This window comes from Amycolatopsis alkalitolerans, from assembly GCF_006152065.1.
Classification (GTDB): Bacteria; Actinomycetota; Actinomycetes; order Mycobacteriales; family Pseudonocardiaceae; genus Amycolatopsis_E; species Amycolatopsis_E alkalitolerans.
This window is the reverse complement of sequence record NZ_VDFW01000038.1, coordinates 1-57671: the sequence shown is the minus strand read 5'-3', so window position 1 is coordinate 57671 and position 57671 is coordinate 1. Positions and strand designations below refer to the sequence as shown.

Genomic DNA, 57671 nt, shown 5'->3' with positions numbered 1-57671 from the left:
TGCAGCGGCCGGGAAACCAGGCACAGATGAGCCTGTTCACCAGGATCCCGCGAACCGAGCATGTGGTGGTGCGGCGGGTGATCGACCATGTGGTCAGCCATCTCGACGCCGCGCTGAGCACCGCCGGGCTGGCCGCGCTGGTCAGCGTCAGCGAACGGCACCTGAGCCGGCTGTTCGTCGAGCACGTCGGCCGCACGCCGTGGCAGCTCGTACGCGACGCCCGCCTCGAAGCGGCTTCGCAGCTGCTGGCCGGGACGCGGGAGCCGATGAGCGCGGTCGCCCGGCGATGCGGTTTCGCGTCGGCCGAGTCGCTGCGGCAGACCTTCGTGGCGCGGTTCGGTATCCCGCCGTCACGGTTTCGCGCGGTGCACGCCCCGGCGGGCCTCCGCTAGAACTCGTCGCCGCCGCCGAGCTGGTGTTCGAACGCGTCCGCCCGTGCGACGAGGGATTCCAGCGGGCGCGCGAACTCCTCGCGGATGTCCAGCGATCCGAGCGGCACGGTGTGCTTGATCAGCGCCACCCCGTCGACCACGGCAGCGCCGCCGACCTCGGCCGTGCCGGCCAGCTCGAGCAGGCGGCGCAAGTCGATCTTGTCGGCCCGGCCGACGGCCGAGGAGATCTCCGCCCAGTGCGTACCGTCCTGCCCGGGAAGCAGGTGCACCGTGACCTGCTGGGTGCGCCCGCCCTCGGTGCCGAGCCGGAAGCGCAGCCAGGTGTCGCGCTCTTCGAGCACTTCGTACCGCAGGCGCACGTAGTTGATCACGTCGGTCCACACCCCGTCAGCCATGGCGCAAGCTTAGCGGCGGACTCCGGCTTTCCTGGCGCGTGTCCGGTTCGGCGCGGCCGGCTCCAGGGTGACCCGCGCCAGCGGGGTTTAGGCCGGTACGGTCGCCGGCGGTGCTGCCGCCCCCGTCACGGCAGCCGTCACCAACGTGTCACGTAATCATGTACGTAAATGTCCGTATGACTGTTACGCATGGGCGAGACAATCACCCGATAGAGGGCATTTCGACCGCGTGGTCAACTGTGTGTAGTACGCCTTCGCTGGATCCGGGTCGTCGGTTGATCGCCGTCGCGGGGTCGGCACCGAAGGCGGCTGCCGGTGCACCGCGACCGGGCAGTGGTCCGGTGGCCGCAGTGGTATGGACCAGCTGGGATGGGCGGGCCTTCCCGGCTGCGCCCGGGAAATCTGTGGTGCCCTCGCGCTGCGACGGGCCCAGCGGGTGCGGGAAGCGCGCGAAACCGGCCGCTGGCAACCAGAACCGGGCGCGGAAGGAGATTTACCGGCATCTTTTCCAGCTGCGCCGGGAGAAGAACGGCGTGCAGCAGGTCTAGCCCAGTACGGAGACGTTCGAGTATTCCGTAGGTCGCCGGAATTCCTCTACCGTCTAGCTATGTCAGCCCTGACACCGGTCCCGATCGCGGCGCTGCCGCTGGAGCGGTTCGCGCCCGTGATCGGGGATCCGGCGTATCGCCGGCTCATGGACCGGTTCGCACGCGGGCGGGATCTCCTCGGCGGCCACGCGATGTGGAACGTGAACTCCACCGCGCGCGGCGGTGGCGTGGCCGAGATGCTCGTGTCACTGCTCGCCTACGGGCGAGGAGCCGGGATCGACGCGCGCTGGGAGGTCATCCGCGGTGACGAAGCCTTCTTCACCGTTACCAAACGGATCCACAACCATCTGCATGGCGCGGCCGGGGACGGCCGGCCGCTGGACGGCGAAGCGCGGGCGGTGTACGAGGCGGTGACCCGCGCCGCGGGGGAGGATCTGGCGAACCGCATCGTGCCCGGGGATGTCGTGTTGCTGCACGACCCGCAGACGGTCGGCATGATCCCCGTGCTCAAACGGCTCGGCGTCCCCGTCGTCTGGCGCTGCCACGTCGGCATCGACGATCCGGACGGGCTCACCCGCCGGGCATGGGGGTTCCTCCGCGACTACGTGCGGCAGGCCGACGCCTACGTGTTCTCCCGCAGGCAATACGTGTGGGGCGATCTCGACCCCGCCAAGACGGTGCTCATCGCTCCGTCGATCGACGCGTTCTCGGCGAAGAACCAGGAGCTGTCCCAGGCCCAGGTCTCCGGGATCCTCTCCGCCGCGGGCCTGCAGGACTCGGACCCGGCGGTCGACGGCGACGCGTCCTTCGCACGTCTGGACACCTCGCCCGGGCGTGTCGAGCGCCCCGCCGAGGCAGACCAAGGCCGTCCCCTGCGCCCGGACGACGTGATGGTGCTGCAGGTCTCCCGCTGGGACGGGTTGAAGGATCCACTCGGCGTGATCGACGGTTTCGTACGCCATGTCCTCCCGAATTCGAAGGCACATCTGGTCTACGCCGGTCCGTCCGTCGAGGCGATCGCGGACGACCCCGAAGGCAGGAGCGTCCTCGCGGCCGCGCGTGAATACTACGGCGCGCTTTCGGACGAGGCGCGCGAGCGCGTCCATCTCGTGACGTTGCCGATGACCGATCTCGAAGAGAACGCCGCGGTCGTGAACGCCCTCCAGCGCCGGGCGCACGTGGTGGTGCAGAAGTCGATCGCGGAGGGCTTCGGGCTCACCGTGGCCGAGGCGATGTGGAAGTCCCGGCCGGTGGTGGCCAGCCGGATCGGCGGGATCCAGGACCAGATCGAGGACGGGCGCTCCGGCTGGCTGGTCGGCCCGCGGGACCTGGCCGCCTATGGGAACGCGGTCGTCCGGCTGGCCGGCGACCCCCGTGCCGCGGCCGCGATGGGCGGGCTGGCCCGGCTCCGTGTCCGCGGCGGTTACCTGGGGTCACGGTCGCTGCTGCAGTACATCGCGCTGTTCGAACGCCTGCTCCTCGGCGAAGGGGCGCCCGCGGAGGTATCCGCGCCCGCCGGCTACGCCTAGCGTGAGGGCCACTGGCGCGATGAGTCTCGTCCTGGCAGGCGGTCTGTATCTGCGAGACCCGGTCAACCGTGCAAGGAGAGGACCATGACCGCTACCTACACCTTCGACGTCTTTTCCAGCCTCGACGGCTTCGGCTCGGCCGGCGGCAACTGGACCGGCTACTGGGGCAGGCAAGGCCCCGAGTTGCTCGACCACCGCCTCGCCCTGTACGACGAGGAGCAGCGGATGGTCTTCGGGGCCAACACGTACCGGCTGTTCGTGCAGATGCTGGCCTCCAGCACCGCGGAGTCCGAGGTCCGTGACCCGTGGGTCACCCGGATGACGACCCTGCCGGCCACGGTGGTCTCGACCACGCTGAAAGGACCCCTCGACTGGGCGGACGGCACCATCGCGAACGGCGATGCCGTCGACGTCGTCGCCCGGCTCAAGGAGGAGTCCGGCCTGCCGTTGCGCTCGCACGGCAGCCTGTCGATGAACCGGGCGCTGATGGCCGCCGGCTTGGTCGACCGCGTCCAGGTGACGCTCTTCCCCGTGATCACCGGTCAGACCGGACGAGACCCGATCTTCCAGGGCGCGGCCGACTTCGACCTCGAGCTGATCGAGCACCGGACGCTCGACGGCCATCTCCAGGAGCTCATCTACCGGCCCACCCTGCACGTCTGAGCCAATTCGCTCGACCGGCGCGGTTGGCGGTGCCAGGGTGCGGTGGTGGACGACGCCGATGCCATGCAGGCCCACTACGCGCTAGGGCAGGAGCGTGACCGGCTCATCACCAGGGCGCGGGGCGTGCTGGAAGCCGTGCGCACCAAGGAGATCGCGCTGCGCCACCTGCCGGACCCGCCCGCGACGATCGCCGACATCGGTGGCGGGCCGGGACACAACGCCGTGTGGCTCGCCGGCCTCGGCTACCGCGTCGAGCATCGCGATCTCATGCCGTTGCACGTCGCGCAGCCGCGCGAGGAGTGCCGCCGCGAGATACGTACCGCCGTCGCGGACGCGCGCGATCTCGACCTGGCTGACGCGTCGGTGGATGCGGTACTGCTCCTCGGGCCGCTCTACCACCTTCGCCGGCGTGAAGATCGCCTCCGGGCGCTCGGGGAAGCCAGGCGCGTCGTGCGCCCGGGCGGTCCGGTGCTGGTGGCCGCGATTTCGCGGTGGGCGCCGAGGCTGGACGGCGAACTCCGCCTGCGCCTGTACGAGCGGTACCCGCAGGTCCGTGCCGAGACCACGCGCGTGGAGCGGACGGGCTGGCTGCCGCCGCTGTTTCCCGGCTCCTTCACCGGCTACTGCCACCGGCCGCGGCAGCTGCGCGCCGAGCTGCGCGATGCCGGGCTCTCGGTGCTGGACCTGGTCGCGGTCGAAGGAATGGCCTTCATGCTCGCCGATCTGGACGAGCGGATGAACGATCCGCGGGCGCGCGAGGTCGTACTGGACGCAGCGCGCGCCCTCGAGCGCGTCCCCGAACTGCTCGGTGCCGGCGGGCACCTGCCGGCCGTCGCGAAACGCCTCAACTGAGCATCCGCACCGCGAGGACGGCGACCACCGCACTCGACGCGAACCCGGTGATCAGCCGCCCGCGCGCGCCCGTGAGCATCCTGCCGAGCAGGGCCCCGCCACCGGCGAGGACGAGTTGCCAGCTCGCCGACGCGAGGAAGGCCGCGGCGACGAACACCCCCTTGGCGGTGACGTCCGCGCGGTTACCGAGGACCACCGCGACGAAGTAGATGATCGTGGTGGGATTGACCAGCGTCATCGCGACGAGCGTCGCGTACGCGCGCGCCGCGCCCATCGGCGGCGGTTGTGCTGCTGTCGCGCGGTACCGGCGGAGCGCGCAGACGGTGATCCGCACGGCCACCACGATGAGGATCGCGGCCGCAATCCAGCGCAGCACGCCTGCGACCGGGGCGATGACGCGGGCCAGCGCGCCGCCGCCGAGTACGGCCGCCAGCGCGTACACCCCGTCGACGGTCGCGACACCGAGCGCCGCGGCGAAGCCGACGCGCCATGAGGTCCGGGCGGTCAGGCTGGTGAGATAGGCGCCCACGGCGCCCACCGGGATCGCGATCCCGTACCCGGCCAGCAGCCCCGCGACGATCGCGGCCGTCACGGCAGGAGCGCGCCGTGCCTCCTGGCCTGGACCTGCTGCTGCTGGCCGCCGAAGACGCGGGCCGGCAGGACAGGAGCGGGGAGGATCACGGTCATGGCGCGATCCTCCCGGCCCGGTCGCTTTCGCCGCAAGCGATTTACTAATCCGACCAAAGGTAGGCGGACCCCGAGCAGTACGTAACCGTTGTACGCAAGCCGGACAGCCGTGACTGTGGTCGGATTAGTAACTAACGGCTCAGTATGGGAGCGCGATCCCGTGTACTACCCCGTTCTGGTCACCGACGACGAGTGTGCCGTCCGCGATCACCGGGCGGCCGAAGGTGTAGACGAGGCTGTGCTGCAGCCAGCCGAGCCGCACACCGTCCGCGAGCCGCACGCCGATCAGCTTGCCGTCGACCGAGGCTACCCAGGCGGTCCTGTCGGCGACGACCACCCCGGCATTGAACACCCGGACCGCGAGATCGGTCTGCCACAGCGTCTTCCCGGTCTGAAGGTCCACTTTGGTCAGAACGCCCCACTCGGTGGTCAGCAGCGCGGCGCCTTCGACCAGGACCGCCGGGGCGTACATGGTGCTGCCGGACACGGTCCACCGTACGGCGCCGGTCGCCGCGTCGAGCGCGGTCGACTGCGACACCGTCGCCACGATGACCACGCCGCCGCCGACGGCGACCACGCAGTCCCATCCGCTGTAGAGCAACACGCGGTGCGGTACACCGGACACCATCTGGTTCGCCCAAACCGGCTCGCCCGTCGCGGCGTCGTGCGCGCGGGCGTACCCGTCCGCCGCAGCGGTATAGACCATCTGGCCGTCACCGGCCGGCTGGCCGGAGGAGAACCCGCGGTCCGGTACCGTCCACAGAGGACGTCCAGTTGCCGCGGTCAGCGCGAAAAGCCCTTGCCCGGCCGAGAAGACGACCTGCTCCCTGCCGCCGACCGTGCGCACGTCCGGGGTGCTGAGCACGGGCGCGCCGGCGTCGAACCGCCACCGTTGCCGCCCGGTCGCCGCGTCCACCGCGTACAGATGGTGGTCCGCGGACGGCACGAACAGGGTGCGGCCCGCCGCGTCCACAGCGGGTCGGCGGTAGACCGGGCCCAGCCGCGTTTGCCATCGTTGGCGCCGCCCGTCGATCGTGACCAGGTCGCCCGCGGTGGACGCGGCGGCGACCGTGCCGCGCGCGATCGGCGTGATGCCGCCCTGCACCGAACCGGGCAGCTGGTGGCTCCAGCGCTCGACCGGATCCGAGGCCGTCCCGGGCACGGCGTAGCTGGCGATGTCTCGCCACCACGAGCCGTCCTCGGCGAGCACCTGCACCTCCAGCCGCTGCTCGCCCGGCGCGAGCGCGGACACGTCCACCGAAGCCGACCAGCGGTTCGGCCCGGCGCTTGCCAGCGGCTGCCAGACCGGGGTCCGGGTGCCGCCGAAGATCGTCTGCGGATAGGGCTGCACGGAGACGCTGACCGGGGTCGCGTCCGGGCGCGTCGCCACCGCGACCGGCAGCGCGCCACCGGACACCTTGCCGAGGCGGACGTCCGTGGGGCGCTGCGGGACGCCGGGGCCGGTACCGGCCAGCGGCATCGTCGCGTACGGTTCCTCCAGGTCCGTGCCGTCCGCCCGCACGGTCACCCGGGTCACCTCCAGCACCGGGCTGCCGTCGCCGGCCGGCTGCGCCCAGTAGTAGACGGGCCCGTTGAGCACCGCCTTCAGCCCGACCTGGGTCAAGCCGTTGAACCGGGCGATGTCCTCGCGGTGGATGTGCCCGACGAACAGGCCGCGCACGCCGTACCGGGCGAGCAGGTCGAGCGCGGCGGGCTGATCGTCGACGAAGTAGAACGTGTTGCCCATCGGGTAGTGCTGGAACAGGACCGCCGGGGTGCCCGGCCGCAGGCGGCGCAGGTCGCGCTCGAGCCAGTCCAGGTTGCCCTGGCCGTAGTGGCCGGGTTCCTGCAGAACCTGCGTGGGGTCGAAGCCGATGAAGTGCACGCCGCCGGAGTCGAACGAGTACGGTGCCGGGCCGAAATGCGCGTGGTAGAGCTCTTTGGCCGAGGCGTCCCAGCGCATCTCGTGGTTGCCGGGGGAGTAGTGGATCCGGCCGCGCAGCGAGTCCGGGATCGTCCGGCCGTACTGGACGTACTCGTCCGCCAGCCCGGAGTCGGTGATGTCGCCGCAGTGCAGGACGAAATCCGGGTCGCGCCTGGCCAGCGAGGCGTTGGCCGCGCCTAGGTAGGTGGTCGAGGCCGGGCTGGTCGTGTTGACGTGCGTGTCCGAGATCAGGCCGAACCGCGGCCCGGCGCCCGGGCGCCGGGAGGGCACTTCGGCTTCCGCGGGTGCGGCGCCGAGCAGTGAGGCCAGCCCGGTCGTGGCGAGCGTCGCCCCGGCGAGGCCGAGGAAGCCCCGCCGGTCGAGCCCGGCGTGCGAGCACGGTTCGTCCTGACGTCTGCCGGTCATCTGTGTCTTACCTCCAGGGGACGGGGATGCCCCGCGAGTCTCGTCGGCGCGGATGACGCGGCGTTTGCGCTGGTTGTTTACCTGGCTGAACTGGAGGTATCGAGCGCGGGGCGGCGGGCATATGAAGGCTGCCTACTCATCGAGGAAGCTCCCGACGATCCGGGCGAACTCCTGCCAGGCCTGCCGCTGGGTGCGCACGGCGACCCGGCCCCGGCCGGTCAACTGGTACGTGCGGCGGTTACGGCCGCCGTAGACGGAGTTGTGGCTGCTGATCGAACCGCCGGCCTCCAGCCGGTGCAAAGCCGGATAGACGCTGCCACTGGGCACCCGCAGCGCCCCGCCGCTGCGGGCCCGCAGGGCCTCGATGATCCCGTACCCGTGCAACGGCCCGCGTTCGAGCACCGCGAGGATCAGCGTGTCCAGATGCCCGCGCAGGATGTCGGGTTCGGTGAGCGGGCGGGCGGCGGTGCGCGTGCGCGCCCGGGCCGGGAGACCTTGCAGGGGACGCGTGGTGAGATCCAATGTGGACACTTCGGCGGCCAGCCGGATGGCCGCGGGCTCCGGGGCGCGCCCGCCGGACAGCCGGTCCAGGCCGAGCAGCGCCGCCCCGAGCACCGGAGGTGCCGAGACCAGCACGATCCCGATGCGCAGCCCCCGCCCGGCCAGTCCGCGTTCGATCCCGGCGAGGAGCAGCGGATGCCCGCCCGCGAGCACCGAACCGCCCAGCACGAGGGGGATCCGGTCGAGGTTCAACCGCGCGCAGGTGACCGCGACCATGCGGACCACCTCACCGGCCAGGCGTTCGACCACGCTCATCGCGAGTTCGTCGCCGGACCCGGCCACCTCGAACAACACCGGCGGCAGGACGGTCGCCAGGTCAGCGGCGAGCTTCCCGGCATGCACGGCCTCGACGACGGCCCGCACGTTCGCCGTGCCGAGCCGCTCGCAGACGGCCTTCCGCAGCGCCGTTTCCGGCCCCCGCCCGTCCTCCGCGCGCACCGCGTGCCAGAGCATCTCGGACGCCAGGTCCCGCCCGCCGCCCCAGTCCCCGCTGAGCCTGCCCAGCGCGGGGAAGCGGCTGGTGCGGCCGTCCGAAGTCACCCCGACGCAGTTGATCCCGGTGCCGCACACGACCGCGACCGCGTCCGGCGCGGTGGTTCCGGCGCGCAGCAGCGCGAAGGTGTCGTTTTCCACCAGCGTGTCCGGGGCCCAGCCTGCCGCCGCGACCGCACGATCCAGAGCCTCGATCTCGGCCGGCAGGTCCGCTCCGGCCAGGAACACCGCGGCGTGGCGGATCTCCACCGGCTCGGTGAGCTCCGCCCGGACCTGGCGGACCGCGGCGCCGATCCCGGTGATGGACGCGTCGAGCCCGAGCTTGTGCGGGGGCAGGCCGTCCACGCGCCGGTGCCCGAGTACGCGGCCGTCTTCGGCGGCGATCAGTACGTCGGTCTTCGTGCCACCGCCATCGACGGCGAGCACGGCTCTCATCGCGCCCAGGCCAGATGGTCGCGGTTCGCCGCGAGAAGGTCGTCGGTCAGCCGGTCGGCGAGGTGGGCCTGGCCCACGAGCGGATGTGCCAGCAGCGCCCGGAAAACGCGTTCGCGACCGCCGTGCAGCGCGGCTTCGACGGCCAGTTCTTCGTAGGCGGCGACGTGGGTCACCAGCCCGGCGTAGAGCGGATCGGGTGGCGCGGTGGGGACCGCGACCGGACCGCTGGCGGTGACGCGGGCAGGCACCTCGATCACCGCTTCGCCGGGCAGGGTCGGGAACAGGCCGTGGTTGCGCAGGTTCACCGTCCGCACCTCGCCGGTGTCGCCGTGCAGGGCGGCGAGCAGTTCGACCGCCGCCTCCGAGTAGAACGCCCCGCCCCGGCGCCGCAGCTCCTCGGGTTTGGTGTCCAAAGTGGAGTCGGCATACCGGGCGAGCAGTTCGCGTTCGACCTCGGCCACCTGTGTGGCCCGCGGCACGCTTTCGAGTAGTTCCGCGACCACCGGATCGTGCTGGTAGTAGTACCGCAGGTAGTAGGACGGGATCACGCCAAGGCGGCGGATCAGCTCGATGGGCAGTTTCGTCTGCCGCTCGATGAGCGCGCCGTGTTCGGCCAGGAGCGAGGGGAGGATGTCCGTGCCGTCGAGGCGTACCGAGCGTTCCCAGCTCAGGTGATTCAGGCCCACGTGGTCGAGGCTGATCCGGTGTGCGGGCACGCCGAGCCCGGCCGCGATCGCGCGCTGGAACCCGATGGCCACGTTGCACAGCCCGACGGCACGATGCCCGGCGTCGAGCAGCGCGCGGGTCACGATGCCGACCGGGTTGGTGAAATCGACGAGCCACGCGCCGGGCGCCGCGAGCTCACGCGCCTTTGCGGCGATGCGGAGAACTTCGGGCACGGTGCGCAGCGCCTTCGCGAGCCCGCCGGCGCCAGTCGTCTCCTGGCCGACGCATCCGCACGCGAGCGGGAACGTCTCGTCGGACAGCCGCGCGGCCTGCCCGCCGATACGCAGCTGGATGAGCACGAACTGGGCACCGGCGAGCCCGGCCTCGAGTTCGGTCGTCCACGTGACGGCTCCCGGATGCCCCTCGCGCGCGAACATGCGCCTGCCGAGCGGGCCGATGTCCGCGAGCCGGCCGGCCGCCGGATCGATCAGGACGAGTTCGCTGACCTCGAGGGTGCCGCGCATCCGGGCGAGACCGTCGACGAGTTCGGGGGTGTAGGTGGAACCGCCGCCGACGACCGCGATCTTCATGAGAGGGCCTTCTCCCTGCTCGGGTAGGCGAGGAACATCAGGAAGGCCAGGACCAGGATCCCCATCGGAATCCCGCCGATCAGCAGCCGGACTCCGGTTTGGACGGTGTGCGGCTGGACGGCCAGCGACGCGTCGTATCCGCTGCGGGGCAGCACGAACCCCATGATCAGCGCCTGCACCGAGACCGACCAGCGCACGATGAAACCGTTGACCCCCAGGTACATCCCTTCGCGGCGCACCCCGGTGCGCGCGGCGTCCACGTCGATCACCTCGGCGAGTAGGATGTCCAGCAGCACGAGCATCCCGGCCACCGCGATCCCGGTGGCGGCCGCGGTCAGCAACGCCGAGACCAGATCGGACACCAGCAGGAACGGGGCCGAGGCGAGCAGGTACACCGCGACCGTGGCGAGGATGGCCTTCTTCGCGCCGAACCGGCGGATCACCGCGCCCCAGACGTAGACCATCGGGACGGCGACCACGAAGATCGTGCCCAGCAGCAGGGAAACCATGGTGGCGCTGGGGTTTCCGAGGACGTACTTGGCGAAGAAGGCGATGCTCGCCTGCAGCAGCGCCACGCACAGCTGCAGCAGGAAGCTGCCGATCACGTAGACCAGGAAGGCCCGGTTCGCGAAGGTGTGGCGGATCGCCGCGAAGAACGAGAACGGCGCGGTCTCGCTTTGCCTTCGCTCGACCGAGCCGGTGAGCGCGACAGTGAACCCGAGTACGGTCAGCACCGCGAGCACGATGCCCATTCCGGACCAGCCGAGCGCGCCGTAGAGCACCGGCGCGGCGCCGACCCCGAGGATCATGCCGACGATCGCGAACATCTGCCGCCACGCGGCGCCCGCCGCGCGTTCGGCACGGGTCACGAACATTTCCGGGAAGATCGCGCCGTAGTTGAGCACCACGAGGACGAACAGGACGTCGTAAACCAGCACGACGAGCAGGAAGTACCAGAACAGCGAAGAGGATCCGCTCACCGGCGGCGTCCAGATCAGCGTGAACGCCGCGGCGAGCGGAACCATGCCGAACAGGATGTAGGGCACGCGGCGGCCCCACCGGCTGCGCGTGCGGTCGGACAGGTGCCCGAACAGCGGGTTGAGCACCGCGTTGAACACGCCGTGGATCGCCATCGCCAGCGCGATCAGCGAGGGGCTCGCCTTGAGCTGGTCGTCGTAGTAGAAGACGGCGAGCGTGGCGAAGGTCTGCGCGATCAGGTTGACCGAGAAGTTCCCGGCGCCGAAACCGACGATCTGTCGCTTGTGGAGGGTGGGCGGCGCGGCCGCCTGCTCGACGGTCACCGGCCCTGCCCTCGCTGCAGAGCACGCAGTTCGCGCCAGCCGATGCGCGCGACGCCGGCGTCGGCGATCGCCTGGTGCAGTTCGGGGTCCTGCAACATGGCCAGCTCGTGCCCGCGTTTCGCGTAGTCGGGACTGATCTCGCGCAGCTCGCCGGTCACTTCGAACGGGTGGAGGTAGATCTCGGTGACGCCCGGCTCGACTGCTTTGATCAGGGTGATCATGTCCTGCTTGACCGATTCGTACGTGTCGCCGGGCGAGGAACCGAATTCGTACGTCCACACGTAGTCCGGCACCACCACGCCGAGTTCGTCCGCGTAGGCGCAGCGTTCGTCGACCAGATGCTGTGCCGCCGAGGCGACCTCGGGCGCGATCGTGACGCCACGCAGATCCGCGATCCTGGGCAGCCGGAACGGCAGCCCGTGGCGCGCGCAGGCGTCCAGCGCGAGGCGCAGGAAATCGCGGCCGGTTTCGAGGCCGTAGAGGCTGCCCATGTGGTTGTCGGCGTGTGTCGGGTCGAGCCCGAGCGCGACGGCCTTCGCGAGCTGTGCCTCGATTTCCGCACGCACGTGCTCCGGTTCGGCTTGCCGCTCGAAGCTGGCGCAGTCGCGGGGAAAGTAGCCTGCTTCGTCGACGAGGCTGCCCGGCGCGCCGACGGGTCCCCAGCGGTATCGCTCCCATTCGCTGGTGAAGACCAGGTGTACGCCCACGTCGAACGCGGCGGCCATCGACGCCGCGGCGGGCGCCCAGGCGCACGGCGTCATCAGCGTGGCCGAGCTGATCCCGCCTGCCGCCAGGAGCTTGTGGATCCCGCGATTGGCGGAACGGCACATGCCGAAGTCGTCGGCGTTGACGATCAGGAGCCGGTCGCCGGCCGCGTAGCCGAGCCGGCGGTTGAGCTCGGAGGGTGCGGGCATGGTCACTCCTGTCCGGCCCGGGTGGCCTGCGTGAACGCCATTTCCCTGAGGTGCTGCCAGACCTCGATGGCGGCGCCCCGCAGGACGGCGTCCTCGCCGACGGCCGACGCGGCGACCGTCACTCTCGCCAGTGGCGCGGAGCGGGACAGGTGCTCGCGTACGGGATCGAGCAGGAGGTCGCCGTTGGAGCCGACCGCACCGCCCAGCACGAACAGTTCCGGGTCGAGGATGAACGAGATCGACGCGATCACGCGGCTGATCCGCCGCGCGGTGTCATCGACCACGCGCAGTGCCCGCTCGTCACCGGTGCGGGCCAGTTCGAAGATCTTCTTCGCCGACGGGTTGCCGGGAATGCCCGCCGCCTCCGCGTCGGTGGCGATCGCGCGAGCGCCGAGGACTTCGGCGGGGGCGTCCTCCGGCATCGGCAGGTACGCGACTTCACCGGCGCCACCGGTGAAACCGCGGTACAGGCGGCCGTCGACGACGATGCCGGCGCCGACCGCCGCACCCACCGACACGAGCACGAAAGCGGCCGTGCCGGCGCCCTCACCGTCGTGGTACTCGGCGACCGCGGCGAGGTTCGTGTCGTTCTCCAAAGTGGACGGCATGGGGAGCGCGGAGGCGAGCAACTCCGGAAGCCGCTTGCCGTCCTCGGGGATACCCGAGACGAGGCGAAGCTCGCCGTCCCGGGGCGAAACCACCGCGGGCACACCGATCACCGCGTGGTCGAGCCTGGTGACGCTCGCCTGGGCGCGGCACTCGTCGATAAGTTTCGTGACGGCCGCGACGGTCGCCGCCTCGCGCCCCTGCGCTGACGGCGCTTCCGCCCTGGCCAGCTGATTTCCGCGCACGTCGACGATGGCGACCCGCGTGCGATGGTGCCCGATGTCGACCGCGACGCCGTGGGCGCAGCCGGCGTTGAGGTCGTAGAGCGTCGCCGCCGGGCCGCGCCGCGTCTCGTCGAGGCCCGTGACGCGGACGACGCCGCGCTCGGTCAGCTCGTTCAGGGTCTGCGCGACGGTCGTCTTCGACAGTTTCGTCGCCCGGGTGATCTCGGGGCGCGCGAGCGGGCCGTGCCGGTCGATGGTCTCCAGCACGGCGCGGGCGTTGATCGACCAGAGCAGGCCCGGCGGCCCGGCCTGCAGATGTGATGCCACGGCGGTCTCCAGTCGGTAGGTAACTTTGTTTCCTACTCGTGCCAGCCGTTTCTAGCACAGCGCCAGGACCTGGCACAACGTGGCCGCTAGTTTCTCCACCGCGTGAACTAATTCCGCCCGACCGGTAGTATCACCTCGTGCGCACGATGACACCGCGGGTCGCGGCCAGTAGGTACGAAGGGCTCGTGCTGAGTCTGCTGCGGACCCGGCCCGGCCTGTCGCGGACCGGGATCTCGGAGATCACCGGCCTTTCCCCGACGACGGTCACCAAGGCCGTCGCCCCGTTGATCGGCAAGGGGTATGTCGAGGAGACGGGCGCCGGGGGAGAGCCGCGGATCGGGCGGCCGGCCATCGGGCTGCGGCTGGTCCCCGAGGCGGTCGCCGTCTGCGGGATCCAGCTCGGGGTAGGTTCGGTGCGTGCGGCGCTCGTGGACGCGCTGGGCCGGACGCAGCGGGCCATCAGCTTCCCCTTCAGCGAGCGGCAGGAAGCGGGCACCGTGCTCGCCGAGGCCGCCGAACGGGTCCGCGCCGAACTGCTGGCGACCGCGGCCGCCGAGGTGATCGCGATCGGCGTCGGCGCGCCGGGCCCGGTGGACGCCGAGCACCGGGTCAACCTCCTGTCGGTCAACCTCGGCTGGCGCGACGTCCCCATCGCCGACATCGTGGAGCGCGTCTGCGGCCGCCCGGTGACCGCCGATCACAACGTGCGCGCGATGGCCTTCGCCGAGAACAGGTTCGGCCATCGGGCCCGCGATATCGCCTTCGTGCACGCCAAAACCGGTGTCGGGCTCGGGCTCGTCTTGAAGGGCGAACCGTTCTTCGGCGGCCATCACGGTGTGAGCGAGCTCGGGCATATCCAGGTCGTCACCGATGGGGAGCTGTGTCCCTGCGGGGCTCACGGCTGCCTCGAGACCGTCGCGTCCGAGCCGGCTCTCGCGCGGCAACTGCCGGGCTCCCCGGACGCCCCGCTGTCGGTGATCGACCGGGCGTCGTTCTCCGATGACGCCGTCGCCGCGGTCCGCGAACGCTTCCTCGGGCATCTCGCGGTCGGGCTCGCCGGTGTCGTCAACCTGTTCAACCCGGAACTGATCGCGGTCGGCGGCATGCTCGCGAACGCCTCCGACGTGTTCCTCGGCGACCTCGCCACCGCGACCCGCGGCCGCGTCTTCCCGCTGCTGCGCGATTCCTTCCAGATCAAGCGGACGTCCTTCGGCGAGAACGCCGGGGCCATCGGAGCGGCGGCGACCGCGCTCGAGGCCTTCTTCTACGCCGTCCCGGCCGACTGAAGGTACTTGCCCGCCAGCGGGTCGCCGGTGGCGGCCAGCCATCCGGCGAGCACCCGGCGGCATCCCCCCAGCTCCGCCGCGTGTGCCGGGTCGCCGGCGAGGTTGTCCAAACAGGACGGATCGGTCCGCAGATCGTACAGTTCCTCCGGCGGCCGGTTCAGGTAGAAGGCGGTCCGCTCCGCGAGCGCGGGTTCGGCGAGCATGGCCGGCCAGGTCAGCCCCTCCATGTTCTCCGCCCGGTACGCCGGCCCGCCGGACCAGGCGTTCCAGATGTAGCCGAACCGGCCGTCCTGCGTGCACCGCATCTCGTAGCGCCGTTTGGCCGAGGTCTCGTGGAACACGGTGAACACCCGCTCGCGGCCCGGCTGGGATTCGCCGTGCAGCAACGGAATCAGCGATCGGCCGTCGCTCTGCCCGGCCACCCCGGCGGCCTCGCAGAAGGTGGGGAAGAGGTCGAGCGCCGAGACGAAGGCGGCGCGTTCGGCCGTGCCGGGGCGGGTGTGCCCCGGCCAGCGGACGATCAGCGGGGTCCAGGTGCTGCGCAGGTAGCAGTTGGCCTTGGCGAAGGGGAAGGCCATCCCGTTGTCCGACAGGAACACGACGAGGGTGTCTTCCGCCGGCCCGAGGGCGTCCAGAATCGCGCCGACGACGTCGTCGCAACGGCGGGCCGAACCGAGGTACTGCGCGTACTCGGTCCGGACGTCCGGCAGGTCGGGCAGGAACCCGGGCACCTCGACCTCGTCCGGCGTGAACGTCCGCGACGGCGCCGGGTAGCTCCGTTCCGGCCATTTTTCGGCCTCCTGAGCGCTGCCGTGGAACGGGCGGTGCGGATCGTGGGCGTTGGCCATCAGGAACCACGGGTCGTCGGCCTGGTCGAGGAACTCCCGGGTGGCGCGACCGTACGCGCCCGGGTTCCGGCCCATGCCGAGTTCCGCCATGCCCACCCGGAAGTCCCAGCCGAAGCGCTCGACCGGTTGCAGATGCTCGACCTTGCCGAGGATCCCGGTGCGATACCCGTTCGCGCGTAACAGATCGGTGAGCAAGGGCACCCCGGCGGCGACGGGTTCGAAGCCCTCGGCGCCGTTGCGATGCGGCCAGCGGCCGGTCATGATCGCCGACCGGCTCGGCTGGCACACCGCGATCGCCACATGGGCACGGCCGAACGCCATCCCTTCGGCCGCGAGCGCGTCCAGCCGGGGAGTCGCCCCGGCCGGCCCGCCGAACCCGCCCGGTGTGCGGGCGTCCATGTCATCGGCGGTGATGAGCAGGATGTTCGTCATGGCTTCGGCGCTCCCGTCTGCCGCGAACGGGCCGGGGCTTGTTCCCGGCCGGTTCGCCTGTTAGTTTCTCGTTTCGAGTTAAAAAATAGTGGCAGTACAGAGCGTAGGCAATGTCCGCCCTCCAACGAAGGTGGTTCGGTATGAGTCAGCTCGCGTCCCAGACGGCAGGCGTGACCCGGACGGGAGTCCGGCCCGCGCTGGTGTATTTCTTCGGTGCCCTCGGTGCCGTGATCTGGGGATACGACAACGGCGTCATCGCGGGCGCCCTGCTCTACATCACCCGGGAGTTCCACCTGACCCCGGCGGCTCAGGGTGTGGTGTCCTCGTCCCTGTCGGTGGGCGCGGCCGTTGGCGCCGTCACCAGCGGCGCCCTCGCACAACCCTGGGGTCGCAAGCGGTTGATCTTCATCGCCGGGCTCGTGTTCGGGACCGGGATCGCGGTGTGCTCGCTCGCGGTTTCGGTGCCGATGTTCGTGGCGGGACGCGTGGTGATCGGGGCCGGGATCGGGATCGTCGCGGTGTCGGTGCCCATCTACCTGGCCGAGATCGCACCCGCCCGCATCCGCGGCCGGATCGGCGCGCTCACCCAGCTCATGATCGCGTGCGGGATCCTGCTGTCTTATCTCGTCGGCTACGCGCTGTCCCCGCTGCACGCGTGGCGCTTGATGATCGCCGTCGCGCTGGTCCCGGCGGTGGTGCTGGTCGCCGGGATCTGGGTGCTGCCGGAGAGCCCGCGCTGGCTGCTGGCCCGCGGGCGTGCCGAGGAGGCGCGGGCCGGGCTGTCCCGCCAGGTCGGCGCCGCCGAGGTGGATCAGGTGCTGGCCGAGATGCGGGAGACGCTGGCCCGCGCGAAGCCTTCGTGGCGCATGGCGTTCCGGCCCGGCGTGCGGCGCGTGGTGCTCGTCGGGGTGGGCCTGTCGGTCTTCACCCAGTTGCTGGGCATCAACACGGTCGTCTACTTCGCGCCGACGATCCTCAAGAAGATCGGGTTCACCGACCAGGCCTCGCTGCTCAACACCATCGGCTTCGGCATCGTCTCGATCATCTTCACCGTCATCGCGGTCCGCGTGATCGACCGGTGGGGCCGGCGGCCGCTGCTGATCGTGGGCGCGCTCGTCATGGGCGCGAGCATGACGGGGATGGCGGTGCTGTCCTGGACGATCGGCCTGACGGTCGGCCTGAGCGGGCTGCTCGCGCTTGCCTGCCTCACCGTCTTCAAGGCGATGTTCTCGCTGACGTGGGGCACCGCCAGCCGCGTTGTGGTCGCCGAGATCCTGCCGCTGAGCGTGCGGGGTTCGGCGCTGGGCTTCGCCGAGATCCTCAACTTCGCCGCGATCTTCCTGCTTTCCCTGGTGTTCCCGATCCTGCTCGCGGCTGGCAGCGGGACCGCGTTCATCGTCTTCGGCGTGATGGGCCTGATCTCGTGCGTGTTCGTGGCGACGCTCGTGCCGGAGACCAAGGGCAGGACGCTCGAGCAGATCGAATCCACCATCGTGGCCGGGCAAGGGAAGTAGCGTTGACCAATATCGTCCTGATCCTCGCCGACGACCTGGGTTTCTCCGATCTCGGCTGCTATGGCGGCGAGATCGGCACCCCGAACCTGGACAGGCTCGGCCGCGGCGGCGTGCGGATGTCGTCGTTCTACAACACCGCGCGCTGCTCGCCGTCGCGGGCGAGCCTGCTGACCGGGCGGCACCCGCACGAGACCGGGGTCGGGATCCTGAACGACGATCAGCGCCCGTGGGGCTATCCGGGTTCGCTCGATCCCGCGGTGCCCACGATCGCCGAACATCTGCGGGACGCGGGTTACGCGACCTGCCTGTCGGGCAAATGGCACCTGTCCGCCGGGACGAACGAGCCGGACGAAACCTGGCCCATGAGGCGTGGTTTCGACGAGTTCTACGGGATTCTCGGTGGCGCGGGCGACTACTTCCACCCTCGCGCCCTCTTCGACGGCGAGCAGCGGCAACCACCGCCCGGCGACGGCTACTACTTCACCGACGCCATCGGGTCCCGCGCCGCCGATTTCGTCGCCCGCCAGGCCACGGCCGGGCGTCCGTTCTTCCTGTACCTGGCGTTCACCGCGCCGCACTGGCCGTTGCACGCACCGGAAGACGAGGTGCGCCGCTACGACGGCCGTTTCGACGAGGGCTGGGACGTTCTGCGGGAGCGTCGCTTCGAAAGGCTTGTCGAGGAAGGGATTCTCGGTGAGGAGGCCGCGCTGAGCGAGCGTGATCCAGCGGAACCGGCCTGGGACGAAGCACCGGACCAGGAGTGGGAAGCGCGGCGGATGAGCGTGTACGCCGCTCAGGTCACCGCCATGGACCGGGCCATCGGCCGGGTCCTGTCTACTTTGGAGGAATCCGGCATGGTGGACGACACGCTCGTGATCTTCCTGTCCGACAACGGCGCGTGCGCGGAGGACATGCCACCCGCCGACGCGCCCAAGTTCCGCCGGCGGCAACCATCGCACACCGTGGACGGAGCACCGATCCAGCTCGGCAACACCCCGGATGTCTGGCCTGGCGCGGAGGACACGTTCGCCAGCTACGGCCGTGCCTGGGCGAACCTGTCGAACACGCCCTTCCGGTTCTACAAACGCTGGGTGCACGAGGGCGGTATCGCCACCCCGTTCATCGCGTCGTGGCCGGACGGCGGCCTCGCGGACGGGTCGGTAGTGGACGGACCGCACCAGCTCACCGACGTCTTGCCGACGCTGCTCGACGTGGCCGGGCTGCCTGCCGGAAAGTCCATGCTGCCCGAGCTGCGCGGTAAACGGGCAGACGGCGGGCACATGCTGTTCTGGGAGCACATCGGCAACGCCGCCGCCCGGCGCGGCGACTGGAAGCTCGTGCGGGAAGCGGACGGCCCGTGGGAACTCTACGACCTGGCCACCGACCGGTCCGAAAAGGACGATCTGGCCGCGCACCACCCGGACGTGGTCGACGACCTGGCCGGGGCGTGGCAGCGGTGGGCGGATTCCGTCGGTGTCATCGACTGGGACATCATCCGGAAGAAAGGACAAGCATGACCCGCCGCCCCAACATCGTCATGATCCTCACCGACGATCACGCCTCGCACTCGATCGGCGCGTACGGTTCGGTCGTCAACCGCACCCCGCGGATCGACGAGATCGCCGAGAACGGCTGGCGGTTCGACAACTGCTTCGCCACCAACGCCTTGTGCGCGCCGAGCCGGGCGTCGATCCTGACCGGCACCTACGGCCACGTCAACGGCGTGACCACGCTCGTCACCCCGATCGACGCGAGCCAGCCGACGTTCATCAGCCGGCTTCGCGAGGCGGGATACCGCACGGCGATGATCGGCAAATGGCATATGGGCGACGGCGACGGCCATGACCCGCAGAACTTCGACCACTGGGACGTGGTGATCGAGCAGGGGGAGTACTGGAACCCGCGGTTCCTCTCCGCCGACGGGCTGCGCACCGTCGAAGGTTACGCCACGGACATCATCACCGACCTCGCGCTCGACTGGGTCGAGGGCCTCGACGGCGACGACCCGTGGTGCGTGCTGATCTACCACAAGGCGCCGCACCGGCCGTGGGAACCGGACGACAAGCACCAGGGCATGTACACCGATCCCGTGCCGCTGCCGGAAACCTTCCACGACGACTACGCCACCCGCTCCGCGTCGGCGCGCCGCGCCGCGGTCCGGCTCGCCGAGAACCTCAACGAGGAGGACCTCAAGATCACCCCGCCGGAGGGTCTGTCCTATGAGGACCTGGCGATCTGGAAGTACCAGCGCTTCATGGAGGACTACCTCGCGTGCGTCGCGAGTGTCGACGACAACGTGGGCCGGGTGATCGACTGGCTTCGCGAGCGCGGCGACTTCGACGACACGCTGCTGATGTACGCCTCGGACCAGGGTTTCTTCCTCGGTGACCACGGCTGGTTCGACAAGCGGTTCATGTACGAGGAATCGCTGCGGATGCCGTTGGTGCTGAGCTACCCGCGCCGGCTCGCGGCGGGCGGGGCGTTCACCGGCATGGTCACCAACGTGGACTTCGCGCAGACGATCCTCGACGCGGCCGGGGTCGCGCACGATCCGCGGATGCAGGGCCGCAGCTTCTGGCCGGACCTGCTCGGGACACCGCGCCAACCGCCCGCGGCGGGGATCTACTACCGGTACTGGGAACATGACGACAAGTTCCACAAGGCGCCCGCCCACTACGGCTACCGCACCGAGCGGTACAAGATCATCTACTTCTACAACGACGGGCTCGGCCTGCCCGGCACCGGGCCGTTCACCTACCCGCCGGAGTGGGAGCTCTACGATATGGCGACCGATCCGCACGAGTTGCGCAACGTCTACGACGACCCCGCCTATCGCGAGATCCGCGAAGAGCTGAAGGCCGCGATGTGGCGCGAACAGGCGCGCCTCGGCGACAAACCGCATCCGAGCCAGCCGCGGCCCGCGGGAGTGTGAGCGTTCCCCGTCCGGCGGCTACTGTGGACTGGGAAGCAGGAGGTTGACCAGCATGTCCGAGTGTTGCCCGCCGTCCCGTTCCGGGTCGCCGTCCATCGTCGCGCCCGACCTCGGACCGGCGACGAATGCCGACGGGTTGATCGTGCTGCCCGGCGGCACGTTCCGGATGGGCACCGAGGACAAGGACGGGTTCCCCGACGATCACGAGGGCCCGGTGCGGGAAGTGCAGGTCGCGTCGTTCGCGATCGACGCCTACGCGGTGACGAACGCGCAGTTCGCGGAGTTCGCCGACGCGACCGGGTACCGGACGGAGGCGGAGAAGTTCGGCTGGACGTACGTGTTCGCCAAGTTCGTGCCCGGGCACCTGCGCAAAAGTTCGCCGCGCCCGCAGCAGACACCGTGGTGGTGCGGGGTTTCCGGGGCGTACTGGCGGGTGCCGGAAGGGCCAGGCAGCGGTATCGAAGGCCGCGAGGACCATCCGGTGGTCCACGTGTCCTGGCACGACGCGGTGGCCTACTGCGCGTGGGCCGGCCGCCGGTTGCCGACCGAAATCGAGTGGGAGTACGCGGCGCGAGGCGGGCTCGACCAGGCCCGCTACCCGTGGGGTGACGAGCTCACCCCGGGCGGGGAGCATCGCTGCAACATCTGGCAGGGCCGTTTCCCGGTGCACAACACCGAGGAGGACGGCTTCACCGGCACCGCACCGGTGGACGCGTTCCCGCCGAACGGCTACGGGCTCTACAACGTCTCGGGCAACGTGTGGGAATGGTGCGCGGACTGGTTCGACCCCGCGCAGGCGAACCGGGTCATGCGCGGCGGGTCGTACCTGTGCCACGAGTCGTACTGCAACCGGTACCGGGTGGCCGCCCGCACCGCGAACACACCGGACAGCTCCAGCGGGAACCTCGGGTTCCGCACCGTCGCCGATATCTAGGACCGCTAACGTTTCGGGCATGCCGTCTAGTAACGCCCGTGGTTACGCGAAGGGACGCGCCCGCCGCCGGGAGATCCTCCTCGCCGCTCTGCACGCCTTCGCCGAACAGGGTTTCCGGGCGACCTCGATGCGGGAGATCGCCGAGATGGTGGGGCTCAGCCAGGCCGGGCTGCTGCACCACTTCTCCTCCAAAGAAGAGCTCCTGGAAGAGGTGCTGCGGCTGCGCGACGAGGAGCAGACGGCGTTCAACGAGCGGTTCGGCCAGGAGCGCGGCCTCGACGCGGTCCGCTACCTGATCGACCTGGTCGACCTCAACGCCAGGCAGGTGGGGCTGGTCCGGCTGTACACCGTGCTCGCCGGTGAGTCGGTCAGCCCGGGGCACCCCGCGCAGGAGTACTTCCTCGACCGGTACGCGACCGTGCGCGAACGCGTCGCCACCCGCCTGCGCAACGCCCGCGACGGGGGCGAGATCCGCGCCGACGCCGACTTGGACGCGGCGGCCGCGGCGATCCTCGCCGTCATGGACGGGCTGCAGATCCAGTGGCTCCTCGATCCCAAGACGGTCGACCTGCGGCGCGTGTTCGGCGAGTTCCTCGAGACCTACCTGCGCGGCCTGGCCACCTGACCGTTTCAGGTAACGAAACGGAAACAAACCATTCAGCTGATAGGTTTTTCTGCCTACAGTCCTTGCACCCCATCGAAGTGGCTGGTGCGCGCCAATGACGGCGCAGGAAGGACGGATGCTGATGGCGTCCGGCACGGTACGCACACAACTCACTCGGCGAGCCGCCTTGGCCGGCGCGGCCGGCGTCGGTGCGGCGTCGCTGACCGGCTGCCGTCTCGCCGTGAACGAGGCGCGTGGCGCCGAGGGCGCCGGCCCCCGGCAAGGCGGCACACTCATCCTGGCGGTCAACAGCGATCCCACCCCGCAACGGGTGCAGTCGCAGGGGCCGACCTCGTCCACCTGGCGCGATCTCGTCTTCGAGACGCTGACGGCGTACGACGCCTCGGGCAAACCGCGGCCGGCGCTCGCCACGTCGTGGGACCTCGCCGACGGCGGCAAGACCGTCACCCTGCGGTTGCGCGACGAGGTCCGGTTCCACTCGGGCCGCCCGATGACCGCGCAGGACGTGATCTTCTCCCTGCGGCGCACGGCCCAGCCCGCGGCGCAGTCCCAGGTGAAGTCGATCAGCGCCCTCATCACGGACATGAGCGCCCCGGACCCGCACACCGTGGTGCTCCGGCTGAAACGGCAGGCGAGCAACCTGTTCGACCTGTTCCAGTTCTGCTCGGTCGTGGACCAGGAGTCGGCCGGCGGGCTCAAGGACGGCAGCGCCGTGATCGGCACCGGCCCGTTCCGGTGGCAGTCGTGGACCGCCGGCTCGCAACTGACCCTCGTGCGCAACACCGGCTACCGGGTCCCGGGACGGCCGTACCTGGACCGGATCGAGCAGCCCCTGATCTCCGATCCCACCGCGCTGGTCACCGCGATGCGCGGCGGCCGGGCGCAGATCGCCTACGGGGTGGCGCCGATGGACGCCAAGGGACTGTCCACCGACGACCGGTTCACCGTGAACCAGGGCATCTCGGTCGCGTATTCCGCCGGCATGAACGTCACGAAGCCGCCGTTCGACAACCTCCAGGTGCGGCAGGCGATCGGGTACGCGGTGGACCGGAAACGCGCGCTCAACCAGATCTTCGCCGGCTACGGGGAGATCAGCAGCCTGTGGTGGACCAGGAAGGAACCCGGCTGGGACGCCGGGCAGTCCGCCGCCTACTCCTACGACCCGGCCCGGGCCAGGGCGATGATCGCGCGGGCCGGGGCCGCCGGGGCGGAAGTGACGATGGACGTGCTCGGTATCCAGGCGGCGCGCAGCCTCGCGGAGGTCGTGCGCTACGACCTCGAAGCCGCGGGACTGCGGGTGAACGCCCGGGTCCTGGAAACCGTGGACTTCACCAACCGGATGGCCAAGGGCACGCTGGACGGGCAGATGTTCCTCAACGGCTACGGGCTGTCCGACATGTCCGCGGCCACGTTCGTCAGTTCCGTCCCGGCGTTCGCGCTCAAGAACGCCTCCCATTTCGAGAGTCCCGAGTACGGCGCGGCGATGAACCAGGTGCTGACCGCTTCCCCGGCGCAGCGGCAGCCGGCGGTGCGGCGGCTCGGCGCGTACCTGCTCGAGCAGGCGTTCGAGCAGTGTTTCGCGATCACGTATTCCCTCAACATCCAGTCCAAGCGGGTTCGTGACCTCGGCCAGTCCGCGGTCGGCTCGTTCGTCCTCACCGATACCTACCTGGTGTGACCATGACTCGGTTCCTGGTGCGCAGAATCCCTTCGGCGCTGCTCGTGCTGTTCGTGACGTCGATCCTCGCGTTCGTGCTGCCCCGGCTCGCGCCCGGCGATCCGGCGGTCGCCATGGCCGGGCCGGACGCGAGCGCCGCCGACATCGCGGCCATCCGGACGCAGCTGGGCCTCGACAAACCCTTGGTGCCCCAGTACTTCCACTGGATCGGTGGCGTGTTCACCGGTGACTTCGGACAGTCCTACGCGACCCACCGGCCGGTGACGCAGCTGATCGGGGACCGGCTCGGCTCGACCCTGCAGCTCGCGGTGCTCGCCGCGGTGTTCATGGTCGTGATCGGCGTCGGGCTCGGCATCGCCGCGGGTTCGGCCCGCGGCCGGTTCGCCAAGAGCTTCCTCGACGTGCTGTGCTCGCTGCTGCTCGCGGTGCCTGCGTTCCTCACCGGCCTGGTGCTGGCGCTGCTGCTCGGCGTGTTCTGGCGGATCCTCCCGGTTTCCGGCGAGGTGTCGCTGTTCGCCGATCCGGAGATCGGCATCCAGTACCTGCTGCTGCCCGCGTTCGCGCTCGCCCTGCCGCAGGCCGCGCAGATCGCCCGGCTGCTGCAGAGCGCCATGTGGCAGTCGCGGTCGGAGGAGTTCGTGCAGACCGCCGTCGCGAAAGGCGCGTCGTCCGCCCGGATCACGGTGCGGCATGTGCTGCGCAACTCGATGGCCTCGGCGCTGGTGAGCTTCGGCATGCGGTTCGGCGAACTGCTCGGCGGCGCCGTCGTCATCGAGGCGATCTTCGCCCGCAACGGGCTCGGCGCGCTCGCGGTGACCAGCGTGAACCAGCGCGACTACCTGGTGCTGCAGACGCTGATCCTGTTCGCGGTCGCGATCGCGGTGGTCATCCAGCTGCTCACCGAGATCGCCTTGTCCGTCCTCGATCCCCGGATCCGGCTGGAAGGAGCACCGGCATGAGCCGCAGTGCCGTGAGGGACCCCCTCACAGCCGAAAATGCCGTGAGGGACCCCCTCACGGCACCCGAGAAGCCGCACGAGGGGTGGTGGCGCTATCTCGACGCGGTGCGGCGGCCCCGCGGTGTGGTCGCCGGTTGCCTGCTCGTCCTCCTCATCGGCGCGGCGCTGCTGGTGCCGCTGTTCACCGGCGGATACGACCAGCAGTCCGCGGACACCTTCCTCGGCCCGTCGTGGCGGCATCTGTTCGGCACCGACGAGCTGGGCCGGGACGTGTTCGTGCGCACCCTGTACGGGCTGCGTTCGGACTTGGTGCTGCTGTTCGCCGGCGTACCCATCAGCGCCGTGCTGGGCACCCTGCTCGGCGTGCTCGGGGCGCTTTCCCGCCCGCTCGGGCTGGCCATCCAGCGCGTGTTCGACATCATCATCGGGTTCCCCAGCCTGATCCTCGGCATCGTGATAGTGCTGATCATGGGGACGGGCCTGTGGGGGCTCACGGTGACGATCGTCCTGTTCGGACTGCCCGGCTTCGGCCGGCTGGCCAGGGCGGCCATGCTGGCGCAGGAGCAACGGGAGTACGTGGTCGCCGCGAGGGTGCTCGGCATCTCGCGATGGAAGGTGCTCGTGCGGCATATCCTGCCCAACTCGGTCGACGCGATCATCGTGCACGCGGCGATCGCCATGGTGATCGCGATCTTCCTGGAGACCGGGCTGTCGATCGTCGGCCTCGGCCTGCAGCCCCCGCAGCCTTCACTCGGGATGCTGCTCAACACCGGCGTCCGGTTCCTGTCGCTGTCGCCGATGTACGTGCTCGGCCCGACCGTCGTGCTCATCCTGCTCGCACTGTCCTTCAGCCTGCTCTCCGACGCGCTCAACGAGGCGGTGACCCGCAAATGACGGATCTGGTACTGGAAGCCGAGGACCTGCGAGTCCAGTTCGGACAGACGGTGGCCGTGGACGGGGTGTCGCTGCGCGTGGGCCGCGGCCGTATCGTCGGGCTGGTCGGCGAATCCGGGTCCGGCAAGTCCGTCACCGCCCGCACGCTGATGCGGATGGTGCCCGAACCCGGCCGGGTCACCGGCGGCACGGTGTACTTCGACGGGCAGAACCTGCTGGAGCTGCCGGAGCGGGAGATGCGCTCGATCCGCGGCGAGCGGATCGCGATGGTCTTCCAGGATCCCCAGGCCTCGCTCAATCCCGTCGTGACGGTCGGCGCGCAGGTCGCCGAGGCCCTGATCGTGCACGGCGCCTCCCGGCGCGAGGCCCGCCGCCGCGCGATCGAACTCCTGGACCTGGTCGGCATTCCCGACGCCGGACGCCGCGCCGGCGAGCATGCGCACCAGTTCTCCGGCGGGATGCGGCAGCGGGTCGTGATCGCGATGGCGCTCGCCGGGAATCCCGCGCTGCTGGTCGCCGACGAGCCGACCACGGCGCTCGATGTGACGATCCAGGCGCAGATCCTGAAGCTCGTCGCCGAACTGCGGGACAAGATCGGCGTCGCGGTCCTGCTCATCACGCACGACATCGGTGTGGTCGCCGAACTGTGCGACGAGCTCGCGGTGATGTACGGCGGGCGGATCGTGGAGACGGGCAGCGTGGCCGGCGTGTTCGCCGCGCCGGCCCATCCCTACACCCGGGACCTGCTGCGCGCCATGCCGACGCTGGACGACGTGCGGCGGCGGCTGTACGCGATCCCGGGGCAGCCGCCGGATCCGGCGCGGATGCCCGCCGGGTGCTCGTTCCATCCTCGCTGCGCGCGCGCCGAAGACCGGTGCCGCACCGAAAAGCCCGTACTGGCACCGTTCGCCGGCGCGCGTGAGGTCGCCTGCTGGTTCCCCGTGCGCGCCGGCGGGGCCACCGCGGAGACCGCGGTCGGGCCCGAGCGCGCCGCCCCCTCGGCGAGCCCGATCCTGGAGATCGACGACCTCCGGGTCAACGTCGGGAGCCGCCGTGAACCGGTGTATGCGGTCGACCAGGTGAGCTTGCGGGTGCACGCGGGCGAAACCCTCGGCCTGGTCGGGGAATCCGGCTGCGGCAAGTCGACGCTCGCACGCACCGCGGTGGGCATCAACCAGCCGGTGTCGGGCGAGATCCGCGTGCACGGCGCGGACTTCGCGAGCCTGTCGCGCCGGGAGGTCGCGGCCGCCCGGCGCAAGGTCCAGTACGTGTTCCAGGACCCGTACGCTTCCCTGAACCCCCGCCGCACGATCCGTCAGGTGCTCGACGAGGCCCTCGAAGTCGCCGGGACCGAACCCGCCCGGCGGCGCGCCCGGTCGATCGAACTGCTGGAACTGGTGGGGCTCGGTGAGCGGCACCTCGACCGGTACCCGCACGCGTTCTCCGGCGGGCAGCGCCAGCGCATCGGCGTCGCCAGGGCCCTCGCCGTCGAGCCGGAATGCCTCGTGCTCGACGAGCCGGTGTCCGCTTTGGACGTGTCGATCCAGGCGCAGGTGATGAACCTGCTCACCGACCTGCGAGACCGGCTCGGGCTGGGTTACCTGTTCATCGCGCACGACCTGGCCGTGGTGCGCTCGATCAGCGACCGGGTCGCGGTGATGTACCTGGGCCGGATCGTGGAAACCGGGCCCGCCGAAGACCTCTACCGCGATCCGCTGCATCCCTACACCGTGTCGCTGCTGTCCTCGTCACCGTCGATGGCGCGGCGCGAGAGGATCGTGCTCACCGGCGACCTGCCCAGCCCGAAGAACCCGCCGTCGGGCTGCCGGTTCCGCACTCGCTGCCCGATCGGCCCGCTCGCCCGCCCCGAACGCACCATCTGCGCCGAACAGGCACCGGAGCTGCCCGGGGACGCGCACGGGGCCGCCTGCCACTTCGCCGGGGAACTACAGAGGAATCCGCTGACGGAAGGAAAAGCCGCGGTATGAGTGAGCGTCCGAACATCGTCCTGGTGCTGGCCGACGATCTCGGCTACGCCGATCTCGGCTACGCCGATCTCGGCTGCTACGGCGGTGAGATCGAAACCCCGAACCTGGACGCGCTCGCCGCGAACGGTATCCGCATGACGCGGTTCACCACGACCGCGCGGTGCAGCCCGTCGCGGGCATCGCTGCTGACCGGGCTCCATCCCCATCAGACCGGGATCGGGGTGCTGAACTGGAACGACGGTCCCGGCGGCTACCCGGGCAGCATCAACGACCGGTGCCGTACGGTGGCCGAGGTGCTCGCCGCCGACGGCTACACCACGTACATGGCCGGGAAATGGCACCTGTCGCACGACAGCGATACGCCGAACCCGTCCTGGCCGACGCGCCGCGGCTTCCAGCACTACTACGGAACTCTCGCCGGCTGCGGCAGCTATTTCGCTCCCGTCCAGCTCATGCGCGGAGAAGAGAACGTCACCCACGAGGCCCTGGAAGACCCAGGTTACTACTTCACCGACGCCGTGACCGACGCGGCGGTCGGGTATCTCAGCAACCACGGCGACAGCCCGTTCTTCTGTTACGTCGCCTACACCGCACCGCATTTCCCCTTGCACGCCCGGGAAAGCGACATCGAGCGCGGCCGTGGCCGGTACCGGGACGGCTGGGACGTGACCCGCGAGCGGCGGATAACGAAGATGCGCGAGCTGGGCATCCTCGACGCGAAGACCGAAGCGAGCCCTCGCGATCCCGACGTGCCGGCCTGGGAGGAAGCCGGGCACCGGGACTGGGAAGAGCGCAAGATGGAGGTCTACGCCGCGCAGGTCGAGGCGATGGACCGGGGTATCGGGCGGATCGTGGAAACCCTGCGCGCCAAGGGGAAGCTCGACAACACGCTGTTCGTGTTCCTCTCCGACAACGGGGGTTGCGCCGAGGAGTTCCCGCCGGGACTCGGCAGCGAGTTCGCGGCCAAGGGCTTCCGGGTGGTGCCCGGGGCGACCCGTGACGGCGGAGCCGTCCACGTCGGCCCGCAGCCGGAGTACCTGCCTGGCGGCGAGGACACCTACCAGATGTACGGCAGGGGCTGGGCCAACGTGTCCAACGCGCCGTTCCGGTTCTTCAAACGCTGGACGCACGAGGGTGGCATCGCGAGCCCGTTCATCGTGCACTGGCCCGCCGGGCTCGGTGACCGTGCGGGCACGATCAGCGCCGCATCGCACTACCTGCCCGATTTCCTGCCCACGGTGCTCGAAGCGACCGGAGTGTCCTATCCGGACGACGCGCCACTGCCCCTGGAGGGGGTCAGCATGCTCGGCTCATGGCGGGGCCAGACGGGGCCGGAGGAACGCTGCCAGTTCTACGAGCACATCGGCAACGCCGCCGTCCGCCGTGGACAGTGGAAGCTCGTGCGCGAGTATCCGGCCGACTGGGAACTCTACGATCTCGGCGCGGATCCGACCGAACTGTCAGATGTGGCCGGTGAGCATCCGGATGTGGTGCGGGAGCTGGCCCGTGAATGGGCCCGATGGTCCGCGCGCTGCGGAGTCGTGCCACGGGAACGGATCCTCGAACTCGCCCGGTGGGGGCTCGCGGTCCGTGGCTGAGCGAAAACACGACATGGGGAGGACCATCTTGCCGGAACGGCTTGCTCTCGACCAGAAGATCCGGCTGCTGACGGGGGCGAGCTTCTGGCGCACCCAGGCCGAACCGGCGGCGGGCCTGCGTTCGATGCTCATGTCCGACGGGCCGTCCGGCGCCCGCGGCGAGTACCTCGACGAACGCGACCCGTCGCTGAACCTGCCGTCTGCGACCGCGCTCGCCGCGACCTGGGACGTCGCGTTCGCCGAGCGGTACGCCGCCGTGCTTGCGGGGGAGGCCCGGCGTAAGGGGGTGCATGGGCTGCTCGGCCCGACGATCAACCTGCACCGGAGTCCCCTGGGCGGGCGGCATTTCGAATGCTTCGCCGAGGACCCGTTGCTGTCCGGTGCGCTCGCCGCCGCGTTCGTGCGTGGCCTGCAACGGCACGGGGTGGCCGCGGTGCCGAAGCACTACGTGGCCAACGACTCGGAAAACGACCGGCACACCGTGGACGTCCGCGCTGATGAGCGGACACTGCGCGAGGTCTACCTGCTGCCCTTCGAGATGGCGGTGGTCGAGGGCGGGGCGTGGGCGATCATGTCCGCGTACAACGGCGTCAACGGCAACCCGATGACGGAGAACAGCCTGCTGCGCAGCCCGCTTGCGGACGAGTGGGGCTTCGAGGGGCCGGTGATCTCCGACTGGACAGCCGTGCGCAGCACCGAGGCGAGCGCACTCGCCGGGCAGGACCTGGTCATGCCGGGGCCGGACGGGCCGTGGGGCGAGGCACTCGCCGAGGCGGTGCGGGCGGGCCGCGTGCCGGAGTCCGTGATCGACGAGAAGGTCCGCCGGATCCTGTGGCTCGCCGAAAAGGTCGGCGCCCTCGGCGAAGAAGGCGCTTCCCCCACCGCGCCGCCTCCTGGCACCTTCGCCCGCGAAGCGGCGGCCGAGGGTATGGTGCTGCTTCGCAACGAACGTGACGAGCTGCCCTGGGGTTCGGTGGGCTCGATCGCCGTGTCGGGACAGGCGGCGACTGTGGCGCGGACCCAGGGCGGTGGCAGCGCGCGGGTGATCCCACCGGCGGTCGTCACCGCGTTGCGGGGCGTGCGGGAAGCGCTTCCCGGCGCCGGCATCCGCTACGACACGGGCGCGGTGATCACCGACGGGCCACAGCCACTGCCACTCAACCGCCTTGTCAACCCGGTCACCGGAGAGCCCGGGGTACGCACTCGATTCCTCGACGCCGCGGGTGATGAGGTGGCCACGGACGATCGCTTCAGCACGGACCTGCTCTTCTTCGGCACGAGCCCGGCCGGTGCGGTGACGCTCGAGGTCACGACGAGGTACCGGCCGGAGACCACCGGTCCCACCCGCCTGTCCGTCGCGGCGGCGGGCCGGACGACCTTGTCCGTCGACGGGGTTGCCGCGGTGACCGCGGACCTGACCGGCGACATGCTCGGCGCCGGCCTGTTCGCCCCGCCCGCCACCTCGGGTGACGCGGAGCTGACCGCTGGGAAGGAGGTGGAGCTGCGGGTCGTGCACGACCTGGCCGCACGCACCACCCGGTCCGGATCCATCTCGCTCGCCTTCGGGATCGAGCCCGTCGTGGACGACCCGGACGCGGAAATCGCGCGCGCGGTGGAATCGGCCAGGACCGCGCAGGTCGCGCTCGTCGTGGTGGGCACGACGGGCCGGGTCGAGACCGAGGGAGTCGACCGGACGTCGCTGGCCTTGCCGGGAAGGCAGGACGACCTGGTGCGCGCTGTCGCCGCCGTCAACCCCCGCACCGTGGTCGTGGTGAACTCGGGCGCTCCGGTGCTGATGCCGTGGCGTGACGAGGTCGCCGCGGTGCTGCTGACGTGGTTCCCGGGGCAGGAGTTCGGGCACGCGCTGGCCGACGTCCTGCTCGGGGCCGCCGAACCCGGTGGCCGGCTGCCCACCACGTGGCCGGCCATCGAGGCGGACGTGCCGGTGCTGTCCACCGAGCCGGTGGACGGGGTGCTCGACTATGCCGAGGGCGTCCACATCGGATACCGGGCGTGGCTGCGCGCGGGGCGCGAACCGGGGTACGCCTTCGGCCACGGTCTCGGTTACACGAGCTGGCGGTTCGACGAACTCGACCTGCCCGAGTCGGTTCCCGCGGGCGAGGAACTGACGATCGCGGTCCGGCTGACCAACACCGGTGCGCGAGCGGGCAAGCAGATCGTGCAGGTGTACCTGTCCCGGCCGGAAAGCGAGGTCGACCGGCCGGTGCGGTGGCTCGCCGGCTTCGCGGCCGTCCGGGCGGAACCCGGCGAGGCTATGGAGGCGCGGGTGCGGGTCGGCGCCCGGGCACTGTCGCATTGGGATGGTGGCTGGCGAGCCGAGCCCGGCGCTTTCCAGGTGCACGCCGGGACATCCAGCGATGACACCCCGTTGTCGGGGAAGGTGGAGCTGGTCCCGCAGCGCGGCCGAGCCCCGCTGCCCACCCCGCGAATCCCGAAGGGACGCTGATGAACAGGCCCAGCGTTGTCGTCTTCGTTCCCGACCAGCTTCGAGCCGACGCCGTCGGATGCTTCGGCAACCCGCACGTCCGCACGCCGAACCTCGACGCGCTCGCGGCGCGGGGCACCCGGTTCACGAACGCGTTCGTCCAGCATCCCGTGTGCTCACCCAGCCGAGCGTCGTTCCTGACCGGCTGGTACCCGCATGTTTCGGGGCACCGCACGCTCACCCACCTGCTGCGGGCCGACGAGCCGAACTTCCTGAAGTCGTTCAAGGACAACGGGTATCACGTGACCTGGGCGGGCGAGCGCGGCGACACGTTCGCGCCCGGCGGCACCGAGGCCAGCGTGCACGAGTACGGCTTCTCGGTCGCGCCAGAGACGAAATGGCCCGCCGAAGCCACCTATGCCGACGATCTCTCGGCGCGCACATTCTACTTGGGACGGGTGGACGAGACCGTCGACTTCGACGAGGCGGCCATCCGGACCGCCGAGGAGTGGCTGCGGAAACCGCCGCCAGGGCCGTGGGTGCTGTTCGTGCCGCTGCTCGCGCCGCATGTGCCGTTCAAGGCGGCCGAACCGTGGTTCTCGATGTACGACCGCGACGCGATGCCGGAGCCCGTGCCGCCGGGCGCCGGGGAACCGGCGTTCCACAAGGCCATCCGGGACGGGTACGGGCTCGAGCGGATGACGCCAGGGCAATGGCGCGAGATCACCGCGACCTACTACGCCATGGTGTCCAGAATGGATTCCCACCTGGGACGGGTACTGGCCGCCGCGGGGGAGAACACCGTGACTGCGTTCTTCACCGATCACGGGGAGTACCTCGGCGACTTCGGACTGGTCGAGAAGTGGCCGACCTCGATGAGCCCGAACATCACCCGCGACCCGCTCGTCCTGGCCGGGCCCGGGATTCGCGAAGGCGCCCTGGTGGACGACATGGTCGAGCTCGTCGACGTGTTCCCCACCCTGCTCCAGCTGTGCGAGGTGCCCGACGACACGCACCGGCATTTCGGGCGCAGTCTCCTGCCCCGGCTGCGGGACGAGGTTCCCGTACACCGTGAGTACGCTTTCACCGAGGCCGGGTTCACCGTCGAGGAGGAAGCACAGCTGGAGCGGCCGGCCTACCCGTACGACCGCAAGGGCGATCTGCAGCATGCGAACCCCCGTCTGGTCGGCAAGACGGTCGCGGTCCGCGACCGGTCCTGGACCTACGTCCACCGCCTGCACGAGGGGCCCGAACTCTACGACCGGGCCGCGGACCCGCACGAGCGGATCAACCTGGCTGGCCGGCCCGAGTTCGCCGCCGTCGAACAGCGGATGCGGGACGAGCTGCTGCGGTGGTATCTGGAAACGGCGGACGTCGTGCCGTACGGGCCCGATCCGCGCAGTCCGGCGGTGGACCTGCCCACCCCATGACGATCGCGGAAAGGACAGGCATGCGGGCGATCATCCTGATGTTCGACAGCCTCAACCGGCACCTGTTGCCGCCGTACGCGGACACCTTCGTGCGGGCGCCCAATTTCGGGCGCCTCGCGGAAAAGGCGGTGACCTTCGACAACTGCTACGCCGGTTCGATGCCGTGCATGCCCGCGCGCCGCGAACTGCACACCGGCCGCCACAACTTCCTGCACCGCGCCTGGGGCCCGCTCGAACCGTTCGACGACTCGATGCCCCAGCTGCTGCGCGACGCGGGCGTGCACACCCACCTGGCCTCGGACCACCCGCACTACTGGGAGGACGGCGGCGCGACCTACCACACGCGGTACACGACCTGGGAGTTCTTCCGCGGCCAGGAAGGCGACCCGTGGAAGGGCGTCGTCGGCGCCCCGGCGGCCGGGCCCGGCGTGCACGGCACGCTCGACCGGCAGGACACGGTGAACCGCCGGTACATGCCGGCCGAGGCCGACCATTCCCAGACCCGCACCGTGGACGCCGGGCTCGAGTTCCTGGAATCCAATGTGGACGCCGATCGCTGGCTGCTGCAGATCGAGCTGTTCGACCCGCACGAGCCGTTCTTCACCCACCAGCGCTACAAGGACCTCTACCCGCACGACTACGACGGCCCGGAGTTCGACTGGCCCGCCTACGCGAAGGTGACCGAGCCCGACGGCCAGGTCGAGCACGCGCGGCTGGAGTACGCGGCGCTGGTGTCGATGTGCGACCGCTCGCTGGGGCGGGTGCTGGACTTCATGGACGCTCACGACATGTGGCGCGACACGATGCTGATCGTCAACACCGACCACGGTTTCCTGCTGGGCGAGCACGGCTGGTGGGCGAAAGGCATGCCACCGTGGTTCAACGAACTGGTGCACCTGCCCATGTTCTGCTGGGACCCGCGCACCGGCGAGGCGGGCACTCGCCGCGGTGAACTGCGCCAGACCATCGACGTCGCGCCGACCGTCCTGCGGTTCTTCGGCCTCGAGCCGCCGCCGGACATGCAGGGGTTCGACCTCGCGGACACCGGGCGGACCCGGCCGGGCGCGCTGTACGGCGTCCACGGCGGGCACGTGAACGTCACCGACGGCCGGTACACCTACCTGCGCGCCGCGGTGCACGAGGACAACGCGCCGCTGGAGGAGTACACCCTGATGCCGACGCGGATGCGCGCCCGGTTCTCGCCAGGTGAGCTCGCCACCTGGGAACCGGCCGAACCGTTCTCCTTCACCAAGGGCCTGCGCACGATGCGCGTGCCGGCCCCCGGCGGCTGGATGAACCCGTGGCGGCACGGCACGCTGCTGTTCGACCTCGAATCCGATCCGGGACAGCAGCACCCGATCACCGACGACGAAACGGAGTTGCGCCTGCTGCGCCTGCTGGCCCGCCTGATGCACGACAACGAGGCGCCCCGCAGCCAGTTCGAGCGGCTCGGGATCCCCTGCGACCGCGAACCGGGCCAGGAGCATTTGCTGGTCCGTGCGCAGGCCGCCAGGGCGGCCGCCCTCGCCGAACCGCTGCCGCGGGACCTGCCCGCACGCGACCTGCTGGCCGCGCCGGTCGCGGACCTGCTCGCCCGCACGGGCATTCGTGAGGTGCTCGACCGTCACCTGCCGGAGCTCGCCAAGACCGAACTGGTCGCTCTGCCGGCCGGCACCAGCATCCTCGATCTCGCCCGCCGCGCCGTGATAGCCGCGGGCACGCTGCGCGAACTCGCGGCGGAACTGGGCGGCTGACCCTGGACTCACCCGCGATGAGCGATGCCTCCCGGCCGCGAGCGGGCGATGCTGGTCACGCGCTAGCCCCAGGCGCACCCGGTGGCCGCGACTGGCCCGGACGCGGCCACCGGTCTCCTGAAGGTCGTGATGACAGATGACGGCATTCGATCAATACGTCACGGTGCTCGGCCGGCTGCGGCCGGGTTCGGCGGGGCAGGCGCGCCGCGTCGGCCACCTGTTCGTCGTACCGCCCCGGCCGGGGCCGTGGATCAGCGCGCTGTGCGGGCTGACGCTGCGCTGCGCCGACATCGAGGTGCTCGACCGGCCCTCGGGCATGCCCTGCGAACAGTGCCTGCTGCGGGCGGGTGAGCACCCCTCGGTCGAGTGACGAACGCCTATCGCCGGGTCGGGTGAACTCAGCCGGTCCGCTTCCCTCCGGTACTGCCGGGCCGGCTCGTGCGCTCCTAACGTCACGGAGACGGAACGACCGTTTCCGGGAGGGGGAGCCACCGTGACGAGTGCCGACGGCGGGGGAGCGGGGCAGGTGTCGGCGCTCCTGCTGGCGGCCACCGAACTGATCTCGGGCGGCGCAGCCGGCGACGAGTATCGTGGTCGCTTCGCCGATCTCCTGAGGGCGGTGCGGGGAATCCGTGCCGTGCGCCTGGCGCCCGAGCGTGAACGCCCTGTGCCGCCAGAGGTTTTCCGGCTTCCCCTGCCGCCTCGCCGTGGGCGGCCGGGTGAACGCGACACGCTGCTCGTCGAGCTGGCGCGCATGGGCGACCGCCGCTGGAGCGGGCGGCCCCAGCGGCGGCGCCTCGAGTCGGCACTGGCGTTTCTCGCCCACGCGCTGGCCGTACCCGTACTGCGTGACAGCCTGTCGGCGGCGCCGGCCCTGGTGATGCAGCTGAACGAGGAGAGCTGGTTTCCGTGGACCACGCATACCGCGCAGTTGCTCGGTGCTCCCGGGGATCCCGACCGGGCGGCCGGCCCGCTGACGATCGTGGATCCGCGCGACCGGGTCGCCGCGCTGCGCGCCTTCGCCGAAGTCCATTGTGGACTGCGCCGGAGCGCCAGGGCGCCCCTCCGGGTGAGTTGCCGCGACGGCGGCGAGCTGAACCTCGACACGCTTTTCGTCGACTTGAGCAGGGTTCCCGGTATCGAGGGAATCGTCGTGGCGGGACACGACATGACAGGCGCGCGGGCCGACCGCGCGGCCGTGGTGGAGCTACTCCGGCGACTCCCGCACGCCGCGTTCGTCGTCGCGCACGACGGGACCGTCGCGGCGGCCAACGGGCAGTTCGGTGAGCTGGTGGGCACGCAGATGCGCGGCGCGGCCGAAGAGCGTGCACTGTGGACGGTGGCGGGCCGCTGCCTCGACCGGGATGAGGCCTACCGGCGATTCGTGTCCGTACTGGGGTCGCGGCGCGGTGGGAGCGGCAGCCGGCTGGGTGCGGGGCGCACGCTGCACGCCGAGCGCCGGCCGCTGATCGAAGCCGGGACCGAGTACGGTGCGCTGTGGTCCTTCGAAATCCGGGAGGAGCGTCCCGCCGCCCCCGGGAGCGCCCACGATCAGCGAGGCAGGGCACTCGCCGCCGTGGCGCGGGAGATCCGCACCCCGGCGACCGCCCTGCTGAGCCTCGCCCAGATGCTTGCCGGCTCTCGCCTCGGGGCGATGGAGCAGCGATCGGCCGCGGAGGTGATCGACCGCAACGCCGGCCGGCTGCGCGACCTGGCCGTGGATCTCGAGCTGTTCAACCGTCTCGGAAGCGGTCAGGTGCGGCCGAGGTTCACCGAAGTGGACCTGCCCTCACTCGTGACCGAAGTGGTCGCCGCGGCCGGCAGCCGGGACGTCAGGTCCTTCACCGGGCGCGGGCCCCGGGCCCGGGCCGATCCCGAACTGCTGCGCCAGGCTCTCGGCCGGGTGCTCGACAACGCGCTGCGGTACCGCGACGGCGGGCGGATCCGCGTGAGCGCCGGCTTTTCCGGGCGCCGGTGGGAGATCGAGATCTCCGACTCCGGCATCGGGATCCCGCCCGGGGATCTCGGCCGGGTCCCGCATCCGTTCGAACGCGGGACCAACGCCGTGGCCGCCGGCCTTCCCGGTGCCGGGCTGGGCCTGGCGATCGCCGGGGAACTGCTGGCGCTGCAAGGCGCCACCGTGCGGCTCGCCAGCGTGCTCGGTACCGGGACGACCGTCTCGATAGGACTGGAGACCGTGCCGGGGCACCGGTGACCGGCCACCGGTACCCCGGCGGCCGTCAACTCTGCGGCGCGCAGGGAATGTCGCCGAGAGCCGCGGCCAGCTGCGCGGTGAGATCGTTGACCAGGACGATCAGCTGTGGGGCCGGCAGGGTGGCCACCATGGTCCGCAGGACCTGGAACTTCGCGATCAGCCAGTCATAGGTCGGCATCAGCGTCGTCGGCAGGACCGGCGGGTACCCCTGCAGCAACGCGATCACCTGGCCCAGTTCGGCGTCGATCACCATGGGATCGGTGGCCTGTGAAAGGTTCTGGAGCGCTGCCTGCAGAGCGTCCACTGTGGAGCACAGGACCGGCTGGGGCGCCGCGGGCTGGGCCGGGGCCGCCTGCGCGACGCCTGCTGTGCCGCCCAGCATGCCGGCCGCGATGACGGTGCCGACCACGGCCGTGCGGACAGGATGGGATAACACGAAGAAACCTCCTGGAACAAAAGGGAATTAAGCAGCCGTCGGCCGTCATCACGGAGCCGGGCGTCACCACGGGGGCCGGGAGGTAGCGGAACCGGGCGCCGGAAAGCGATCTCGGCGTCAGGCATGGGAAGCCTCCACCGGCGCGGGTGCGGCTGTCAACCGGACCGGCGCGGGAAACGCGATTTCCGGGGAACAACGCACTTTCGCGTGAATCGGGCGTTCGTCCTCACCGTTGTTCCCGCGCCGCCAACCGGTCGTGAAGCCGTTCGAGCGCCTGCACGGACAGCTGGAACACGCGCGAATCGCTGAGCGCCAGCTCGGCCGCGATGTCGGCGACTCGCCGGCGCTGCAGGAACCTGAGGGTGATGATGAGGCGCAGCCGTGCCGGAAGCCGGTCGATCTCCGTGCGCACGGCCCGGAGCCGGTCCCGGCCGAGCACGATCTCCTCGACACCCGGCGCGAGGTCGGGCAGCGCGTCGGCGAGATCGTCGGGTGGCAGCGGTTCGACGTGGACTTCGTACGGAGGCGGCGCCTTGCCGCGCGCGTCGGTCATGAAGCGGCCGCATTCGGCGGCCGCGGCGGCCCGGATGGCCTTGTGCATCCGCGGTCGCGCGTACCGGGTGAACGAATCCCGCTTTCCCGCCATGAACGCGTCCGCGGAGATCACGAGCGTGCACAGGCCGGCCGCGGCGATCTCGTCGAGATCGGCATGGGGCGGCAGCCGCCCGGCCAGCCTGCGCACCTGCTCGTGCACCCAGGGCAGGTGCGCCTGGATCAGTTCCTGCTGCTCGTGCGCGCGCACCGTCATCTCGCGGTGGGCTGCGGGTCGAGCAACGCGGCGACCGCGGGGGAATGCGCGATCACCTCGCGTGCCACGTCGTCGATCCGCCTGCGATCGCGGCGCGCGAACGCCCGGATCAGCTCGAACGCCGCCTCCGGGGTGAGCGCGTGCCGCTCCGTGAGCACGCCTTTGGCCTGCTCTATGGCGATCCGGGTGTCCAATGCGGTCTGCAGCTGGGTCGTGCGAGTCCGGGCCGTGTCCAGCTCGCGCCGGTCCAGCAGCAGTGAGGCGGCCACTGTGGACAGTGCGGCGCCGGTCGCGCAGTCTCCCGGGCTCAGCGCACCCGACCGCTTGCGGAACAGGGTCAGCGCGCCGAGGCCGTCGGCGTGGTGGCGCAGCGGCAGCGCGTGCACGGCCAGGTAACCGGCCCGGAGTGCCGTCGTGCGAAAGGACTCCCAGTGGTCCACCTCGCGCAGATCCGCCACGTGCACCGGGACGTGGGTGCGGAAGCTGATCACCCCGGGCCCGTCCCGGAAGCGCACCTGGAGAAGCTGCAGCAGCCGCACCGTTTCACAGGATCCCGCGGTGGCGGTCGGTTCGCCTCCCGCGTCCGCCAGCAGCACGCCGGCGCCGTCGACGTCCAGCAGCCCGGCGGAGTGGCGGACAAGGCGGTCGAGGCAGCCGGCTTCGTCGAGCGACGAGTCGCGCAGGTCGCACAGTTCCGCGAACGCGGCGGCGAGTTCCGCCCGGCGGGCTTGCGGACTGCGGCAGTGGTCGTTGGTCATGCGCAATGCCTATCGTCAGCGGGGCACGGGGGTGAACCGTTGAAGCGGGGTTCACCTGGAACGGGTGAGAACGCCGGGTTCACGCCATCGCCGCATGGAGGACCTTGACCACGGCGTCGGTCACGTCGCGCATCTCTTCGGCGCCGAGCGCGGGGTGGATCGGGAGCGTGAACGAAGTCCGGCCGAGTTGCGCGGCGACGGGCAGGAACGACGGCGTGCCCTCGACGGCGGAGAAGGCGGGTTCGGTGTAGATCTCGGTGGTACCGCCGGGCGCGCACGGAATCCCCTCGGCATTGATCGCGTCGATCACCCGCTCCCGGTCCCAGCCGCTGCCGAGCCGTTCGGGCCGAAGGTGCGCGTAGAAGCGATGGTAGGCGTGCTCCACATGGGCCGGTGGGTCCTCGGCGCGCGCCGCGGGCACCCCGCGCAGCACGTCCAGCAGCAGGGCCGCGTTCGCCCGGCGGTGCTTGACCCACTCGTCGAGCCGGCCGAGCTGGATCCGGCCGATCGCGGCCTGCAACTCGGTCATCCGCGCGTTGGTCCCGAAACCGGTGTGCAGCCGGGGGACCGGCGTATGCGGCCGGATCCCTTGCACGGCGGCCACGTTCATCCCCTGGTCCTTGTACTCCCAGCAGGAACGCCACAGTGAGAGGTCCGAAGTGGTGACGGCACCACCCTCGCCGCCGGTGGTGATGATCTGGTCGTGGCCGAACGACCACGCGGCCGCGTCGCCGAAACTGCCGACGGGCTGGCCGAAGTAGCGGGCGCCGTGCGCCTGCGCGCAGTCCTCGACGACGCGGATACCCCGCTCCCCGGCGAGCCCGAGCAACGGCGCCAGTTCGGCGGGATGGCCGCCAAGGTGCACCACGACGACGGCCCGGGTCCGGCCGGACAGCACCGGCTCGACCGTTTCCCGGGTGAGGCACTGGCTGTGCACGTCCACATCGGCGATCACCGGTTTCGCCGCGCACCGCACGACCGCCGACGCGGTCGCCATCACCGTGGCCGCCGGGATGACGACTTCGTCGCCCGGTCCGACGCCGAGACCGCGCAAGGCGAGTTCGAGCGCCACGGTCCCGTTCGCGACGGCGACGGCGTAGAGGGTGCCCGCCCTGGCCGCGAACTCGCGTTCGAACGCCCGGCCGTGCGGGCCCGTCCAGTAGTTCACCTGCCCGGAGCCGAGCACGTCGGAGACCGCGGACATCTCCGCGGGGCCGAACGCGGGCCAGCCGGGCAGCGGGGCGGTCCGGACGGGTCGGCCGCCCTCGAGCGCGAGTGTCATGCGGGAACCTCCGGTGAGCAGGTGACCGGCTGGAGAAACCGGACGAAGCGGTGCACGGCGGATTCCACGAGGGACACCGAAACCGCGTAGCCGTAATCGGAAAGCGCCGCCGGGTCGGGGACTTCGTCGGCGTGCCTTGGCTGGTGGCCGATCTCGTCACGCAGCTGCCTGCCCGACTCGACGGCCACCCGTGCCCGCGCCAGCGGATCGCGGGGCAGGCCGGGAGCGTCGATACGGGACAGCAACCGGATGAGCTCCAGCAGGCAGAAGCTCCGGTCGCGTGCGGCCGGTTCGAGCGCGAGGACGGCGGACCGGTGCCGCCAGCCCGCGGTCAGCACCAGATCCGCCGCGCGCAGGCGGTGCGCCGTCAGCTGGGTGGCACCGAACGCGCGCGCCTCCGTGCCGAGCCCCCTCGACACCAGCAGCCGGACCGCCCGGCCGTCCATCGGCACGCCCGGCGCCGCATGCGTCCCCGCGCTGGAGAGCCCGAACCGGGCGACCGAGGCCCCCAGCGCCGTGCGGAGCAACTGCCGGCAGACCAGTTCCGCGACCGGCGACCGGCAGACGTTCGCCGTGCTGACGAACAGGATGCGGAACGGATCCGTGAGCTTTCCCCCTGGCATGAGAATCCGGGGCTCAGCGCGGGGAACCGTTGCGGGACACCGCGCCGGCGGGCCGTCGCCGCCGGTGGCCGTTGACGGTCTTGACCGGCCGGCGCGGAACCGCGGCGAGCGGGGTGGTGGCATGGGGATCCTCGACGGCGCCGGCGGCGGATTCCGGGGCCATGGTGAGGATCGTGCCCCGCAGCCGCACGTTCACCGTGGCCAGCGCGCGCACCGCGGCCGCCACCTGCCGCCTCGTGGTGTTGCCGTACCTGACGGTCAGCAGCACGCCGTCACCGGCGGCGCCGAGCGCCGTCGCGCCGCTGCCCGGCCGCAGCGGCGGCGCGTCGATCAGCACCATGTCGTAGCGGGCGCGCAGCTCGTCCAGCAGGGAATGCATCCGCGCGGAGGCGAGCAACTCGCCGGGGTTGGGCGGGACCGCGCCCGCGGTGAGCACATCGAACACCGAGCCGCCCCAGGGCTGCAGCGCCCACTCGAGCCGGACCCGGCCGGTGAGCACGGTGGTGACCCCGACCCCGCCTTCGAGCCCGAGGTAGGCGGCCGCCCGGGGACCGCACAGATCGGCCTCCACGAGCACCACCCGGTGCCCGGCCGCGGCCAGTACGACGGCCAGATTGCACAGCAGTGTCGTCTTGCCGGTATCGGGCCCGGTGCTGGTGACGACGAGTGTCTTGCGTGCCGAGTCGACGTCGACGAACTGGAGGCTGGCCCGCAGCTTGCGGAAGGCGTTCGCGCTGGGCGAGTGGGGACGTTCCCGGATCGTCAGCGGCTGCCGTGGGAGCTGGGGGTCGTGGACGGCGACGCCGAGGTTCGGCGCTCCGGTGAGGGCTACCAGTTCGCCCGCCGACTTCACTGTGCGGTCCAGCGTTTCGCGTATCAGAGCGACGCCGTACCCGGCGGCGAGGCCGGCCAGCGCGCCGAGCGCGAAGTCGAGGGCGAGGCGCGGGCTCACCGGGGAAGTGGGCAGAGTGGCCGGTGCCACCACGGTGGCCACCGCTGCCGTGCCCGGTGCGGGTCGCTCCAGGTCCGTGAGCAGTCCGGTGAACGCGGTACCGGTGGCGTTCGCGATGCTCCTGGCCGCCGCGGGAGAGCGGTCGGTCGCCGTGACGGTGAGCAGCGCGGTGCCCGCCGTCGCGGTGAGCTTCCCGGCGATCTCTTCGCCGGGGACGGCGAGCCCGAGCCGCGTGGCGACGTCCTGTCCTATCCGGTCACTGGTGGCGAGGTGCTGAAAGGACTCGGCGGGGCCGGCCGAGGCCGGCACGTAGATCGTGATCCGGGCGGCGTATTCGGGCGGGGTGCGCCACAGGAAAGCGGCGGTCGCGCACAGCCCGCAGACGAATCCGAGCAGGATCAGGTGCCATCGTTTCCGGGCCACGCGCGCATAGTCGGACAAGATCATCGGTTACCTCCGGCCGGTCAGGGGAAACTGGTACGGCTGGGGCCAGGCCGGAAGGCTGGGAATTCGTCGAATGGGAACACACGGTGGCGTACCGCGAGATCGGCCGCCCGGGGCGCTTTCAACCAGTGATGGCCGGCGAACCAGGGTCCAGGGCCGCCCGGGAGTCATACCGTACCGTGCGCCGGTGGCCGGTTCCGGGCGGGCTGGCTGCTGGTGACCACCGCGCCCGCGCCGACGGGGGTGCCGGGACCGATCACCAGGCCCGGCAGCACGCAGGCGTTGCTGCCGACGGTCACGCCGCCGCGCAGCACCACGCGGCCGGCCACGGTGGCTCCCGGCAGGACGGTGACGTAGTCGTGGAGCACGCTGTCGTGCCCGACCGTCGCGTTGTAGTGCACCTGGGCGTGCGCGGACAGGCGGGCGCCGGCCGAGACATAGGTGTTCGCCAGCACGATGCAGCCGTTGGCCAGCGTGACGTCATGGGCGAGCGTCGCGCGCGGGTGGATCACGGCCGACGCGATGAGGCCGCGGGCGAGCATCCGTTCGGCCAGGGACCTGCGCACCGCCGGATCCGCGACCGCCACCACGTACCATCCGCCGTCGGCGTCTTCGGGCCGGCGTACCGGCACCCCGTGCAGTTCGGTCGCGGACAGGTGATCGTCGACGAGAACCAGATCGCCGGGGCGGTATCCGCACGCGAAGGCCGCGTCAAGCGTTTCCCTGCCCAGGCCACCTGCTCCGACGATGTGCAGGGGGGCGAGCCGGGTGGGAGTTCCGGTCATTCGGTTCTCTTCCTCCGGGCGGTTGAGCGCGCGAAAGGCCGCCCAGATTCGTGGATGATCGTCGAACCCTCGCGCGCCTGCTTCACCCGGAGCGGGTGAAACCACTTGGAACGGCGGCCATTTCGCCGAGGCGCTACTCGAGTGAGGGAAGCCCGCGACGCCGAGGGCGGTCACAAGGGGTGGGAGCGACTCGGCCAAGCGGGTGAGAACCGGCGAACCCCTAATCCGTTAGAGGGGAAACTCCGAATTGGGTAGATACGCGTCGCGTGAATGCGGGAAATTCTCTTAGCCTGGTTCATCGTGCAGGCTGAGGAGGGATTCCTTATCAGGCAAACCGTTCCGGAACCCAAAATCGCGGCGCCCGGTATCCCGTGCGGAGCCCTCTGCCGGGCCCGCCTCGGAAACAAGATGCCGGATACGAGCAAACCGGCGCCCGTGGTGACTTCGGTGTGCGCGCCGGCGGGCTACGGCAAGACCACCCTGCTGTCAGGGTGGACGGACAAGCTGGGCTCCCGCGTCGGCTGGGTGCGGATCGACGAGTCGGACAACGACCCGGCGACGTTGCGCCGGACGATCCTCGCGGCCGTCCGCGCCGCGGCCGGGTACCGGCCGGTGCCGTCCGAGCCGCCGCGGCAACGAGGGGCCGAATGGACACTGGTCTCGGCGCTCGCGGAAGTTCTCCACGACCAGGACAGCCCGGTGTTGCTCATGGTCGACGACGCGCACCGGCTGCACGCGCCGGAGGCGGTCGGCGTGCTGGAGCAGGTGGTCCAGTGGCTGCCGTCCTCGCTCCGGCTGGTCGTCTCGGGCCGGCGCGAACTGGCGCTGGGCCTGCACCGGATGCGCGTCGCCGGGCAGCTGTCGGAGATCCGGACCGCCGATCTCGCGCTGCGGCCGGGCGAGGTGGAGCGGGCGCTGACGGACGCCGGGGTCCGGCTCGACGAGGACGGTGTCGAGAACGTCGCGGCGCTGACCGCGGGCTGGCCGTGCGCGGTACGGCTGGTCGCGTTGGCACTGATCCGCGCCGGTGCGGACACCGGCCCCCTCGACCGGGTCGTGATGGCCGATCCGGCCGTTCGCGACTATCTCGAGGGAGAGGTGCTGGCGGAGCTTTCCGAACGGGAGCGCGCCATTCTCGCCGGTATGTGCGTGTGGGACGAGTTCACCGCGGACGCGGCGGCGAACCTGACCGGATGCCCGGATGTGGGGGCGTCGCTCGAAAGTTTCGAACGTGCCGGTGACATCGTTTTTCCCACCGGAAACGGGACCACCTATCGCGTGCACCCGTTCATCCGGTCCTATCTGCACGCCGCGCTCCGCCGCCGGCAACCGGCCGTACTGGCTTCGCTGCACGCGGCCGCCGCGCGATGGTCGCTCACGAGGGGCGACATCGTCGCCGCGGCGAAGCACTCGGTGCACGGCGGTGACCTGGAGCTGCTCGCGGAGGTCGTCCGCGCGCACGGACCGTCCCTTGTGCTCCGCGGCGAAACCGCGCTGTTACTGGAGCTGGCCGCGAAGCTGCCCGAGACGGCGGTGGCCCGGCCCGGGATCGCCCTGGTGCTCGCGCTCGGCGAAATGGCTTCGGGCGACCGGGCTTCCGCGGAGCTGCGGCTGGCCGGGATGGCCGGCGCGGGCGACGACGAGCACGACACCAGCCTGCGCGATCTGCGGGTGATCGTGCGCACGCACTGGGCGCGGCTGACCGGCCGGCTGTTGCCGGAGATGACCGAACTCGACGAGCGGCTCGGCCGGATGCACACGGTGGATCTGACCGTGCTGGGACTCGTCAACCGCGGCACCGCGGCACTGTGGCTCGCCCGGTACGAGGCCGCCGAACGCGATCTGGGGCTGGCGAGGCGGCTGGGTGAACGGCACGGTTACGACCTGGCCGTGCTGCACTGCCTGAGTCACCTGGCCGGGGTGGCCGCCGCCGGCGGGGACCTGGTCCGCACGGCACGGCTGACCGAGCAGGCGCTGGGCTTTGCCCGGCAGCACAACGAAACGCTGCGGGTGCCGTGCTGTTACGCCTACACGCTCGGTGGCTGGGCGGCGTACCAGGCGGCCGAAGTGGACAAGGCGCGGAGTTACTCGGCCCGCGCGCTGGAGTTGCTCGGGCCGGGCAACGACCGGACGGTCCGGCTCGGCGCGCAGGCGGTCGCCGCGATCGTCGACTTCGACCACGGCGACGATCCGTATGCGGCCTGCGTGCGGCTGCGCCGGCTGTGGACGGAGGTGGCCCCGGACGAGCCGGTGCAGCTGGCGCTGGCCGCGCACGCGGTCTCGATCGAACAGCGGATGGCGCTTCGGGTCGGGCGCCCGGGGTGGGCGGCGGAGGCGGAACGCCGCGCCGCGATGTGGCTCGGCGAATCCGGTGAGGTCGAACTGCTGCGCGTACGGAGGCTGTGGCATCAGGGCCGGATGACCGCGGTCCGGTCGCATCTGCAGAAGATCACCGAAGGGGAGCTGGGCTGCCTGGCCGTGACGACCCGGATCGAAGCCCATCTGCTCGCGACCCTGCTGGCGTACCGCGCGGGTGACGAGCAGCGTGCCGAGACCGCGCTGCGTGCCGCCGTCGCGACGGCGGGCCCACGCCGGATGATCCGCCCCTTCTGTGACGTGGGGGCGGAGCTGCGGGAACTCCTGGTCGTGCGGCAGGGGCGGTTCGGCCGGCTGGACCCGTTCGTGGCCGGCGTCGTCGCGGCACTGCCCGCCGGCCGTCCGGCGGAACCGGAACTGACCGCGCGCGAAGCGCAGCTGCTGCGTGAACTTCCTTCGCTGGCAACGGTCGAAGAGATCGCGGCCACGCTGTACGTGTCCGCCAACACCGTGAAGACGCATCTGCGGAACGTGTACCGGAAGCTGGGGGCGACGTCACGGCGGGAGGCCATCGTCGTCGCGCGCCGGCGCGGTTTGTTGTGACGACTGGAGGACGATGTGGACGCTGCCGTAACGCAGCTTATCGAAGTGTGGGAGGACGCGTACCGCCGCTACTGCGCGGCGGCGGGCCCGAACGTGGTCGAGACGTCGAGAGCGGTCGCCGGCGCCTGGCGGCAGCTGGACACGGCCGGTGAGCTGCCGTGGTGGCTGCGGGCGGCGGTGCGTTCGGCCGCGGAGGCGTTCGAGCAGCAGGCCGAATCGTGGGAGGCCGCCGATCCGGCACGCGCCGAGGGGCGGGTGCCGCGGCCGAGGTGATCCACAGTGGATTCGCACGGACGAGACGGCGCGTTCCAGCGAACTCCCGGGGCGGTCGCCCACGCGATGATGTTGACTGTCCGGCATGTCGCATCCCGATACCCCGCTACCGCAGCCGTCACCGCCCCAGCCGCAGGCCGTGACCACGAAACCCCGGACCGGCTATGGCCTGTTGGTGACCGCGATCCTCTTCGCGGGTATCGGTGGAGGCCTGCTGGCGTGGCACCCATGGGACAAGGACAGGGTGCCGGAGCCACCCAAGGACCCGCGGCACATCACGATCCAGAGGGTCGGCGAGCAGCGCGAGGCGGGCGAGTCCGACTCGACCCGGCCGGTCTACTGCCTGACCAACGAGACCGGCGGCCTGTACTGCATGGTGATGCCCGGCCGCTACACCACGATCCAGGAAGAACGGCGCTGAGCGGGCGTATGCGGCCGCGCGCTCAGACGATCCGGCGGTGCTGGAGGTAGCGGAAAACCGCGACACCGGGCAGGACCGGTAGCCAGTAGGTGAGCACCCGGGACACCAGCACGGCGGCGACCGCCCCGGCCGGCGCGATGCCGAGCGCGACGAGGCTGCCGACCGTCAGCGACTCGACCGCGCCGAGACCCCCGGGGGTCGGGACTATGTGGCCGAAGGTGTGCCCGATGACGAACGCGGTGATCACCGCGAACACGGGCACCTCGGGCTGGAACGCGGCGAGGCTGGTGACCAGCCCCAGGCCGGAGACGGCAAGGTAGGCGGCGGCCCCGCCCCACAGCTGCAGGGCTCGCCGGGGCTGCCGCATCGTCGCCGCGAGGTCGCGCATCACGCGCAACGCCGGCCACACGACGCGGCGCCGGCCCCACGGTGAGCCGAGCACCGCGGCTCCCACCGCCAGCACGCCGCCGGCGGCCGCGAACACCGGCCACCCGCCCGGCATCGAGACGTTGGTGACCAGCCCGGCGCTGCCGAGCCCGAACGCCCCGGCCACCGACCACACCCCGCCGATCACCCCGGTCGCCGCGACGTTGAGCATCGCGACGCCGACCGCCTGCGCCCGCCGGATGCCAAGGCGCTCCATGAACGCCACATTGATGCCGAAGAAGCCCACGCCGCCCGGGGTCGTGCGGCCGGTGAACGCGGCGGCGAACTGCGCCGCGGTGGTGTACCAGAACGGTAGCGGGGCCGCGCTCGCACCGCGAATCGACACCGCGGACAGCGCGATCGCCAGCAACCCGGTGCCCACGGTGGCGGCGAGCCACCACCAATCCGCTTGCCCGAGCAGATCGAGCACGCCGGGCAGGGTCGCCAACTGCGGCAGCAATGTGTACACCGCGGCACCGATCAGCAGCAGCCCGAGGACCCGGCTCGGCCGGACCGGGGAACGGAAAATGGGCAACGGCCGGTCGATGCGGTCGGCCAGGCTCTCGCGAAGGTCGGCCAGCATGACGCGCTGGTTGCGCAGTTGCTTGCGAATCCGCCGTGGCAGCGCCAGGGGCTGCAGGTAGGTGAGCGCGGACTCGAGCCGGTCCGGTGGCAGCGCCTTGGCCGCGCTGAGCACCGCGCGTTCGACCCCCACCAGGGACGCGATCGACACCAGCGCTTCGGCGGTGTCCTGGTCCGTCCTGGCCTTCGTCGCACCGGCCTTGCTCAAGGTGAGGTTCAGCAGCCACGGCTTGCCCTCGACGTCCACCAAGACGTTCTTTGCTCGCAGGTCGTGGTGGGCGATCCGGGCGTCGCCGAGGCTCGCGATGTGCCCCCACAAGGCCTCGAGCAGGGATTCGGAGATCTCGGCGGGGGCCAGCCGGGTCAGCCGGTGGCCCTCGATCTGCCGTCGCACCAGCAGCGCGGACCCGTCGGGCGCCCGGCAGGCCAGCAGCACCGGCGGCGTCGGCACCCCGCCGCGCTCCGCGAGCATCGTCACCAGAGCCTCGTGTTCGGCCTCGTGATAGGTACTCGACAGCGGCGGCTCGTCCTCCACCTCTAGCGACGCGAGCAGCCGCCGGAGCCGGTACCACAGGCCCGCCCGGCGGCGCAGCCGCCGCACGGCCTCCACCCGCAGCGTGCCCGCAGAGGCCGCGGTAGTCACCACGAACTGGAGCGGTCCGCGCCAGTGCGCGCGGACCGGCGTCACGGTCACCGGCTCGAGACCGGCCTGTCCGAGCGCCTGAAACACCGCCATGGCCGACGTCCGGCGTCCCGGCGCGCCCCAGGCCAGATGAAACGCCGCACCGACGCCCCAGCCGAGGAACACCCCGGCGAACACATCGACCGGCAGGTTGTGCCCGAGGTGCACGCCCGCGACGGCGACGAGCACCACCAGCGCCCACCCGGCACGCCGGTAGCCCGTCTTGAGGTAGGGAGCGGCCACCGCCACCACCGCGGCAGCCATCACGGCTTGCGGCGCGGGGAACGGGTCGATGCCCGCGGGCAAGGGCCCGGCGCCGGGACCCAGCACGCCCGGGGACACGTGCCGGCCGCCGGTGAGCGGGTCCGCGACCCTGGCCAGCGCCCAGCCGACCGCACCGGCCGCGGCGCAGGACAGGCCGACCCTGATCCGCTTGGCATAGAACGCCACCGCCGCCACCGCCACGACGCCCGCCCAGCCACCGGCCCAGTCGAGCACCTGCCAGACCGCGCGCGAAGCCGGCGGGATCCGCGCGAGTTGCTGGTAGATGGCCGCTTCGACCGGATTCACCGTGGCTGCCCTCGCCACCAGCGAGCACAGCACGAAGACCACGATCGCGGCGATCAGCGCGGCCAGATCACGCGGATGCCGGCCGAGCGGCAGCGCGGCCGAACCGGACGGCTTGCCGGTTTCCGGCTCCTCGGCTGGGGGCGTGCGGCCCACTGCTGTCGATCCTCACTCTCGCCGGTCGCGATCGAGCACCTCTCAGTGTGCTCGCTCGCGGACGCGCGACAAGTACGACGGCCGACCCGCCAACAGCGGATCGACCGACCGGGACGACCGGGTGGACCGGAACGTGCGGGGGTGCGGGTGGCCGCGCGACCACCCGCACCCCCGCACGCCTTCAGCCGACGCGCCCGGCAGCCAGCCAGTCGGGCCCGGACCCTTCCAGCGGCTGCACCAGATCCGGCGCGAGCGGCGACGGTGCCGGCAGGCTGCCCTTGTCGACGACCCAGGTCGGCCCTGAGTACGGTTGCAGGTCGGCCGCGCGAGCGCCGTGGTGGGCGTCGAGGTAGCGCAGCAGCGCTTCGGGGGCGCTGATCACTCCGTCGGGCGCGGCGCGCTTGGTCAGGCGGTACTCAGGCAGCATCTCGGACAGCAGCGGAGGCTGCAGCGTGATGCCGCCGTCAGGGCCGGCGACGGGGAACCGCATGTCGCGGACCCCGTTGGTCCGGCACATCCGGTCCAGCGCGTCGCCTGCCGAGTAGCAGCCCGCGACGGTGTAGATGCGATCGTCCTGCACCGGCACCCAGGATCGCGTCGCCGAGTCGTACACCTCGCTCTTGATGATGCGTGACCCGGTCGGGCCGTGCGGGCCGGTGAGGTCGAGGTGGAATCGGGCACCGGCGAAGATCGGAAGGTAGCCACCGCCTCGGCGGTACGGGTTGGGGTCGAGCACCGCCGTCGCGAACTTCTCGGCCCGGTCCACCAGTTGCGACCCGGTCATCTTCGCCACCGCGACGTGCGCCCCGATCGGCAGCCAGCCGTAGACGTCGCCGACCGTGATGGGCTGGCCGGCCGGGATCGGGAAGTCGTACCGGAAGCCGTTGGTCCCGCCGACCTGCGCGCCGGTCAGTTCGCGCATCGACTCGGCGACGAACGCGTCGCCTTCGCTGGGAACCACGCTGTGCCGCTGCAGGTCGACGTCGGTCTTCCCGATGACGTCGTCCAACGGGCGGTCCAGCACCATGGGCTTGCCGCCGCCGGGAATCGGGCGGGTGTGCGGGACGAACGCGGGCCCGCGGAGGAAGGGCGCACGGATGTCGTCCACCATCTTCTTCATGCCCGGGTCCTCGGGGACGCTTCCGTCCACCTCGTGCAGGGTCCACGACGACTTCACCACGCGCGCGTGGTCGGCCTTGCCGCCAACCTGCAGTTCCATGTCGCCGACATGGCTGCCCTCACCGGACTCGACGACCACCGTCTCGCTGCCGCCGCCGTGCTTGACCCGGATCGGGTCGTACACCTCCTCATGGGTGTCGCCGCTGAGCACGACATCGATGCCGGGCACGTCACGAGCCAGCGCGACGTTCTGCGCCAGCCCCGCCTCCGACATCGCGACCACGACCTCGGCGCCCTCGGCGCGCACCTCCCGCACCAGGGCGGGCGCTTCGTCGAACCCGGCGGTCATCTGCAGGCCGATGGTGAACGTCGCGCCTTGATCTTTCGGCTTGTCGTCATTGAGCCCCAGGACCGCGACCTTGACCCCGTTGACGTTCTTGATGATGTACGGCTTGAACAGCCGGGTGCCGGGCTTCGCGTATGCGGGGGCGCCTTCGGCGTTGTAGACCCCGGCCCCGACGACGGGGAAGGTGACCAGTGGCTTGCCGCCAGGCGTGGCGTTCGGGGCCCCCTCGGGAATCCCGGTGAAGCGCGCCCGGGTCTCGAGCGAGCCCTCGGCGAAGTCCCAGTTGCCCGGGTTGTAGACATCCGGTGCGAACTTGTTGAAGACGGGCACCCCGGCACGGCCCTTGGTGAACATCATCTCGGCGCTGCCGTGGAAGTTGTCGCCGCCCATCAGGAGCATGTTGTGTCCCGCCGTCTGCTGGCGCAGGCGCTGAACCTCGGTGTAGGTCCGGGCGAAGCCGCCGACGTCGTTGTGCCATCCGCCGTCGCTGCCGGGTGCGTCCAGGTGTTCCCAGTGCGGCACGAACTTGGCGTGCGTGTCCGCGACGTGGATGAGCGTCACGGTGCGCGTCGGCTCGTCGGGCCGGGCAGAGGCGAAGGCAGAGGTCAGCAAGGCCGCGACGGCGACGGTCGCCAGGGCCCCGATGCCCCACTTGCGGCGGCTACGCCGGGCCGCCTGTTCCCGCGGGGAGGTCGTGTCGGTCATGGTTGGAGGTCCTCTCGGCGAAGGTCTCGTTCGGCCGGCCCGGCCGTGCCGGGCAGCGAGCGACGGCTGAGCCGCCGGGGCGGTCGTCGATTCACGTCTTGGCCGTGAGCGCCTGCAGGTTTCGTCACGTGGCCTCTCCTATCGGCCCGAGCTGGCGGCATCGCCCGGACGAGTGACACCGGCGACCAGCAGGCCGCAGCAGCGCGTTTAGTCTCAATAGACGCGGCATGGAAATTCTGTGGACGCAGCGTGGTGCGCCTGAGCTTCGTGCGCCACGTCCACGTTCGGCGCCGAGCAGATCCTCCCGGCCGCACGGCTGTCCAGGTCACCGCGTGCCGTGATCCTGACCCGTTGATTCGGTTGACTTCTCGGGTTCCGGCCGTGCTCTCGGGGAGCTGCGTGTCGCTGGTCGCCGGTGGCGCGGCGGATCCGCGGGAGGTGACGGCGACCGGCATGTACGAGGCGTTGCGGGACCACGGGATTCCCGTCGGCCACCCGCGTGGTGTACCTCGGGCGTGCTGTCCTTTCACGACAGTCGCCTGCCGGGTCCCGGCCGCCCGCGGCAGGTTGCTTTCGCGCCGCGCGAGTTCGGCGTTCGGACCTGCGAACCGGCAGGCAGCCACCGAGCCCGGCATCCCCCAGGCGATCATCGCGCCGAACGTCGAGTTCGCCCATCGAACGTAGATCTCGGAGATGGGCTAGGTGGAGCGGGCGGATTTCAGTTCTTCTTCGAGGGACTCGAGGGCGGGGAGGGCGGCCAGGAGTTGCTTGCCCATCTGGTCGGGCAGGCGGTCGAGGCAGTCCGACACGGCCTGGGTGCGCAGGCCCCGGATCCGGTCGTTGACCAGCGCGCCTTCGGGCGTGATCTCGACCCGCACGGCACGCAGGTCGGACGGATCGGGCAGCCGCCGGATGAGGGCGTCGTCCTCGAGTTTGCGCACCACCCGCGACAGCATCGTCGGGTTGAGCCCCTCCAGCTCGATCAGGTCCGCGAGCCCCAGGGGACCGCGGAACGACACCAGGCCGAGCACCGAAGCCTGCGTGGGGGTGAGCCCCTCGCCGGTCGAGGTCGCGTTGAGCTGACGGGCCAGCCTGAAGATCACCGCGCGCAGCCGGGACACGTCTTCGGCGTCCATCACACCTCCAGCTGATTGATTGCCTGCCAGCAAGCAACTATTGTTGACGTCCATGGCGTCTTCCGAGGTCGAGTCGTACACCCCGGGCACGAACCCGGAAGACACGCCCCATCCTCGCCGCCGGCTCATCTTCGCGATCGTGTCGATGGCGCTGTTCATGGCCGCCGTCGACCAGACCATCGTCGCCACGGCGCTGCCCGCGATCCAGCGCGAACTCGCCGCCCCGGTCAACTGGAGCGGCTGGACGATCACGATCTACGCGCTCGGCCAGGTGCTGATGATGCCCGTCGCCGGCCGGATCAGTGATCAGTTCGGCCGCAAGAAGGTCTTCATGATCGCGGCGGTGCTGTTCACCGCCTCGTCGCTGGCCTGCGGGTTCGCCGGTGACATCTACCTGCTCGTGGTGCTGCGCGCGATCCAGGCGATCGGCGGCGGCGCATTCATGCCGTCCGCGACCGGGATCGTCGCCGATCATTTCGGGCACGACCGCGACCGCGCGCTGGGCATGTTCACCAGCATCTTCCCCATCGGCGGCATCGTCGGGCCGATCGCCGGCGGGGCGTTCGTCGCCTTCTGGTCCTGGCGCGGGATCTTCCTGGTCAACGTGCCGATCGGGCTGGTGCTGATCGCCCTCGCCGCGAAGTTCCTGCCGGCGAGCGAGCCGCGCGAGGCCGGCCGGGTGGACTTCCCCGGCGTCGCGCTGCTCGGCGTGCTCGTGTTCACCAGCATGTTCGGCATCACCTATCTCGGCAGCGGGAGCACGTCCCTGCTCAGCCCGGTCTTCCTCGTCTCCGAGGCGATCGCGGTGATCGCCGTGGTGGCGTTCATCCGCCACGCCAAATACCATCCGGAGCCGTTCATCCCGTTCGAGCTCATGCGGGGCCGCGGGTTCGGCGTGATGAACCTGATCAACCTCTGCTACGGCGCGGCCGCGCTCGGTTTCGGCGCGCTCGTCCCGCTCTACGCCGAGGACCGGTTCCACATCCGGTCGCTCGAAGCCGGCACCCTGCTGACCGCGAGAGCCGTGGGCACCATCTGCGTGGCCGCCCTCGCCGTGCTGGCACTACGCCGCACCGGGCACCGGCTGCCGATGCTGGTGGGCTTCCTCATTTCGGCGGGCGGGCTCGCCGCGATGTACGCCGCGCCGAACGGGTTTTCGCCCTACCTCTGGCTCACCATCGCCGCCGGGGTGAGCGGGGTCGGCATGGGCATGACCGTGCCGGCCTCGAACAACGCGAGCCTCCAGCTGGCGCCCGACAAGGTCGCCGCGATCGCCGGGCTGCGGGGCATGTTCCGCCAGGGCGGCGCGATCATCTCCATCTCGGTGACCACCGCCGTGATCGCCCGCAGCAGCGACGCGGGGATGGCGCAGGCTTACACCCTGCTCGTGTTCGCGGCGCTCATGGTCGCCGTACTTCCGTTGCTGGTACTGGTTCCCGATCACCGCGGCGCCTGGTGACCCTCGACGTCGGGAACCGCGCCACGTCTGGCTTTTCCACGCCTCGCAATCTCAATACACAACATGAAATCCCCCGGACGAAGACTCCTGCGGCGCGGCGGTGTTCCTGCTCTGGGACGAAGCCCGATACGTCAGCGGGGCGATGCTGCCAGTGGACGGCGGGGTGTCGGTCCGGGGCCGAGATGCTGATCGCTTCGCTGCCCGAGCACGACCGGTCGGTGAGCACGGCTGGGCACGTCGGTGCCGACGGTGTGCCACCTGCTCAACGCTGGTCGACGCGAAGCTGCTGGCCCGCGACGAGAGCGCGTACCTGTCCGGGCGGCGTAACGGGAGCCTGGTCGTGCTGTCGCATCTGGCCGGTACGCACGCCCTGCAGGTGGTACCTGGCGTGCCTCCGGGAAGCGGCCGAACTGCCCGGTTCGCACGAAACAGGTCAGCCGCTGAGCTGTTCGCCGTACAGCAGTAGTTCGTAAATCGCCACGAGGGTGTCGAATCGCTCCAGCCGGTGTGCCAGATCGTGCCCGCGGCCGGTGAGCTCGTAGCACGCGGACACGGGCTCGTCCCAGGTACCGGCCCGACCGCACCGGCCCACCAGCCCGTAGGCGGCGAGTACGCGCAGCGCGGCGTCGACCGCACGCCGCTTCGCACGCAGCCGGGTGCGGAGGCCGGCCGGTGTGCACGGGCCCGCGGCCAGCAGGTCCAGCACGTCGAGCGCGGCCGGGTACCGGACCAGCTGTGCGAGTATGGGGTCGAGCTTCGCGTCTGAGGCCATCTCACCGCCCGTCGTGGCGAACGTCTGCCGAAATTCCAGTGGACTTACCACCCGCCCGGTCCGGGCCGGGGCCGTGTTGACGGGGCCCGAACGGGTGGGCCGGAATTTTTGACGAGATCTATACGCGCGGGGTGCCGCCCGGACGATCTCCGGGTCTTTACGCTGCGGGCGTGCCTTCCGCGACGTCTGTGCTCAAGCGCCTGGTGCTGGGCCGCCCGTTCCGCAGTGACCGGCTCTCGAATGAGCTGTTGCCCAAGCGCATCGCGCTGCCGATCTTCGCCAGCGACCCGCTCTCGTCGGTCACCTACGCCACGCAGGAGATCCTGCTCATCCTCGCCCTCGGCGGGGTGGCCTTCCTGCACCTGACCCCGTGGGTGGCGCTGGCGGTGGTGGTGCTGCTGGTCGTGGTGGTGCTGTCCTACCGGCAGGTGGTGCAGGCCTACCCCAGCGGCGGCGGCTCGTACGAGGTCGCCTCCCGCAACCTGGGCCGGGACGCCGGCCTGGTGGTGGCCGGGGCGTTGCTGGTGGACTACGTGCTGACCGTGGCGGTCTCGGTCGCGGCGGGGGTGGACAACATCATCTCCGCGATCCCGGAGCTCAACCCGCACCGGGTGCTGATCAACATCGTGTTCATCGTGCTGCTGACGGCGATGAACCTGCGCGGGGTGCGCGAGTCGGGGCGGACGTTCGCGGTGCCGACCTACGCGTTCGTCGCCGGCGTGCTGATCATGATCGGGTTGGGGCTGGTGCAGACCCTGTTCGGGCACCACCCGGTCGCGGAAAGCGCGCACTACGGCATCCACGCGGAGCAGACCGGCCTGTCCGGGCTCGCCGTGGTCTTCCTGGTGCTCCGCGCGTTCTCCTCCGGTTGTACCGCGCTGACCGGGGCCGAGGCGATCTCGAACGGGGTGCCGGCGTTCCGCAAACCGAAGGGGCTCAACGCCGCGCGCACGATGACCGCGATGGGCGTCCTGTCGATCACCATGTTCGCCGGGATCACCCTGCTCGCGCTGATCTCGCAGGTGAAGATCGCGGAGAGCACGTGCGACCTGGTCGGGTACCCCGGGAACTGCGCGGACGAGTCGCAGCGCACGGTGATCGCGCAGATCGCGGCGGCGGTGTTCGGCGGCGACCACAGCGTGGGGTTCTACTACCTGCAGGCCACGGCCGCGCTGATCCTGATCCTGGCCGCGAACACCGCGTTCAACGGATTCCCGCTGCTCGGCTCGATCCTCGCCCGCGACCGCTTCCTGCCCCGCCAGTTGCACACCCGTGGCGACCGGCTGACCTTCTCCAACGGGATCATCCTGCTCGCCCTGGTCGCCGGGCTGCTGATCTACGTCTTCGCCGGCTCTACCACCCGGTTGATCCAGCTCTACATCATCGGCGTGTTCACCTCGTTCACCCTGTGCCAGGCGGGCATGGTGCGGCACTGGAACCGGGAACTGCGTGCCGCCGAGACCCCGGCCGCGCGGCGGCGCATCCACCGCGCCCGGGTGATCAACGCGTTCGGCGCGTGCTTCACCGGCGTCGTGCTGGTGGTCGTGCTGATCACCAAGTTCACCGGGGGCGCCTACCTGGTCGTGATCGCCATCCCGGTGCTGTTCCTGCTGATGCGCGCCATCCGGCGGCACTACCAGCGGGTGCGCGACGAACTCGCCCCCGACGAGGCCGGCGGGCTGCTCCCCAGCCGGGTGCACGCCCTGGTGCTGGTCTCGACCCTGCACAAACCCACCCAGCGGGCGCTGTCGTTCGCGAAAGCCTCCCGGCCGGACACGCTGACCGCGATCACCATCAACGTCGACGACGCCGAAACCCGCGAACTGCAGCGAGTGTGGGAGCAACACCACCTCACGATCCCGTTGAAGGTGCTCGAATCGCCTTATCGCGAGATCACCCGGCCGGTGCTGAACTACATCAAGACCATGCGCCGCGACAGCCCCCGGGACATCATCTGCGTGTATATCCCCGAATACGTCGTCGGCCACTGGTGGGAGAACCTGCTGCACAACCAGAGCGCGCTGCGCCTCAAAGGACGGCTGCTGTTCGAGTCGGGGGTCATGGTCACCAGTGTGCCGTGGCAACTGCACTCGAGCGCCGCGCGTGATCTCGAACGCGCGAGCCACCTTCCCGGTGACACCCGCCGCGGCATCCTCTGACCGCCATCCGCCCCGTACCGGACATTGACCGATCCGCTGCTAGCTTGCGGCGATGGACCTTTTCGCACGCTCGTGGGCGGCATTGCGCGCGGCGGTCGCCGGGCTCCCAGACGAGGCTTTCGCGCGGCCGTCCGGCTGCACCGGCTGGCTCGTCCGGGACCTGGTGTGCCATCTGGTCATCGACGCTCAGGACGTGCTGATCACCCTGGTGACCCCCGCCGACACGGCGCCGACCCGCGACGCGGCGACGTACTGGGAAATCAGCGGAACACCGCCCGCCGGCGACGATCCGCTCGACGCGCTCATCGTCCGGCTGGCCGCCGCATACCAGGAGCCGTGGCTGCTCAAGTTCCATCTCGACGACGTGGGTTCCGCCGCCGGGCGCGCCGCCGGGCGCGCCGATCCGGGCCTGCGGGTCAGCACCCGGGACGAGGTCCTCACCGCGGGCGACTACCTGTCCGCGTACGTCCTGGAATGGACGCTGCACCACCTCGACCTGATCGCGCACTTGCCGGAGGTACCCGGGCCGCCCGTGCCAGGCCTCGCGAAATCGCGCGAGCTACTGGAGACGATCGCCGGTGCCGCGTTCCCCGCGTCGTTCTCCGACGCCGAGGCGCTCCTGATCGGCACCGGGCGTCGCGCCCCGGCCGGCGCGCAGTACGGCGAACTCGGTGACCTGGCCGCGCGGCTCCCGTTCGTGCTGGGGTGATTCCACGCGGCCTAGGGCCAAAGCCGTTCAGTTAGCGGTCGTGGCTGCTGGTCAAGGATCTTGTTGTGGCGTGTCGGTGCCAGAGATG

47 protein-coding genes (1 of these 47 running past the window's edge) are annotated in these 57671 nt (G+C 70.8%); 27 read left to right on the top strand and 20 right to left on the bottom strand.

Features of this window, described 5'->3' with window-relative positions:
- Window positions 1-392, top strand: the end of a protein-coding gene (locus FG385_RS29660; RefSeq protein ID WP_139100111.1) for a GlxA family transcriptional regulator. 580 nt of this gene lie to the left of the window's left edge; the window shows 392 of its 972 coding nt (coding positions 581-972); the start codon falls outside the window, past its left edge; it ends in the stop codon at window positions 390-392.
- Here FG385_RS29660 and FG385_RS29655 read toward each other — a convergent pair.
- Window positions 389-787, bottom strand: coding sequence for a hypothetical protein (locus FG385_RS29655; protein ID WP_139100110.1), 399 nt, complete (start codon window positions 785-787; stop codon window positions 389-391). The genes FG385_RS29660 and FG385_RS29655 overlap by 4 nt on opposite strands.
- Before the next feature lie 607 nt (window positions 788-1394).
- Between FG385_RS29655 and FG385_RS29650 the strand changes: the two genes are divergently transcribed.
- The 3 genes from FG385_RS29650 (at window position 1395) to FG385_RS29640 (ending at window position 4379) form a co-directional block, all read left to right on the top strand.
- Entirely contained in the window at window positions 1395-2864 is a 1470-nt protein-coding gene (locus FG385_RS29650; RefSeq protein WP_139100109.1) for a glycosyltransferase, read from the top strand.
- An 84-nt stretch (window positions 2865-2948) separates the two neighbouring features.
- Window positions 2949-3527, top strand: coding sequence for a dihydrofolate reductase family protein (locus tag FG385_RS29645; protein WP_139100108.1), 579 nt, complete (start codon window positions 2949-2951; stop codon window positions 3525-3527).
- Window positions 3528-3572: 45 nt separating this feature from the next.
- Window positions 3573-4379: a class I SAM-dependent methyltransferase gene (locus FG385_RS29640; RefSeq protein ID WP_139100107.1), complete on the top strand. Its 807-nt coding sequence runs from the start codon at window positions 3573-3575 to the stop codon at window positions 4377-4379.
- Here FG385_RS29640 and FG385_RS29635 read toward each other — a convergent pair.
- The 7 genes from FG385_RS29635 to FG385_RS29605 all read right to left on the bottom strand — a co-directional run bounded on the left by FG385_RS29635 (window position 4372) and on the right by FG385_RS29605 (window position 13532).
- Window positions 4372-4971, bottom strand: a complete 600-nt coding sequence (locus FG385_RS29635; protein WP_139100106.1) for a LysE/ArgO family amino acid transporter — start codon at window positions 4969-4971, stop codon at window positions 4372-4374. The genes FG385_RS29640 and FG385_RS29635 overlap by 8 nt on opposite strands.
- A gap of 234 nt (window positions 4972-5205) precedes the next feature.
- The gene (locus FG385_RS29630) at window positions 5206-7416 is read right to left on the bottom strand and encodes an outer membrane protein assembly factor BamB family protein (protein ID WP_139100105.1); all 2211 of its coding nucleotides are present in this window, start codon (window positions 7414-7416) and stop codon (window positions 5206-5208) included.
- A gap of 132 nt (window positions 7417-7548) precedes the next feature.
- On the bottom strand, window positions 7549-8904 hold the full coding sequence (locus FG385_RS35485) for a BadF/BadG/BcrA/BcrD ATPase family protein (RefSeq protein ID WP_160148918.1): 1356 nt from the start codon (window positions 8902-8904) through the stop codon (window positions 7549-7551).
- Window positions 8901-10160 carry a 6-phospho-beta-glucosidase gene (locus FG385_RS29620; protein WP_139100104.1) on the bottom strand — a complete coding sequence of 420 codons (1260 nt, stop codon included), beginning with the start codon at window positions 10158-10160 and terminating at the stop codon, window positions 8901-8903. Before FG385_RS29620 ends, FG385_RS35485 begins: the two co-directional genes overlap by 4 nt.
- Entirely contained in the window at window positions 10157-11461 is a 1305-nt protein-coding gene (locus FG385_RS29615; protein WP_139100103.1) for an MFS transporter, read from the bottom strand. Before FG385_RS29615 ends, FG385_RS29620 begins: the two co-directional genes overlap by 4 nt.
- Window positions 11458-12375, bottom strand: a complete 918-nt coding sequence (locus tag FG385_RS29610) for a polysaccharide deacetylase family protein (protein ID WP_139100102.1) — start codon at window positions 12373-12375, stop codon at window positions 11458-11460. The genes FG385_RS29615 and FG385_RS29610 overlap by 4 nt, the downstream gene beginning before the upstream one ends.
- A 2-nt stretch (window positions 12376-12377) precedes the next feature.
- Entirely contained in the window at window positions 12378-13532 is a 1155-nt protein-coding gene (locus FG385_RS29605; protein WP_139100101.1) for an ROK family transcriptional regulator, read from the bottom strand.
- A gap of 146 nt (window positions 13533-13678) precedes the next feature.
- Here FG385_RS29605 and FG385_RS29600 point away from each other — a divergent pair, with 146 nt between their 5' ends.
- On the top strand, window positions 13679-14818 hold the full coding sequence (locus FG385_RS29600) for an ROK family transcriptional regulator (protein WP_235022869.1): 1140 nt from the start codon (window positions 13679-13681) through the stop codon (window positions 14816-14818).
- On the opposite strand, the gene FG385_RS29595 is transcribed toward FG385_RS29600, so the two are convergent.
- Window positions 14797-16098, bottom strand: coding sequence for a sulfatase family protein (locus tag FG385_RS29595; RefSeq protein ID WP_139100099.1), 1302 nt, complete (start codon window positions 16096-16098; stop codon window positions 14797-14799). The genes FG385_RS29600 and FG385_RS29595 overlap by 22 nt on opposite strands.
- 140 nt (window positions 16099-16238) lie before the next feature.
- On the opposite strand from FG385_RS29595, the gene FG385_RS29590 reads away from it, so the two are divergent.
- The 15 genes from FG385_RS29590 to FG385_RS29525 all read left to right on the top strand — a co-directional run bounded on the left by FG385_RS29590 (window position 16239) and on the right by FG385_RS29525 (window position 37064).
- Entirely contained in the window at window positions 16239-17612 is a 1374-nt protein-coding gene (locus tag FG385_RS29590) for a sugar porter family MFS transporter (RefSeq protein WP_160148917.1), read from the top strand.
- 2 nt (window positions 17613-17614) lie between these two features.
- The gene (locus tag FG385_RS29585) at window positions 17615-19129 is read left to right on the top strand and encodes an arylsulfatase (protein ID WP_200834723.1); all 1515 of its coding nucleotides are present in this window, start codon (window positions 17615-17617) and stop codon (window positions 19127-19129) included.
- Entirely contained in the window at window positions 19126-20544 is a 1419-nt protein-coding gene (locus FG385_RS29580) for a sulfatase family protein (RefSeq protein WP_139100097.1), read from the top strand. The genes FG385_RS29585 and FG385_RS29580 overlap by 4 nt, the downstream gene beginning before the upstream one ends.
- A 52-nt stretch (window positions 20545-20596) precedes the next feature.
- A complete protein-coding gene (locus FG385_RS29575) occupies window positions 20597-21478 on the top strand; it encodes a formylglycine-generating enzyme family protein (protein WP_139100096.1) in 882 nt (293 codons plus the stop codon).
- A 19-nt stretch (window positions 21479-21497) separates the two neighbouring features.
- Window positions 21498-22103 (top strand): TetR/AcrR family transcriptional regulator, encoded by a 606-nt coding sequence (locus FG385_RS29570; protein ID WP_139100095.1) that lies wholly within the window; start codon window positions 21498-21500, stop codon window positions 22101-22103.
- 94 nt (window positions 22104-22197) lie between these two features.
- Entirely contained in the window at window positions 22198-23781 is a 1584-nt protein-coding gene (locus FG385_RS29565; protein ID WP_139100094.1) for an ABC transporter substrate-binding protein, read from the top strand.
- A gap of 2 nt (window positions 23782-23783) precedes the next feature.
- A complete protein-coding gene (locus tag FG385_RS29560; protein ID WP_139100093.1) occupies window positions 23784-24740 on the top strand; it encodes an ABC transporter permease in 957 nt (318 codons plus the stop codon).
- A 41-nt stretch (window positions 24741-24781) separates the two neighbouring features.
- Entirely contained in the window at window positions 24782-25633 is an 852-nt protein-coding gene (locus tag FG385_RS34525) for an ABC transporter permease (RefSeq protein WP_235022868.1), read from the top strand.
- Entirely contained in the window at window positions 25630-27621 is a 1992-nt protein-coding gene (locus tag FG385_RS29555) for a dipeptide ABC transporter ATP-binding protein (protein ID WP_200834721.1), read from the top strand. Before FG385_RS34525 ends, FG385_RS29555 begins: the two co-directional genes overlap by 4 nt.
- Window positions 27618-29219: an arylsulfatase gene (locus tag FG385_RS29550; RefSeq protein ID WP_139100091.1), complete on the top strand. Its 1602-nt coding sequence runs from the start codon at window positions 27618-27620 to the stop codon at window positions 29217-29219. The genes FG385_RS29555 and FG385_RS29550 overlap by 4 nt, the downstream gene beginning before the upstream one ends.
- Before the next feature lie 28 nt (window positions 29220-29247).
- Window positions 29248-31686 (top strand): beta-glucosidase family protein, encoded by a 2439-nt coding sequence (locus FG385_RS29545; RefSeq protein ID WP_235022867.1) that lies wholly within the window; start codon window positions 29248-29250, stop codon window positions 31684-31686.
- Window positions 31686-33095, top strand: coding sequence for a sulfatase-like hydrolase/transferase (locus tag FG385_RS29540; RefSeq protein WP_200834720.1), 1410 nt, complete (start codon window positions 31686-31688; stop codon window positions 33093-33095). Before FG385_RS29545 ends, FG385_RS29540 begins: the two co-directional genes overlap by 1 nt.
- A complete protein-coding gene (locus FG385_RS29535) occupies window positions 33092-34849 on the top strand; it encodes a sulfatase (protein WP_200834719.1) in 1758 nt (585 codons plus the stop codon). Before FG385_RS29540 ends, FG385_RS29535 begins: the two co-directional genes overlap by 4 nt.
- A 136-nt stretch (window positions 34850-34985) precedes the next feature.
- Window positions 34986-35219 carry a hypothetical protein gene (locus tag FG385_RS29530; protein ID WP_139100087.1) on the top strand — a complete coding sequence of 78 codons (234 nt, stop codon included), beginning with the start codon at window positions 34986-34988 and terminating at the stop codon, window positions 35217-35219.
- A 123-nt stretch (window positions 35220-35342) separates the two neighbouring features.
- Window positions 35343-37064, top strand: a complete 1722-nt coding sequence (locus FG385_RS29525) for a sensor histidine kinase (RefSeq protein WP_139100086.1) — start codon at window positions 35343-35345, stop codon at window positions 37062-37064.
- Window positions 37065-37089: 25 nt separating this feature from the next.
- On the opposite strand, the gene FG385_RS29520 is transcribed toward FG385_RS29525, so the two are convergent.
- The 7 genes from FG385_RS29520 to FG385_RS29490 all read right to left on the bottom strand — a co-directional run bounded on the left by FG385_RS29520 (window position 37090) and on the right by FG385_RS29490 (window position 43152).
- Entirely contained in the window at window positions 37090-37500 is a 411-nt protein-coding gene (locus FG385_RS29520) for a hypothetical protein (protein WP_139100085.1), read from the bottom strand.
- A 226-nt stretch (window positions 37501-37726) separates the two neighbouring features.
- Entirely contained in the window at window positions 37727-38308 is a 582-nt protein-coding gene (locus tag FG385_RS29515; protein ID WP_139100084.1) for a sigma-70 family RNA polymerase sigma factor, read from the bottom strand.
- Complete coding sequence (locus tag FG385_RS29510; protein ID WP_139100083.1) at window positions 38305-39066, bottom strand: ANTAR domain-containing protein; 762 nt, start codon at window positions 39064-39066, stop codon at window positions 38305-38307. Before FG385_RS29510 ends, FG385_RS29515 begins: the two co-directional genes overlap by 4 nt.
- Window positions 39067-39145: 79 nt before the next feature.
- On the bottom strand, window positions 39146-40348 hold the full coding sequence (locus FG385_RS29505) for a DegT/DnrJ/EryC1/StrS family aminotransferase (protein WP_139100082.1): 1203 nt from the start codon (window positions 40346-40348) through the stop codon (window positions 39146-39148).
- Entirely contained in the window at window positions 40345-40971 is a 627-nt protein-coding gene (locus FG385_RS29500; RefSeq protein ID WP_160148916.1) for an arsenate reductase/protein-tyrosine-phosphatase family protein, read from the bottom strand. Before FG385_RS29500 ends, FG385_RS29505 begins: the two co-directional genes overlap by 4 nt.
- 13 nt (window positions 40972-40984) lie before the next feature.
- On the bottom strand, window positions 40985-42346 hold the full coding sequence (locus FG385_RS29495) for a polysaccharide biosynthesis tyrosine autokinase (RefSeq protein ID WP_160148915.1): 1362 nt from the start codon (window positions 42344-42346) through the stop codon (window positions 40985-40987).
- Between the two features lie 188 nt (window positions 42347-42534).
- On the bottom strand, window positions 42535-43152 hold the full coding sequence (locus FG385_RS29490; protein WP_139100079.1) for a PglD-related sugar-binding protein: 618 nt from the start codon (window positions 43150-43152) through the stop codon (window positions 42535-42537).
- A 408-nt stretch (window positions 43153-43560) separates the two neighbouring features.
- On the opposite strand from FG385_RS29490, the gene FG385_RS29485 reads away from it, so the two are divergent.
- The 3 genes from FG385_RS29485 to FG385_RS29475 all read left to right on the top strand — a co-directional run bounded on the left by FG385_RS29485 (window position 43561) and on the right by FG385_RS29475 (window position 46765).
- Window positions 43561-46071 (top strand): LuxR C-terminal-related transcriptional regulator, encoded by a 2511-nt coding sequence (locus FG385_RS29485; RefSeq protein ID WP_160148914.1) that lies wholly within the window; start codon window positions 43561-43563, stop codon window positions 46069-46071.
- Window positions 46072-46086: 15 nt separating this feature from the next.
- A complete protein-coding gene (locus FG385_RS29480) occupies window positions 46087-46344 on the top strand; it encodes a hypothetical protein (RefSeq protein ID WP_139100077.1) in 258 nt (85 codons plus the stop codon).
- Between the two features lie 85 nt (window positions 46345-46429).
- Entirely contained in the window at window positions 46430-46765 is a 336-nt protein-coding gene (locus FG385_RS29475) for a hypothetical protein (protein ID WP_139100076.1), read from the top strand.
- A 22-nt stretch (window positions 46766-46787) separates the two neighbouring features.
- Here the strand turns inward: FG385_RS29475 and FG385_RS29470 are convergent, their stop codons facing one another.
- Together FG385_RS29470 and FG385_RS29465 are read right to left on the bottom strand one after the other, a co-directional pair.
- Window positions 46788-49178: a flippase-like domain-containing protein gene (locus FG385_RS29470; protein WP_139100075.1), complete on the bottom strand. Its 2391-nt coding sequence runs from the start codon at window positions 49176-49178 to the stop codon at window positions 46788-46790.
- Between the two features lie 181 nt (window positions 49179-49359).
- The gene (locus FG385_RS29465) at window positions 49360-51348 is read right to left on the bottom strand and encodes a bifunctional metallophosphatase/5'-nucleotidase (protein ID WP_139100074.1); all 1989 of its coding nucleotides are present in this window, start codon (window positions 51346-51348) and stop codon (window positions 49360-49362) included.
- A gap of 399 nt (window positions 51349-51747) precedes the next feature.
- Here FG385_RS29465 and FG385_RS29460 point away from each other — a divergent pair, with 399 nt between their 5' ends.
- Complete coding sequence (locus FG385_RS29460; RefSeq protein ID WP_139100073.1) at window positions 51748-52032, top strand: hypothetical protein; 285 nt, start codon at window positions 51748-51750, stop codon at window positions 52030-52032.
- A gap of 14 nt (window positions 52033-52046) precedes the next feature.
- On the opposite strand, the gene FG385_RS29455 is transcribed toward FG385_RS29460, so the two are convergent.
- A complete protein-coding gene (locus FG385_RS29455; RefSeq protein WP_160148913.1) occupies window positions 52047-52484 on the bottom strand; it encodes a MarR family winged helix-turn-helix transcriptional regulator in 438 nt (145 codons plus the stop codon).
- A 52-nt stretch (window positions 52485-52536) separates the two neighbouring features.
- Between FG385_RS29455 and FG385_RS29450 the strand changes: the two genes are divergently transcribed.
- Window positions 52537-53943, top strand: a complete 1407-nt coding sequence (locus FG385_RS29450) for an MFS transporter (protein ID WP_139100071.1) — start codon at window positions 52537-52539, stop codon at window positions 53941-53943.
- Between the two features lie 433 nt (window positions 53944-54376).
- Here FG385_RS29450 and FG385_RS29440 read toward each other — a convergent pair whose 3' ends face one another.
- Entirely contained in the window at window positions 54377-54715 is a 339-nt protein-coding gene (locus FG385_RS29440; RefSeq protein ID WP_139100070.1) for a hypothetical protein, read from the bottom strand.
- Between the two features lie 170 nt (window positions 54716-54885).
- On the opposite strand from FG385_RS29440, the gene FG385_RS29435 reads away from it, so the two are divergent.
- Both FG385_RS29435 and FG385_RS29430 read left to right on the top strand, forming a co-directional pair.
- Entirely contained in the window at window positions 54886-56874 is a 1989-nt protein-coding gene (locus FG385_RS29435; RefSeq protein ID WP_139100069.1) for an APC family permease, read from the top strand.
- A gap of 52 nt (window positions 56875-56926) precedes the next feature.
- Entirely contained in the window at window positions 56927-57583 is a 657-nt protein-coding gene (locus tag FG385_RS29430) for a maleylpyruvate isomerase N-terminal domain-containing protein (RefSeq protein WP_139100068.1), read from the top strand.
- The last annotated feature ends 88 nt before the right edge of the window (window positions 57584-57671 follow it).

What these genes read in the sequence shown, in the direction of transcription:
- FG385_RS29655 (WP_139100110.1), bottom strand. Translation starts at nt 787, where the DNA reads ATGGCTGACGGGGTGTGGACCGACGTGATCAACTACGTGCGCCTGCGG.
- FG385_RS29650 (WP_139100109.1), top strand. Translation starts at nt 1,395, where the DNA reads ATGTCAGCCCTGACACCGGTCCCGATCGCGGCGCTGCCGCTGGAGCGG.
- FG385_RS29645 (WP_139100108.1), top strand. Translation starts at nt 2,949, where the DNA reads ATGACCGCTACCTACACCTTCGACGTCTTTTCCAGCCTCGACGGCTTC.
- FG385_RS29630 (WP_139100105.1), bottom strand. Translation starts at nt 7,416, where the DNA reads ATGACCGGCAGACGTCAGGACGAACCGTGCTCGCACGCCGGGCTCGAC.
- FG385_RS35485 (WP_160148918.1), bottom strand. Translation starts at nt 8,904, where the DNA reads ATGAGAGCCGTGCTCGCCGTCGATGGCGGTGGCACGAAGACCGACGTA.
- FG385_RS29620 (WP_139100104.1), bottom strand. Translation starts at nt 10,160, where the DNA reads ATGAAGATCGCGGTCGTCGGCGGCGGTTCCACCTACACCCCCGAACTC.
- FG385_RS29610 (WP_139100102.1), bottom strand. Translation starts at nt 12,375, where the DNA reads ATGCCCGCACCCTCCGAGCTCAACCGCCGGCTCGGCTACGCGGCCGGC.
- FG385_RS29600 (WP_235022869.1), top strand. Translation starts at nt 13,679, where the DNA reads ATGACACCGCGGGTCGCGGCCAGTAGGTACGAAGGGCTCGTGCTGAGT.
- FG385_RS29595 (WP_139100099.1), bottom strand. Translation starts at nt 16,098, where the DNA reads ATGACGAACATCCTGCTCATCACCGCCGATGACATGGACGCCCGCACA.
- FG385_RS29590 (WP_160148917.1), top strand. Translation starts at nt 16,239, where the DNA reads ATGAGTCAGCTCGCGTCCCAGACGGCAGGCGTGACCCGGACGGGAGTC.
- FG385_RS29580 (WP_139100097.1), top strand. Translation starts at nt 19,126, where the DNA reads ATGACCCGCCGCCCCAACATCGTCATGATCCTCACCGACGATCACGCC.
- FG385_RS29575 (WP_139100096.1), top strand. Translation starts at nt 20,597, where the DNA reads ATGTCCGAGTGTTGCCCGCCGTCCCGTTCCGGGTCGCCGTCCATCGTC.
- FG385_RS29570 (WP_139100095.1), top strand. Translation starts at nt 21,498, where the DNA reads ATGCCGTCTAGTAACGCCCGTGGTTACGCGAAGGGACGCGCCCGCCGC.
- FG385_RS29565 (WP_139100094.1), top strand. Translation starts at nt 22,198, where the DNA reads ATGACGGCGCAGGAAGGACGGATGCTGATGGCGTCCGGCACGGTACGC.
- FG385_RS29560 (WP_139100093.1), top strand. Translation starts at nt 23,784, where the DNA reads ATGACTCGGTTCCTGGTGCGCAGAATCCCTTCGGCGCTGCTCGTGCTG.
- FG385_RS29555 (WP_200834721.1), top strand. Translation starts at nt 25,630, where the DNA reads ATGACGGATCTGGTACTGGAAGCCGAGGACCTGCGAGTCCAGTTCGGA.
- FG385_RS29550 (WP_139100091.1), top strand. Translation starts at nt 27,618, where the DNA reads ATGAGTGAGCGTCCGAACATCGTCCTGGTGCTGGCCGACGATCTCGGC.
- FG385_RS29540 (WP_200834720.1), top strand. Translation starts at nt 31,686, where the DNA reads ATGAACAGGCCCAGCGTTGTCGTCTTCGTTCCCGACCAGCTTCGAGCC.
- FG385_RS29535 (WP_200834719.1), top strand. Translation starts at nt 33,092, where the DNA reads ATGACGATCGCGGAAAGGACAGGCATGCGGGCGATCATCCTGATGTTC.
- FG385_RS29530 (WP_139100087.1), top strand. Translation starts at nt 34,986, where the DNA reads ATGACGGCATTCGATCAATACGTCACGGTGCTCGGCCGGCTGCGGCCG.
- FG385_RS29515 (WP_139100084.1), bottom strand. Translation starts at nt 38,308, where the DNA reads ATGACGGTGCGCGCGCACGAGCAGCAGGAACTGATCCAGGCGCACCTG.
- FG385_RS29510 (WP_139100083.1), bottom strand. Translation starts at nt 39,066, where the DNA reads ATGACCAACGACCACTGCCGCAGTCCGCAAGCCCGCCGGGCGGAACTC.
- FG385_RS29505 (WP_139100082.1), bottom strand. Translation starts at nt 40,348, where the DNA reads ATGACACTCGCGCTCGAGGGCGGCCGACCCGTCCGGACCGCCCCGCTG.
- FG385_RS29500 (WP_160148916.1), bottom strand. Translation starts at nt 40,971, where the DNA reads ATGCCAGGGGGAAAGCTCACGGATCCGTTCCGCATCCTGTTCGTCAGC.
- FG385_RS29490 (WP_139100079.1), bottom strand. Translation starts at nt 43,152, where the DNA reads ATGACCGGAACTCCCACCCGGCTCGCCCCCCTGCACATCGTCGGAGCA.
- FG385_RS29485 (WP_160148914.1), top strand. Translation starts at nt 43,561, where the DNA reads ATGCCGGATACGAGCAAACCGGCGCCCGTGGTGACTTCGGTGTGCGCG.
- FG385_RS29475 (WP_139100076.1), top strand. Translation starts at nt 46,430, where the DNA reads ATGTCGCATCCCGATACCCCGCTACCGCAGCCGTCACCGCCCCAGCCG.
- FG385_RS29465 (WP_139100074.1), bottom strand. Translation starts at nt 51,348, where the DNA reads ATGACCGACACGACCTCCCCGCGGGAACAGGCGGCCCGGCGTAGCCGC.
- FG385_RS29455 (WP_160148913.1), bottom strand. Translation starts at nt 52,484, where the DNA reads ATGGACGCCGAAGACGTGTCCCGGCTGCGCGCGGTGATCTTCAGGCTG.
- FG385_RS29450 (WP_139100071.1), top strand. Translation starts at nt 52,537, where the DNA reads ATGGCGTCTTCCGAGGTCGAGTCGTACACCCCGGGCACGAACCCGGAA.
- FG385_RS29440 (WP_139100070.1), bottom strand. Translation starts at nt 54,715, where the DNA reads ATGGCCTCAGACGCGAAGCTCGACCCCATACTCGCACAGCTGGTCCGG.
- FG385_RS29430 (WP_139100068.1), top strand. Translation starts at nt 56,927, where the DNA reads ATGGACCTTTTCGCACGCTCGTGGGCGGCATTGCGCGCGGCGGTCGCC.